This is a genomic window from Rhodococcus sp. IEGM 1370 (assembly GCF_033142325.1).
Taxonomy (GTDB): domain Bacteria; phylum Actinomycetota; class Actinomycetes; order Mycobacteriales; family Mycobacteriaceae; genus Rhodococcoides.
The window spans coordinates 458806-516476 of the sequence record NZ_JAWLRY010000002.1; the positions used below are offsets into that span (position 1 = coordinate 458806).

A 57671-nucleotide genomic window follows, 5' to 3' on the forward strand; every position below is an offset into this window, starting at 1 on the left:
CGCAGGTCTCCGACTCCGAGATCCAGGCCGCGATCGCCGCCCTGACCGGCGATATCGAGCAGGTGCCTGCCAGCGTCAGCGCCATCAAGGTCGACGGGCAACGTGCTCACAAACTGTCCCGCGCAGGTGAGGAGTTCACCCTCGCCGCCCGCAAGGTCAGCGTCACCCGATTCGACGTGACGGCCAGGCGCGATGTGGTGGAGAACGAATCGGCGTTCGTCGACCTCGACGTCGAGGTGGACTGCACGTCAGGGACCTATGTGCGCGCCCTGGCGCGCGATCTCGGCGCGGCGCTCGGCGTCGGCGGCCACCTGACCGTGCTGCGCCGCACCCGCGTCGGACCTTTCACCCTCGACCACGCACGGACACTCGAAGAATTGGCAGAGGACCCGGCCGTGAGCCTGGACATCGATCAGGCGGCCCGAACGGCGTTCCCGCACCGGCAGATCGACGCGAGTGAGGCGGAATCGTTGAGCCAGGGACGGTGGCTGGATCCGATAGGAATCGACGGGGTGTACGCGGCGGTCGATCCCACCGGGCACACCATCGCTCTGCTCCAGGAGAAGGGCAAGCGCGCCAGTTCGGTCATGGTCGTGCGGCCTGCGACCTTGCGCGGGCACTGAAACATTTGGCACGGATGCGGCACCGGCCCGGCGATCAGGTCGCCGGAACCATCCAGATCGCCTCTGCGGCGCGGTGGCCGAGATCGATGGAATCAGTGGCGTCGGTGCGGGCCAGCTCGATGGCGACGGTGCCGGCGTAGTCGCGTCGTTCGACCACCCTGATCGGCAGGTCCAGCGTGATGCCGACGGAGTCGAAGTAGCGGAGCATCGCCGGGTCGGAGTCGGAAATTCTGGCGACTCGGCCGGACTGTCCGTCGAGGTAGTCGCTCAGGCGGGTCGCGGACGGGGCCTCGATCGCACCGTCGACGGACGGAATCGGGTCGCCGTGCGGATCGCGTTCGGGGTGGCCCAGTTTGGCGTCGATTCGATCCATCATCAGATCCGAGACGGCATGTTCGAGGATCTCCGCCTCGTCGTGCACTTCGTCCCAGCCGTAACCCAGCTCTCGGACCAGATAGGTCTCGATCAGTCGATGCCGACGCACCATACCGATGGCAGCGAGACGACCCTTCTCGGTCAGTGAGATTGCTCCGTAGCGGGCGTGGTCGACCATGCCTTGGTCGGCGAGCTTGCGAATCGCCTCGGACACCGTCGAGGCGGAAACACCGATGCGCTCGGAGAGCATCTTGGTGCTGACCGAGTCCTCGCTCCACTCACTGGCCGTCCAGATGACCTTGAGATAGTCCTGCGCAACCGCGGACAGCTGGACGCCCTCGTCGGCCGGTGCGGGATCGTCTTTTCGTAGCGCCACGTCGCCGAGCTTAGGCAATCCAATGGAAAAAGACATCTCACCCGGCCGGAGCCACCGGCACCTGTCCGCGTTGTCGCAGAGCGCGGACGACGATGCCCTGTGAGGGGCTGAAAAGGTAGGCAAGGACGAAGACGAGTCCCTGGGTGAGCACGACGCTGCCGCCGGAGGACACGTCGAGGTAGAAGCTGGCGTAGATCCCCACCAGCGCGCAACCCACCGAAATGAGCGGTGCCAGCACGAGCATGCGGCCGAAGCTGTGCGTGAGCAGATAGGCGGACGCACCGGGAGTGATCAGCATCGCCACCACGAGGATGACGCCGACGGCCTGGAGCGCGACCACGGTCGTCAGGGCGAGCAGGGTCAGCATGACGGCCGAGATCACCGTCGGGTTGATGCCCACGGCGCGGGCCTGGGTGCGGTCGAAGGCGAAGAGAGTGAAGTCGCGACGTTTGACGATCATGACGACCAGCGCGATACCGCCGAGGACGAACACCTGGACCATGTCTGCCTGCGAGACTCCCAGCAGATTGCCGAACAGGATGTGGTTGAGGTCTATCTGACTCGGAAACTTGGAGATCAGGACGACGCCGAGCGCGAACAAGGTGGTGAAGACGACGCCGATAGCGGCGTCCTCCTTGACGATGGTGGTGTTGCGGACCACTCCGATGGCACCGACCGCGATGAGCGCGAACAGCAGCGCTCCGATCGCGAACGGTGCCCCGAACAGGTACGACAGCGCGACGCCGGGAAGAACTGCGTGCGAGACCGCGTCGCCCATCAGCGACCACCCGATGAGGACGAGCCAGCAGCTCAGTACCGCGCACACTATCGAGGCGGTGACGGTGACCAGAAGGGCCCGCTGCATGAAGGTGTATTCGAGTGGGTCCACGAGAAAATCGATCGGATACACGGTTCAGCTCGCTTCCGTGGTTCGGGTGGACGGAGTTCGAGTGCCCGCACCCAACTCGCCGACCTTCGACGGGTCGATGCCGAAGGCCAGCGCCAGGTTCTCCGGGCGCAGTACGTCGATCGGACTGCCGTGCATCAGCACGCGCTGTTGCAGCAGGATCGCTTCGTCGCACAGTTCCGGTAGGGCGTGAAGATCGTGTGTGGACACCAGAACCGACGCACCCTGTGCTGCGAGTTCGCGGAGCAGCCGGGTGATGGTTGCCTCGGTTTTCTTGTCCACACCGGCGAAGGGCTCGTCGAGCAACAGCAGTGATGCCTCCTGGGCGATGGCGCGGGCGACGAACGCGCGCTTGCGTTGACCGCCGGAGAGCTGGCCGATCTGTCGGTTCGCAAGTTCGGCGAGGTCGACGCGCTGCAGAGCCTCGTCGACGGCCAGTCGATCGGCGGCTCGGGGAGTGCGGAGAAAGTTCTGTTTCCCGTATCGGCCCATCATCACCACGTCGCGCACGCTGATCGGGAATGTCCAGTCGACGGATTCCGCCTGGGGCACGTAGCTGACCGTGCCGGCCTTGCGCGCCTGCGCCGGGTCTCCGCCGAACACGGTGATCGAGCCGGAGTTGGGCTTGACCACTCCCATGACGGCTTTGAACAGCGTCGACTTGCCCGATCCGTTCATTCCGACCAACCCGCACACCCGGCCGGGTGCGAGGGTCAGGCTGGCATCGGTGAGGGCTACGACGTCGCGGTATCGAACGTTGACGGCGTCCACCGTCAGTGCTGCCCCGGTCTCGTGCAGGGCCCTGTGGTGAGTGTCACCGGTGTGCTGGGTCATCGTTCTCCTACCAGTGCGTCGGCGATCAACCGCGCGTCGTAGCGCAGTAGATCCAGGTACGTGGGGACCGGTCCGGTGGCGTCGCTCAGAGAGTCGACGTAGAGCTGTCCGCCGAACCGCGCGCCGGTGTCCTCGGCGACCTGCAGCTGCGCCTTGTCCGAGACCGTCGATTCGCAGAACACGGCGGGTACGTCGTTGTCGCGAACGAAGTCGATGGTGCGGACCACCTGCTTCGGCGTTCCTTCCTGCTCGGCGTTGACCGGCCACAGGTAGGCCTCCTGCAGATCGAAGTCGCGGGCCAGATAGCCGAATGCGCCCTCGCATGTGACGAGCGCGCGCTGGCGAGCCGGTAGCCCGGAGAGATCCGCGGCCAGTTCGGCACCGACCTCGCGAAGTTGTCCCACGTATGCGGCTGCGTTCGCGCGGTAGTCGTCGGTGTTGGCGGGATCGAGCGCGACGAACGCGTCGGCGATGTTCTCGACGTACGTCTCGGCCACGACGGGCGACATCCAGGCGTGGGGGTTCGCTTTGCCCGCGTAGGCGTCGTCGCGAATGTAGATCGGGTCCACGTTCGCACTCACCACGGCGTGGGGTGCGGGGATGCGCTCGACGAATTTCTCGAACCAGGCCTCCAGCCCGAGCCCGTTGTCCAGGATCAGCTCGGCCTGCTCTGCTGTGCGTAGGTCTCCTGGGGTCGGCTCGTAGCCGTGGATCTCGGCCCCGGCTTTTGTGATCGATTCCACTCGGAGGTGGTCGCCGGCGACATTGGCGGCCATGTCGGCGAGGACGGTGAAGGTCGTCAGAACCAGGGGTCTGCCGTCGTCGAGCATCGCCGGATCGTCGTCCCCGACGGCACGGGCGCAGCCGCTCGAGGCTGCCACCAGTAGTCCCACCACGGCCCAGCTCGCGAGAATCCGCCCACGGCGCGATCCACACCGGCGAAGAAAAAAGTTAGGCACACCGAAATATTTACCGTGGGGATACCTTTTTGTCCATACGTGCCGCGCGCGACACGCCTGTCCGAGAGTGACCGAGCGGCCGTCGGGCCGTAGGCTTCGCGGTGTGCAGAGATGGCGAGGTCTCGACGATGTACCTGCCGACTGGGGCCGGTGCGTGCTCACGATCGGCGTCTTCGACGGCGTTCATCGCGGACACGCACAACTGATCGGGCGAGCGGTGGCCGCTGCGAAGAAGCGCGGCGTTCCCAGCGTGCTCATGACGTTCGATCCCCATCCGATGGAGGTCGTGCGACCGGGAAGCCATCCTGCTCAGTTGACGACCCTGACGAGGCGAGCCGAACTCGCCGAGGAATTGGGTATCGACGTCTTCTGCGTCATGCCGTTCACGCCGGAGTTGATGAAGCTCACTCCCGAGCGATACGTGCACGAGATCCTGATCGAACGCCTGCACGTTGCCGAGGTCGTCGTCGGTGAGAACTTCACCTACGGGAAGAAGGCGCTCGGCACCGTGCCCATGCTGCGCAAGATCGGCGAACGGTCCGGATTCGCAGTCGACGGAGTCAACCTGCTCGCCGAGCACGCCGTGACGTTCTCCTCGACGTACATCAGATCGTGCGTGGACGCCGGTGACGTCGCTGCAGCCACCGCCGCGCTCGGGCGACCGCATCGCGTCGAAGGAGTCGTCGTGCACGGGGATGGCCGAGGTCGCCAAATGGGTTATCCCACAGCCAATGTCGCGCCACCCATGTACTCGGCCATTCCCGCCGACGGTGTGTACGCGGCATGGTTCACAGTGCTCGGGCCGGGTCCGATCATGGGGACGGTCACTCCGGGGGAGCGGCATCCGGCTGCCGTGTCGGTGGGCACCAATCCAACGTTCTCGGGTCGTACCAGGACCGTCGAGGCATTCGTCCTCGACGGTGAGGCCGACCTGTACGGCCAGCACGTGGCAGTCGACTTCGTCGACCGACTGCGCGGCATGGAGAAGTTCGACTCGATGGAAGCCCTCGTGGAGGAAATGGGCCGCGACGCCGAGCGGGCCCGGACGATCCTGGCGGCCAGCACGGCCTGATAGGCTGTCCCCTCGGTGCTCGCTGCGGTCCGCGGCGGCTGTACCGGCTTCGATCCCGTTGTCTCGACACCGGGCGCGTAGCTTCCTTTCACGCGGACGTCATTGATCAGGAGTAGTACCAGTGGCATTGACCACCGAACAGAAGAAGGCCGTTCTCGGCGAGTACGGCTTGCACCCCACCGACACGGGCTCGCCCGAGGCGCAGGTTGCAATGCTCACCAAGCGCATCGTCGACTTGACCGAGCACCTCAAGACGCACAAGCACGACCACCACTCCCGCCGCGGCCTGCTGCTGCTGGTCGGACGTCGTCGTCGTCTGCTCAAGTACATCGCGAAGGTCGACGTCACCCGCTACCGCTCGCTCATCGAGCGTCTGGGTCTGCGTCGATAATTCAGAACGACGCGAGGATGTCACCGATGCACGGTTCGACGCGCCGGTGCGCACCCGACTCGCAGCAATAGTGCAGTAGCCAACGAGGCAGTGCTTAGACTGTTCCTCGTTGGCCATCTGTGTTTGTACCGCAAGAACAGTTACGCCAGCACGAGAAAGCGGATGCGCAGCATTCGCACACCGCCGTGTATGCCTGTCACGCCGTGGTGACGGTCTTCGGTAGTGGCCTTTCGGATACGAGATCCGGTGGGCTTCGATCGATGGCCGCCTCCGCGCAGCCGCGTCCCGAGAGAAGCTCGGAGATGGACGGCACAGGTATGCCGCCACAGCCAGGAGGGCTGGTGGTGTGTCCACGCGGGCACGGCAAAGACGAGAGGACGAGAACAGAACACATGTCGGAAACCACAACTTTGGACGTCGAAGAAGGCGTCTACGAAGCAACTGCGATCATCGACAACGGCACGTTCGGCAAGCGGACCATCCGCTTCGAGACCGGCCGCCTCGCACAGCAGGCCGCAGGCGCAGTCGCCGCGTACCTCGACGAGGACACCATGCTGCTGTCGGCAACGACCGCGGGCAAGCACCCCCGTGAGGGCTTCGATTTCTTCCCGCTGACGGTCGACGTCGAAGAGCGCATGTACGCTGCGGGCCGTATCCCCGGATCGTTCTTCCGCCGCGAGGGCCGTCCGTCCACCGACGCCATCCTCACCTGCCGCCTGATCGACCGGCCGCTGCGTCCGACGTTCGTCGACGGACTGCGCAACGAGATCCAGGTCGTCATCACGGTCATGAGCCTCAACCCGGCCGATCTGTACGACGTCGTCGCGATCAACGCGGCATCGGCCTCGACGCAGATCGCCGGACTGCCGTTCTCCGGTCCGATCGGCGGCGTTCGCGTCGCCCTGATCGACAAGCAGTGGGTCGCGTTCCCGACCAACGAGCAGCTCGAGAAGGCCGTGTTCAACATGGTCGTCGCCGGCCGCATCGTCTCCGGCTCCGGTGCCGACGCAGACGTCGCGATCATGATGGTCGAAGCAGAAGCCACCGAGAACGTCATCGAGCTCATCGAGGGTGGTGCTACCGCCCCCAACGAAGCGGTCGTCGCCGAGGGACTCGAGGCATCGAAGCCCTTCATCGCAGCCCTGTGCACCGCACAGCAGGAGCTCGCGTCCAAGGCAGCAAAGCCCACCGGCGACTACCCGGTTTTCCCGTCGTACCAGTCGGACGTCTTCGAGGCCGTCGAGAACGCCGCGAAGATCCCGCTCAACGAGGCACTGACCATCGCAGGCAAGGCCGAGCGTGAGAGCAAGCTCGACGAGGTCAAGGCTCAGGTCCTCACGTCGGTCGGAGACAGCTTCGCCGGCCGCGAGAAGGAGATCGGTGCCGCATTCCGCGCACTGACCAAGAAGTCGGTTCGCCAGCGCATCCTCACCGATCACTTCCGCATCGACGGCCGCGGGATCACCGACATCCGGTCGCTGTCCGCCGAGGTCGCGATCATCCCGCGTACCCACGGATCCGCCCTGTTCGAGCGCGGCGAGACCCAGATCCTGGGCGTCACCACCCTCGACATGGTCAAGATGGCGCAGCAGGTCGACTCGCTCGGGCCCGAGACGTCCAAGCGCTACATGCACCACTACAACTTCCCGCCCTACTCCACCGGAGAGACCGGCCGCGTCGGTTCGCCGAAGCGTCGCGAGATCGGCCACGGCGCACTCGCCGAGCGCGCTCTGCTGCCGGTTCTGCCCAGCCAGGCAGAGTTCCCGTACGCCATCCGCCAGGTCTCCGAGGCACTGAGCTCCAACGGCTCGACCTCGATGGGCTCGGTGTGTGCATCGACGCTGTCGCTGCTCAATGCCGGTGTGCCACTGCGTGCCCCGGTCGCCGGAATCGCAATGGGTCTCGTGTCCGACGAGGTCGACGGTGAGACCCGCTACGTCGCCCTCACCGACATCCTCGGTGCTGAGGACGCATTCGGCGACATGGACTTCAAGGTCGCCGGAACCAAGGATTTCGTCACCGCACTGCAGCTCGACACCAAGCTCGACGGCATCCCCTCCAAGGTGCTCGCCGGCGCGCTGTCGCAGGCCAAGGATGCGCGCACGACGATCCTCGAGGTCATGGCCGAGGCCATCGACACCCCGGACGAGATGAGCCCGTACGCACCTCGCGTCACCGCGATCAAGGTGCCGGTCGACAAGATCGGCGAGGTCATCGGGCCCAAGGGCAAGATGATCAACTCCATCACCGAGCAGACCGGTGCCAACATCTCGATCGAAGATGACGGCACTGTCTACGTCGGTGCAGCGGACGGCCCGTCCGCACAGGCCGCGATCGACATGATCAACGCCATCGCCAACCCGCAGCTGCCGAAGGTCGGCGAGCGATTCCTCGGAACCGTCGTCAAGACAACGGCTTTCGGTGCATTCGTCTCGCTGCTCCCGGGCCGCGACGGACTGGTGCACATCTCCAAGCTCGGTAACGGCAAGCGCATCAACAAGGTCGAGGACGTCGTGAGCGTCGGATCGAAGTTGCGCGTCGAGATCGCCGATATCGACAACCGCGGCAAGATCAGCCTCGTTCCCGTCGAAGACGACAACGCTGCTGCTCCCGCCGACGCTCCCGAGGCACCCGCCGAGGTCAGCGCTGAGTAAGAAGCAATCGAGCCGAACGGTACGTCCCCTCGGGACGTACCGTTCGGCCGTTCCAGAGAGCACCGGCATCGACACGGGCGTGCAACGCACCACTCTGCCCGGCGGTCTTCGGGTCGTCACCGAGTTCGTGCCAGGCGTTCGCTCGGCCTCGGTCGGTGTGTGGGTCGGAGTCGGCTCGCGCGACGAGCAACCCAGTGTTGCCGGTGCAGCACACTTCCTCGAACATCTGCTGTTCAAATCGACGCCCACGCGTAGTGCGCTCGAGATCGCCCAGGTGATGGACGGTGTCGGGGGAGAGCTGAACGCGTTCACCTCGAAGGAGAGCACGTGCTTCTACGCGCACGTGCTCGACGAGGACGTGGCACTCGCGATCGATCTCGTCAGCGATGTGGTGCTTCGCGGCCGCTGCCGATCGGCAGATGTCGACGTCGAGCGCCAGGTGGTCCTCGAAGAGATCTCCATGCGCGACGACGATCCCGAGGATCTGCTGGGAGATGCCTTCCTGGAAGCCATGTTCGGTGATCATCCGATCGGGCGTCCGATCATCGGCTCCGTCGAATCCATCGAGTCGATGACCCGTGCGCAATTGCACTCGTTCCACGTTCGCCGCTACACGCCGCAGCGCATGGTGGTTGCTGTCGCGGGCAACGTCGATCACAAGCAGATTGTGTCGTTGGTGCGTCGCGCTTTCGCGGGCCATCTGGAAAAGGGTCTGCGGCCGGCCGAAAGGCGAAGCGGAACAGCGCGATTGCGCAATGCTCCCACGTTGAGCCTGACGACTCGTGACAGCGAGCAAGCGCACCTGTGCCTCGGCGTACGTGCGTTCGGTCGACACGAAGGGCATCGCTGGGCGTTGTCCGTGCTGAACTCGGCAGTGGGCGGCGGGCTCAGTTCTCGTCTGTTTCAGGAGATCAGGGAAGAGCGCGGACTGGCGTACTCGGTGTACTCCTCGGTGGACACGTTTGCCGACAGCGGTGCGTTCTCCGTCTACGCGGGTTGTCAGCCGGAGAACCTGGGCGAGGTGACGACGGTGATCAGGGAAGTGCTGGCCAAGGTCGCCTCCGAGGGCATCACCGACGCGGAGTGTGCGCGGGCCAAGGGTTCGTTGCGCGGCGGATTGGTTCTGGGACTCGAAGATTCGGGCTCTCGGATGAACCGGATCGGTCGTAGCGAACTGAACTACGGCAATCACCGCGACATCACCGATACGTTGGCGCGGATCGACAGCGTCGGCAACGACGAGGTACGCGAGGTCGCTGCAGTGCTACTCGATCGTCCGTTCGGCGCCGCGGTGGTCGGCCCCTACAAAAACGTCCGCCAGCTACCGGCGTCGGTCAAGTCTCTGGTTCGGTAGCGTCGGCGATCGCGTCGCTATTTCCGTGCACGGAGGTCCACAGTCGCAGGGCGGTGAACTGTGGATTCTCCGGTGCGACGGTACCAACCGTGCTCTCGGCGTTGACGTGTATGCCGCTACGGTCGACAATGCAGCATGAACAGCGATGGGCGTACCGTCCTCGTCACCGGTGTGGGTCGACGCCGCGGTATCGGCTACGCCATCACCCGTAGGTTGCTGCAGGACGGTCGCGCCCAAGTCTTCGCGCAATCCTGCGATGCCTACGACGTGAGCGAGCCGTGGGGAGCAGGGACACCGGGGGCAGTGCAGGTGCTCGCCGAGTTGTCCACCGCGCCAGGCAGGCTCGGGCATCTCGACATCGATCTCTCCGATCCCGAAGCACCTGCCGCCCTGTTCGATGCTGCCGAATCCAGGTTCGGTGCCGTCGACTCGTTGGTCATCAACCATGCGCGATCACAGCTGGGCGACCTGGGTTCTCTGACAGCAGAGAGCCTCGACCTGACGTGGGCGGTGAACGTGCGCGCGTCCTTGCTTCTGGTGCAGGAATTTGCGGAACGGTACGTCGATCACCGCGACGGCGGACGCGTCGTGCTGTTCACGTCCGGGCAGGGAGAGGGGCCGATGCCGACCGAGATTCCCTATGCGGTGACCAAGGGTGCGATAGCCGCGATCACACCGACCTTGGCCGATTCGCTGATCGAACGGGGTATCACCGTCAATACGATCAATCCTGGTCCGACCGATACCGGTTGGGCGAGTGCCGATCTGGACGAGTTCGTCTTGCGCCACATGCCGCGGGGTCGGTGGAACTCTCCGGACGAGGCCGCGGCGGTCGTGGCGCTGCTGCTCTCGCCCGATTCGGGCTCGATCACCGGTCAGGTCATCGGTGCCGAAGGCGGATTCCGACGCTTCACGCCGTGACGCTTCGGTCAGAGCTTCTTCTTGCGCAGCAACAGCTTCCAGGGCACCAATGCCGACTCGAGCTGAACCGACAGGCTCATCTTGGATTCGCCCTCGCTGCGCTCCTCGAAGGTGATCGGCACTTCGGCGAGAGTGAGGCCGTGCTTGACGGTTCGGTAGTTCATCTCGACCTGGAATGCGTACCCGTTGCTCTCGACCGAGGCAACATCGATGGTGCGCAGGGTGCGCGCGTGCCACGCCTTGAATCCCGCTGTCGCATCCTTGACGCCGAGGCGCAGGATCGTGTTGACGTAGAAGTTCGCCCATGCGGACAGGGCCTTGCGGTGCCAGGGCCAATCGGCGGCGACCGCTCCGCCCGGTACGTATCGCGATCCGAGCACCACGGCCGCGTCGGTGGTGTTCAGTTTGTCGATCATCGCCGGGATCACCTCGGTGGGGTGCGACAGATCGGCGTCCATCTGAATGACGATGTCCGCACCCTCGTCGAGAGCCCTCGTCATGCCTGCGACGTATGCGCGTCCGAGCCCGTTCTTCACCGTGCGGTGCAGAACGCTGACCTCGATGGGGCCGTCGATGGCCAACTTGTCGGCGACGTCGCCGGTGCCGTCGGGCGAATTGTCGTCGACGACCAACACACCGAGCCCCTCCACCTGCAACCCCGCCAGCAGCTCGACGAGCTTGGGGAGGTTCTCACGTTCGTTGTACGTCGGTACAACGACGGTGGTCTTCGGGGCGACTCGTTCCGTACTCACCACCGTATGATCCGTGATTCGGGGTTCCGATCCAAATATCGGACACAACCGGCCGTGTCGGGTCGGCATCGTGGGTCGTTTTCGAGCGCCGGTCGACTCATGCCCGAGTCGCGTCGACGAATACGCCGTCGCGCAGAATCGGAACGCTCGAACTCGAATCGACCTCGGCTGCGATGTCCACGTCTTCCGGGTGCCCCATCCCGGCCAATTCACGACCGGAGCCGCATTGCCGCAGCTCCGAGCCCACGTCTCGCTCCACGGCTCGCCACGCGGACGCAGCTGCGCGCGCCTCCGGGGAGACATCGGCAGCTCCGGCGTCGACGAGGGCAGCGATGACTGCACCGGCACCCCACAGGTCCTCGACGGCAGGCCGGAGGGATCCGTCCGGCCACTTTTCACCGCTCGCTATGACCGCTGTCACTGCGTTTGGGTTCCTGGCACGTATCCACTGCGCTACGGCCGATACGTTTCTGAGCGACGCTCCCAGGCACAGCGGGGCCGTGCTCGCGAGCTCGTGGGCGATGGTGGATCCGTTCGGTGACGGCAGGACCAGCCGTGCCGGAGCAGGCACGGCCCGTACGGTCGCCGGGCACAAGCTGATCCGGCCCGGTGAGGCGGCCGACCGCCCCACTGCGAGCACCGCGTCGAACTGCTCGGCCAACTGCGTGGCCCGGTCGCCGCGCCACCGACTGGGGATGACGTCGATGCCCGCGTCCACAGCAACCGTGAGAGTGGTGGTGAAGGACAGGACGTCCACGACGACGGCGACGTCTGCGCCGTCGACGATGGCGTCGGCACCGCACAGACCCCAGTCGAAGCGGAGCCCGAATGCGTTCTGGGACAGTACGGGGTCGGCCGGCATTGCGGAACGGTATCAACTCCGGTGCCGGTGATACCTTCGGCGCGGGATCGAGTGGGGGAGGAAGACATGCAGCTGGACCTGGACACCAAGGTGATCGTCCTCGTGGCCGGTCTCCTGCTGCTGTGGGCATTGGCATTGGGGGTGATCAAGTATCACCAGATGTCGACGTCGCCGGATGGCACTGCGCATCGTTATGTCGACATCGCCCATCGGGCAGCATTGATGTACTCGTTCGCAGCCCTGGTGCTCGCAGTGCTGGCGCAGTTCAGCGCCTGGTCGGTCACGGTGGATCTGATCGCCGCGTCGGTGGTGCTGGTGTTCTTCGTCGCAGCCGTCGCGAGCTACACCGTCCACGGATTTCGGCGAGACACCGAGAACCAGTTCGTCGATCCCGTCCCGGGGACGCACCTGTTCATGATGTCTTTGATCGTCGCCGAAATCGGCGGTACAGCGGTGCTCGTGGCCGGGTTCGCGTGGGAGCAGTTCGGTCCGAGCTGAGACCTGGAGCTACCGGGGGTCCAGGTACAGCTCGGCGGTCTCGGTGGCGACCGCGGACACGGCAGCAGCAAGACCGGGCTCGAGGTCCAGCGCAGTGGCGAGACGTTCTCCGCGCAGCCCTTGCGTTCGGAGTAGGTCCCAGGCTTGTTCCACCAGGCGCACCGAGGTGGGGTGGTCCAACTCGGGACGGTTCGATCGCAGTGCGGTCGCAGCCCAATCCGCGTCGAAAGTCCCGTTGGGCGGACCGAACACACGCTCACCGGACGAATAGCTCTTCGGGTCCATACCCTCTGACGCTAGCAGGATCGGAGGTCGGTGCAATCGTGACCGAATCGCGTCGACGCAGCACTACCGAACCGATCGGTTTCTTCAGTACGGTGAGGCGATGTACGACGGCCACCGCAGGGCTCCGGTCGCGCTCTCGGCCGTCGGATCACTGATGCTCGGTTCGGCCGCGGGCTGTGCCGGCGCAGGGGGCAGCGGCCCGGTCGACGAGGTCTCGGCCGACACGAACGACACCACGGTCACGGGTTCGGGACCTGTCGGGTACGTCGACGACACCTTCTCTTCGTATGCCGGGCCGGAACGGGTGCGAGGTGGTGCGGAGTCTGCGATCGCCTCGGTCGATTTCCAGGCTGATCCCGGCGGAATCTCGCAGGCTTTCATCGGAGTTGCGGCCGATCGACCCGTGTTCACGGTGACAACCACCGAAGAACCGGCCGCGGTCGTCGTCACCGTCGAGAACTGACCGGCACAGCAACGTCGAATACCTGTCGGCCGTGGCTGTTTCGATCCGTTTGCCGGGGACCGCGCGGTAGCATCGCGATGTGTCCGACGCCACAGCGGGAGCGAGTCCATCCGGTCGTGTCCGCGTGCTCGTGTACAGCAGCAATGCCGCGACCCGCGCCCAGGTGCGGTCTGCCGTCGGAACTCGACCGGATCCCGCACTCGGTGACATCGAGTACGTCGACATCGCCACGGCAGCCGTCGTCATCGAGCACATGGATGCAGGCGATGTCGCGTTGGCGATTCTCGACGGCGAGTCCTCGCCTGTCGGCGGTCTGGGTCTGGCGAAGCAGTTGAAGGACGAGATCCTCGACTGCCCACCGGTGTTGGTGCTCATCGGACGTCCGGACGATTCGTGGTTGGCCGAGTGGTCGCGCGCCGAGGCTGCCGTTCCACACCCGCTGGATCCGATCCGGCTGGGACGAGCGGTGGTCGATCTGCTGAAGCAGCACTCGGTACGCGTCGGTGCCCGGGTCTCTCGATCGCGCTAGATCAGACCGTTTTCTCCGATGCGGGCACCGTCAGCACGAACCGATGGATCACGCCGGCGACGACAGCTCCGAGTACGGGGAACACCACGAACACCCATAGCTGGGACAGGGCAGGTCCGCCGGCGAGGAGGGCCGGGCCGAGGGACCGAGCAGGGTTGACCGACGTCGAGTCGATTCCGATGCCCAGCAGGTGAACCACAGTCAGGGTCAGGCCGATCGGAATGCCGGCCGCCACGACGGGGTGAACGGTGGGGGCCGTGGTGGCCAGAACGACGAGGACGAGCAGGCCGGTCGCGACCGTCTCGAACACCGCGACCGACGCCAGCCCGTACCCTCCAGGCGAGGCGCTGCCGAATCCATTGGTGCCCAGACCGTCCGACGCCATGTCGTATCCGGGACGGCCGGACGCGACGAACAGTACGATCAGCGCGCCGATCAGTGCACCGACGGCCTGAGCGACGATGTAGAACACAGCCTTGATCGGGGTGATGGCGCGAGCGATCAGGGCTCCGATCGTCACAGCCGGGTTGATGTGGCATCCCGAGATCGGTCCGATCGCATAGACCAGCGCGAGCAGCGTGAGGCCGAATGCCAGGGCGATGCCCGGGGTTCCGACGGTGTCGCCCGCGATCACGGCGGTGCCGACGCCGAAGATCACGAGCAGGGCAGTTCCCAGTCCCTCGGCGGCGAGCGCCGAGACGGAAATCGATTTCATCATTTCTCCTGTTCCATGTCGGCAGCCTGGTTCGGCCGGCCGAGATCGTCGGGAGGTTTGTCGTTTTCGTCGGTGCGGATCGCATGGGGCTGACAAGTGATCTGAGTCACACTGCATGGGGCGGACGAATTCGGGTGATCCATGCGCGTCAACGCTTTACGAAAACTGGACTCCTCGAAATCCCGCGAGATCGACACCGAACCCATACTGTGTGGTTCAGGTCACATTGGTACGGCCGTCGCATTTACTACGCGCCGGCGCGGTAGTCGATCGAGGGAGCAGATGCCGGGATGAACGCCTACGTTCCGATCCTCGTTCTCGGTGCCATTGCGGTCGTGTTCGCGGTGTTCTCGGTGATGGTCGGCACCATGGTGGGACCCGCGCGGTACAACCGAGCGAAGTTCGACGCGTACGAGTGCGGCATCGAGCCCACGATGCATGCGCCGACGGGACAACGATTTCCGGTGAAGTTCTACCTGACCGCGATGCTGTTCATCATCTTCGACATCGAGATCGTCTTCCTGTATCCGTGGGCCGTCCATCTCGATGTGCTGGGCGCGTTCGGACTGGTTGCCATGGCACTGTTCGTCGTCAACGTGTCGGTGGCCTACGTCTACGAGTGGCGGCGAGGCGGACTCGGATGGGACTGACGTCCAACCACTGATCGGCGACGGCACGATGCACGGTTCTCACCTCGAACGGATGCGAAAAGAGTGTGATCGATGGGACTCGAAGAGAAGCTACCCAGCGGATTTCTGCTGACCACCGTAGAGGGGTTGGCCGGATATGCCCGTAAGGGCTCGTTGTGGCCCGCGACCTTCGGTCTCGCGTGCTGCGCGATCGAGATGATGGCCACCACCTCCGGTCGGTTCGATCTCGCACGATTCGGCATGGAAGCGTTCCGTGCGTCTCCGCGCCAAGCGGACCTGATGATCGTGGCCGGCCGCGTCAGCCAAAAGATGGCACCTGTGCTGCGGCAGGTGTACGACCAGATGGCGGAACCGAAATGGGTTCTGGCCATGGGCGTCTGCGCGTCCTCGGGCGGAATGTTCAACAACTATGCGGTGGTGCAGGGTGTCGACCACATCGTTCCCGTCGACATTTACCTACCCGGTTGTCCGCCCCGACCCGAGATGCTGCTCAACGCAATCTTGGAGCTGCACAAAAAGATTCAGCAGATGCCGCTGGGTGTCAATCGCGAGCAGGTGCGCGCGGCCGCCGAGGCTGCGGCGTTGGCGTCCACCCCGACCATCGATCTGAAGGGGCTGCTGCGATGACGGCGGACGGGCCCCGCGGGATGTTCGGCGTCCGGGGGAGCGGTGACACCTCCGGCTACGGCCGGTTGCAGCCGCCGGTGGCATCGGTGGACACGGCTGTCCGGCCCTACGGCAGCTACTTCGACGCCGTGGTCGATCGATTGGCCGCGGTCCTCGACACCGGTGACGCGGCCGTACCCTTCGAGGACGCCGTCGAGCGTGCCGTGATCTTTCGCGACGAACTGACGCTGCATCTCTCGCGAGAACACGTGCCCGCCGTCGCCCGCGCTCTCCGTGACGACGAGGAACTGAGATTCGAATTGTGCACGGGGGCATCGGGTGTGCATTACCCGGATCAGGTCGGCCGGGAACTGCGCGCGGTCTACCATCTGGTGTCCATCACCCACGGACGCCGCCTGCGACTCGAAGTCGCTGTACCCGATGCGGATCCGCACACACCGTCGCTCTGCGCGGTCTATCCGACCAACGATTGGCACGAACGCGAGGTCTACGACTTCTTCGGCATCGTGTTCGACGGTCATCCCGCACTGACGCGGATCGAGATGCCGGACGACTGGGTCGGGCACCCGCAACGCAAGGACTATCCCCTGGGCGGAATTCCCATCGAGTACAAGGGCGCTCGGGTCGCGCCTCCCAACGAGCGCAGGTCGTACAACTGATGAGCGCAACGGACGAAACAATCTATGCAGTGTCGGGCCAGGACTGGGACGACGTGGTCGAACTTGCGCGCGGGTCGACCACGGAACGCATCGTGGTCAACATGGGTCCGCAACACCCGTCCACCCATGGTGTGCTGCGGTTGATTCTCGAGATCGAAGGCGAGACCGTCACCGAGGCCCGGTGTGGAATCGGCTACCTGCACACCGGTATCGAGAAGAATCTCGAGTATCGCAACTGGACTCAGGGCGTCACGTTCGTCACTCGGATGGACTATCTCTCGCCCTTCTTCAACGAGACCGCGTACTGCCTCGGGGTGGAGAAGCTGCTCGACATCACCGACGACATTCCCGAGCGCGCGACGGTGATCCGGGTGATGCTGATGGAGCTCAATCGGATCTCGTCGCACCTCGTGGCATTGGCCACGGGTGGAATGGAATTGGGTGCCGTGACGGCGATGCTGTTCGGCTTCCGGGAACGTGAACTGATTCTCGACGTCTTCGAGGCCATCACCGGACTTCGAATGAACCACGCCTACATCCGTCCCGGCGGCTTGTCTCAGGACCTGCCCGCCGATGCGATCGACAAGGTCCGCGAGTTGCTGCGGGTTCTTCCCGGACGGCTACGCGATCTCGAACTCATGCTCAACGACAACCCGATCTGGAAGGCCAGAACCGAGAACGTCGGCTACCTGGACCTCACCGGATGCATGGCCCTCGGCGTCACCGGGCCGGTGCTCCGATCGACCGGACTTCCCTACGATCTGCGCCGGTCCGACCCCTACTGCGGGTACGAGAAGTACGAGTTCGATGTCGTCACCGACACCGGAAGCGACTGTTACGGGCGCTATCTGATTCGCGTCGAAGAGATGAAGGAATCGCTCAAGATCGTCGAGCAGACTCTCGATCGTCTTCGGCCCGGACCGGTGGTCATCGACGACAAGAAGATCGCCTGGCCGGCCGAACTCGTCTCCGGACCCGATGGTCTCGGCAATTCTCAGGACCACGTGCGCACCATCATGGACACCTCGATGGAGTCGTTGATCCACCACTTCAAATTGGTGACCGAGGGCATGCGTGTGCCGGCGGGCCAAGTGCTGTCCACGGTGGAATCGCCGCGAGGCGAACTGGGTGTGCACATCGTCAGTGACGGTGGAACTCGGCCGTACCGAGTGCATTTCAGAGACCCCTCGTTCACCAACCTGCAGGCGGTTGCCGCGATGTGCGAGGGCGGCATGATCTCCGATGTCATCGCTGCCGTCGCCAGTATCGATCCGGTGATGGGCGGAGTGGACCGATGACCACGCCACGCTCGGAGCCGGTGCTCGTCCAACTCGGAGCTCGCCCCGAGGAAGCAGTCCAGCTGGTCGGCCCCGACGCCCGTGCGTCCTATCCCGCCGACGTGCGTGCTCGCCTGCGCGCCGACGCCGAGATCATCCTGAGTCGTTATCCCCAGGCCCGATCGGCGTTGCTACCGCTGCTGCACCTGGTGCAATCCGAGGACGGATATCTCACGCCGGCCGGAATCGAATTCTGTTCGGACGTACTCGATCTCACCGGAGCAGAGGTCACCGCGGTCGCGACCTTCTACTCGATGTACCGCCGCGAGCCCACCGGAAACTATCGCGTCGGAGTGTGCACCAACACCCTGTGCGCCGTCATGGGCGGCGACGCCATCATGGACGCGCTGCGGGATCACCTCGATATCGACCACGGCGAGACCACCGCCGACGGTGCGATCACCCTCGAGCACATCGAGTGCAACGCCGCGTGCGACTTCGCACCGGTGATGATGGTCAACTGGGAGTTCTTCGACAACAGAACTCCGGCGTCGGCACGGGAACTGGTCGATGCGCTTCGATCCGGTGCGCAGGTGACCCCGACCCGCGGCGCTCCGCTGTGCACGTTCCGCGAGACCGAGCGAATTCTTGCCGGGTTCGCCGACGATCGGCCGGGTGCACTCGAATCCTCCGGCAGCGCAGGCGAAGCCAGTCTCGCGGGTCTGCGGTACGCCCGTGAGCACTCGATGACGGCGCCCCGGGCCGTCACCCGCTCTTCGGACGATCATCCCGATCTCGGTGCCGAAGCAGTGGCGGAAACGGTGCGCGAAAAACCGGCTCCGGCTCCTTCGGCGACCGTTCCACCGCAGCCGAACACCACCGAAACCGATCCACCGACGAAGGGGAAATGACATGGCCCTGACGCCGGTGCTGAGCGAGTTCTGGGGCGAAAAGGACTCGTGGACACTCGACACCTACCGCAGTCACGACGGCTATCGGGGGCTCGAGAAGGCCCTCGCCATGGACCCCGACGATCTCATCGCGTTCGTCAAGGACTCCGGCCTGCGCGGCCGTGGCGGTGCGGGATTCCCCACCGGAACGAAGTGGAGCTTCATTCCACAGGGTGACGGGAAAGCTCACTATCTGGTGGTCAACGCCGACGAGTCGGAGCCGGGCACCTGCAAGGACATGCCCTTGATGATGGCGAGCCCGCACACGTTGATCGAAGGAATCATCATCGCGGCCTACGCAATACGTGCATCGCACGCATTCGTCTACGTTCGCGGCGAAGTGGTACCGGTGCTGCGCAGACTGCAGGCCGCAGTTGCCGAGGCCTACGCCGCCGGCTACCTGGGCAAGAACCTCCTCGGATCGGGGTTCGACCTCGAGCTGGTGATCCATGCCGGGGCCGGGGCCTACATCTGCGGCGAGGAGACGGCGCTGCTCGACTCGCTCGAGGGGCGACGAGGTCAACCCCGACTGCGTCCACCGTTCCCCGCGGTGGCGGGCCTGTACGCGCGGCCGACGGTGGTCAACAACGTCGAATCAATCGCCAGCGTCCCGGTGATCCTGCGCAAGGGCATCGAATGGTTCCGATCGATGGGAAGCGAGAAGTCACCCGGGTTCACCCTGTACTCGATCTCCGGCCACGTGTGTCGGCCCGGCCAGTACGAGGCCCCGCTGGGCATCACCCTGCGGGAACTGCTGGACTACGCGGGCGGTATCCGGCCCGGTCACGAGCTCAAGTTCTGGACACCGGGAGGATCGTCGACACCGATGTTCACCGGCGAACACCTGGACGTGCCGCTCGACTACGAGGGCGTCGGTGCCGCCGGATCGATGTTGGGTACCAAGGCCTTGCAGATCTTCGACGACACGACCTGCGTCGTGCGAGCAGTGTTGCGATGGACGGAGTTCTACGCACACGAATCCTGCGGCAAATGCACGCCGTGCCGAGAAGGAACCTACTGGCTGGTGCAGATACTGCGCCGCCTCGACGGCGGAACCGGTACCGAAGCCGACCTCACGACACTGCTCGACATCGCGGACGGAATCGCCGGAAAATCGTTCTGCGCGTTGGGAGACGGAGCCGCAAGCCCGATCGTGTCCTCGCTGAAGTACTTCCGCGACGAATACATCCGACACGTCACCGAACAGGCATGCCCATTCGATCCACACCGATCGACCCTGATGGCAGAGGAGCTGACGTCATGACGGCAGCAGCACACGGTCGTTCCGCAGGCTCCACTCCTGCCCCCGACCAGTCGGTCACTCCAGTCGAAATGGTGACACTGACCATCGACGACCACGAGATCAGTGTTCCCAAGGGTACGTTGGTGATTCGCGCCGCCGAGCTGATGGGCGTGCAGATTCCGCGCTTCTGCGATCACCCGCTGCTCGATCCGGTGGGGGCGTGCCGGCAATGCCTGGTCGACGTCGAAGGGCAGCGCAAGCCGTTGGCGTCCTGCACCACGACAGTGGCCGAGGGCATGATCGTGCGCACCCAAGTGACATCGGAGTCGGCGGAGAAGGCGCAACGGGGCGTCATGGAGCTGCTGCTGATCAACCATCCGCTCGATTGCCCGGTGTGTGACAAGGGCGGTGAGTGTCCACTGCAGAACCAGGCGATGGCTGCGGGCCGGGCCGAGTCCAGGTTCGTCGAGACCAAACGCACGTACCCCAAGCCGATTCCGCTGTCGGCCGAGGTGTTGCTGGACCGCGAACGGTGCGTCCTGTGCGCGCGATGCACTCGCTTCGCAGCTCAAGTGGCCGGCGATCCGTCCATCGAGCTACTCGAACGTGGTGCGATTCAACAGGTGGGGATCTTCGGCGACGAGCCGTTCGACTCCTACTTCTCGGGCAACACCGTGCAGATCTGTCCGGTGGGTGCGCTGACCAACACCGAGTATCGGTTCCGGGCGCGCCCGTACGACCTCACCTCGTCGCCGAGCGTGTGCGAGCACTGCGCAGGGGGCTGTGCTCAACGCACGGACCATCGACGCGGCAAGGTCCTGCGACGGCTGGCCGGTGACGATCCCCAGGTCAACGAGGAATGGAACTGCGACAAGGGCCGGTGGGCATTCAAGTACGCCACCGAACCCGACCGCATCACCTCGCCGATGATCCGCGACGAATCCGGGGAGTTGATCGAAACGTCGTGGTCGGCTGCATTGGCGGCTGCGGCAACGGGATTGGCCGGGTCGGTCGGACGTGCCGCGGTACTCGTGGGCGGACGATCGACTCTCGAAGACTCCTACGCCTATGCCAAGTTCGCCCGAAAAGTTCTGGCCACCAACGACATCGACTTCCGCAATCGGGATCACAGCGCCGAGGAAGCAAGTTTCCTGGCCGGTCGTATCGCGGCGACCGGGTTGGGGGTCACCTACTCCGATCTCGAGAATGCCCCCGTGGTGCTACTGGTCGGCTTCGAGCCCGAGGAAGAGTCACCCCTGGTGTTCCTGAGGCTACGTAAGGCGCACCGCGCGAGCGCAGTGGTGGTGGCATCGATCGCGCCGTTCTCCACCCGGGGCCTACGCAAGCTGGACGGCGTCCTGCTGCAGTCGATTCCCGGCGAGGAGCCGGGCTGGCTCGATGCGTTGCACGTCGGCGATCGAGGCACCGAATCGATTGCACACCTCCTCCGGGAGCCCGGTGCGATCGTCCTCGTGGGCGAGCGGCTCGGCTGCGTTCCCGGTGGTCTGGCGGCGGCATCGAAACTGGCGGACGACACCGGCGCGAGTCTGGCCTGGATTCCTCGACGCGCCGGCGAACGCGGTGCGCTCGACGCAGGGGCGCTGCCGAACGTCCTGCCCGGCGGGCGTCCTGTTGCCGATGCGGCTGCGCGCGCCGAGGTGGCCGCGGTCTGGGGAGTGCCCGAGTTGCCGGCGGAGGTGGGCCGCGACACCGCAGCGATCCTGGCCGACACAGGACCGGATCGCGCTCTGGTCACGGCGGGAATCGATCTCGACGATCTGCCGGACCCCCGGGAGGCACTCGACGCATTGGACCGATCGGCGTTCGTGGTGAGCCTCGAACTGCGCCACAGCGCGGTCACCGAGCGGGCCGACGTGGTGTTTCCAGTGGCACCGGTGGTCGACAAGTCGGGAACTTTCGTCGACTGGGAAGGCCGACCCCGTACGTTCGACACTGCACTCGGTGCAGGCGCGGTGATGCCGGATCAACGCATCCTCGACGCCATCGCCGCGCAGATGGGCGTCGAACTGGCCGTGCCCGACGCGGCAGCGGTACGCGCCGAGTTGGCTCGCCTCGGTGTGTGGAACGGCCCGCGCACCGCGGTGGCCCGGGTGGCACCCCGCGCGGACGTTCCGACCCTCGGTCCGGGACAGGCGATTCTGGCCACGTGGCGGATGCTCATCGATGCGGGACGAATGCAGGACGGGGAGGACAATCTCGCCGCGACCGGTCGCGCACCTACCGTTCGGCTGTCGGCGGCAACGGCCTCGGCCATCGGAGCCGAGACCGGCGATCTGGTGAGTGTTGCGACGGACCGTGGCTCGATCACGTTGCCGCTGACGATCACCGATCTGCCCGACACCGTGGTGTGGATACCGATGAACTCGCCCGGTTCGACGGTGTATCGCTCGCTGGGGGTGCAATCGGGCGCAGTGGTGAGTATTCGGCATGGTTCTGCGGAACGACCCCGAGGTGGGGGAGTGGAGCCTGCGGAACGACTCCAAGGTGGGCAGTCATGAACGTGGCCGCGCCGACCGATCTGTCGATGTTCGGCAACGATCCGTGGTGGTTGGTTGTCGGTAAAGCCCTGGCGGTCTTCGTCTTCCTGGTGTTGACGCCGCTGGTCGCGATCTACGCCGAACGCAAGATCATGGCGTGGATGCAGATGCGGGTGGGGCCCAACCGGGTGGGCCCGTGGGGTCTGTTGCAGTCGCTGATGGACGGGATCAAGCTGGCGTTGAAGGAGGGGATCACTCCGACCGGCGTCGACAAGCCGATCTACGTTCTGGCTCCGATCATTTCGGTGGTTCCTGCGTTCATGGCCTTCGCCGTGATTCCGTTCGGTCCCGAGGTGTCGGTGTTCGGTACGACGACGCCGCTGCAGATGACCGACCTGCCGGTGGGTGTTCTTTACATTCTCGCGGTCACGTCGGTGGGTGTGTACGGGATCGTGTTGGCGGGGTGGGCGTCGGGTTCGACCTATCCGCTGCTCGGTGCGCTGCGTTCGACGGCGCAGGTGATTTCCTACGAGGTCGCGATGGGCCTGTCGTTCGCGGCGGTCTTCCTGTACGCCGGGACCATGTCGACTTCCGGAATCGTTGCTGCGCAACAGAACACCTGGTACATCTTCCTGCTTCTGCCGTCGTTCCTGGTGTACGTGACGGCGATGGTCGGCGAGACCAACCGCGCTCCGTTCGATCTGCCCGAGGCTGAGGGTGAGTTGGTGGGCGGATTCCACACCGAGTACTCGTCTCTGCGTTTCGCCATGTTCATGCTCGCCGAGTACATCAACATGGTCACTGTCTCGGCGCTCGCGACCACGCTGTTCCTCGGCGGCTGGCAGGCTCCGATTCCGTTGAGTCTGTGGAGCGGTGCCAATTCGGGGTGGTGGCCGGTGCTGTGGTTCACCCTCAAGGTCTGGGTGTTCCTGTTCGTGTTCATCTGGCTGCGTTCGACGCTGCCGAGGCTGCGCTACGACCAGTTCATGAGCTTCGGCTGGAAGATTCTCATTCCTGTTGCCCTGATCTGGGTGATGGTGATCGCGACGGTGCGGGTACTCGGGGCCGATCGTTACGACGTACCGCTGGTCACGTTCGTCGTGTCGATGATCTTCGCGGTGGCCGTCCTGGGTTCACTGCTGCTGATGGTGCGCAGGCGTGCGCAGGAGCGGAACGTGCCGCCTGGTGTGCCCGTTGCCGAGTTCGACGCTGTGGCAGGCGGATTCCCGATACCTCCCATTCCCACCCAGGGCTCGACTTTCCCGAGCCGGCACGCCGGTGTGCGCTCATCCGCCGCCAGGTCACCGAAGGAGAACGCCGATGCCTGAATTTCTCGGTCCCATAGCCGGTTTCGGAGTCACCTTCGCGACGATGTTCAAGAAGGCCGAGACGGAGATGTATCCGGAGGAGAAGAAGCCGACGGAGGTTCGCTACCACGGTCGTCATCAGCTCAATCGGTACGCCGACGGTCTCGAGAAGTGCATCGGCTGCGAGCTCTGCGCGTGGGCCTGCCCGGCCGACGCCATCTACGTCGAAGGAGCCGACAACACCGAGACCGAGAGGTTCTCCCCGGGTGAACGCTACGGCGGCGTCTATCAGATCAACTACCTGCGGTGCATCGGCTGTGGATTGTGTGTGGAGGCATGTCCCACACGGGCTCTGACGATGACCAACGAGTACGAGCTCGCCGGTGACAACAGAGCCGATCTGATTTACGAGAAGGAATCTCTGTTGGCCCCTCTGCAACCGGAGATGGTGGCACCGCCGCACGCGATGGCACCGGGCCGTTCGGCGGAGGACTACTACCGCGGCATCGTCACCGGCGATGAGAAAACAAACGAAACCGAGGGCGGTCCGGTTCGATGACTGCCATCGCTCAGCTCGCCCTGGAGGCCACGTCCACCGGTGAGGCAGTGCAGTTCTGGACCCTCGGCGTCGTAGCCGTCATCGGTGCACTCGGCGTGGTGATGAGTACCAAAGCCGTCTACTCGGCATTGTTCCTCGCTGCAACGATGGTGGTGCTGGCGACCTTCTACATGGCGCAGGGGGCGTTGTTCCTCGGTGTCGTGCAGATCGTCGTCTACACCGGCGCGGTCATGATGCTGTTCCTGTTCGTGCTGATGCTCGTCGGAGTCGACACCTCGGAGTCGCTGACCGAAACCCTGCGCGGGCACCGCATCGCGGCCGTCGTCATCGGAATCGGTTTCGGGCTGTTGATCATCGGGGTGCTGCTGCGCGATTCGGTCCGGAACGGTCGGCTCGACTTCGCCGGTCTCGACGCCGTCAACTCCACCGGAAACGTCGAGGGCCTGGCAGAGCTGATCTTCGTCGAGTACGTGTGGGCGTTCGAGTTGACCGGGGCGCTGCTGATCACTGCCACCATCGGGGCGATGATCCTGGCACACCGGGAAGCTCTGGGGCCGGTCAAGGGTCAGCGAGAAATGGCACAGGATCGATTCCGCGACGGCTCGAGGGTGACACCGCTGCCGAGCCCCGGGGTGTACGCCAGACACAACGGGGTCGATCGCCGCGCCCTGTTGCCCGACGGAACCGAATCCGAGTCCTCCGTCAACGCGATGTTCGCCGATTCTCGGAGCCAGGACAAGGTGGACGGGGGTGACGAGCGATGAATCCGGAGAACTATCTCTACCTGTCCGTTCTGCTGTTCACGATCGGCGCGGCGGGTGTCATCGTCAGACGCAACGCCATCATCGTGTTCATGTGTATCGAATTGATGCTCAACGCAGTCAATCTGGCGTTCGTCACTTTCTCCCGCATGCACGGCAATCTCGACGGGCAGTTGTTCGCGTTCTTCACCATGGTGGTCGCCGCCGCCGAGGTGGTGGTGGGCCTGGCCATCATCATGGCCATCTTCCGATCTCGTCGGTCGATTTCGATGGACGAGAACTCCCTGATGAAGAATTGACGGGGGCGCAGAAATGATGTCGATGCTGTGGCTTCTTCCGGCTCTGCCGGCGTTCGGTGCAGCGTTCCTGCTGCTCGGTGGCAGGCGCACCGACCGCTGGGGGCACCTCGTCGCGACGGCGGCGGCAGCGTCCTCGTTCGTCGTGGCCGCGGTGGTGTTCGGCTCGATGCTCGGCCGCGCCGAGTCGGGCCGAGCCTTCACCCAGACCCTGTTCCGGTGGGTTCCGGTCGACGAATTGCAGGTCGAGTTCGGCTTGCGCGCAGACCAATTGTCGATCTGCTTCGTCCTGCTGATCACCGGTGTCGGGTCGCTCATTCATGTGTACTCCATCGGCTACATGAGCCACGACGCCGAGCGGCGGCGCTTCTTCGCGTACCTCAACCTGTTTCTGGCAGCCATGCTGCTGTTGGTTCTGGCCGACAACTTCCTCGGTCTCTACCTGGGGTGGGAGGGTGTGGGTCTGGCGTCGTATCTGCTCATCGGTTTCTGGCAACACAAGCCGTCGGCTGCGTCGGCTGCCCGAAAAGCGTTCGTGGTCAACCGAGTCGGCGACATCGGCTTGGCCGTTGCGCTGATGATCATGTTCGTCAACTTCGGCTCCGTGCAGTACGACGACGTGTTCGCCGGAATCGGTGAGGCGAGTGAATCGGTGGCCACCGCCATGGCGCTGATGCTGCTGGTGGCCGCGTGTGGAAAGTCGGCGCAGGTGCCGTTGCAGTCGTGGCTCGGCGACGCCATGGAGGGCCCGACACCGGTATCGGCATTGATCCACGCGGCCACGATGGTCACGGCCGGGGTGTATCTCATCGTGCGCTCGGGACCGGTGTTCGAGGCCTCGCCCACTGCCCGCGCGGCCACCGTCACCGTCGGAGCGGTCACCTTGCTGTTCGGTGCCGTCATCGGTTGCGCGAAGGACGACATCAAGAAGGCGCTCGCGGCGTCGACTATGAGTCAGATCGGATACATGGTGCTCGCGGCCGGGCTCGGCCCCTCCGGTTACGCCTACGCCATCGTGCTGTTGATCTCGCACGGCTTCTTCAAAGCGGGCTTGTTCCTGGGCGCGGGCTCGGTGATGCACGCGATGAACGACGAGACCGACATGCGAAAGTTCGGTGGACTCCGCGCCGCGATGCCGATCACGTTCGTCACGTTCGGCCTCGGCTATCTCGCGATCATCGGACTGCCGCCGTTCTCCGGCTTCTTCGCCAAGGATCCGATCATCGAGGTCGCATTCGCCGCGGAGGGAGCGGCTGGTCCGATTCTCGGCTGCGTGACATTGCTCGGTGCAGGGCTGACGGCCTTCTACATGACTCGGGTGATGCTGTTGACGTTCTTCGGTCCGAAACGCTGGTCCGCGCAGGCACATCCGCACGAGGCGACGGCGACGATGACCGTCCCGATGATCGTGTTGGCCGTCGGCTCGGTGGCGTCGGGAGCCTTCCTCGCGGTGGGTGGGCGCCTCGAGGCATGGCTGGAACCGGTGGTGGGATCGGAACACGAGGAGCACGCGATTCCGGCCTGGGTGGTCACCGTCGCCGTCCTGGTGGTCGTGCTGGTCGGTGCGAGCATCGCGTACCGCAAGTACATCGCGAACGAGGTTCCGCCGACACCACCCGAGGATGTCTCGCCCCTGACCCGAGCTGCACGTGCCGATCTCTACGGAGATGCCGTCAACGAGGCGGCATTCATGCGGCCAGGACAAACACTCACGCGCGCACTGGTGCACGCCGACAACGGTATCGACGCCGTCGTGGACGGGGTGGGGAGCTCGATCGGTGGCGCATCGACGCGGTCCGGGCGACTGCAGACGGGCTATGTGCGCTCGTACGCGTTGGCGATGTTCGCGGGAGCCGTTCTCGTGGTACTGATGGTGGTGGCTCTGTGACGACTCCCTGGTTGACCGTCCTGTGGGTGCTCCCGATGCTCGGTGCGATCGTCGTCGCCCTGGTGCCCGCCGCTCGCCCGACCGTCGCGCGCAGTGTCGCAGTGGGTTTCGCTGCCGGAACACTGGCCGTGTCGGTCGCCCTGGCAGTGTCGTTCGACTCCGGTGGTGATCGGTACCAATTCGTCGAAGACCACTCGTGGATAGCGGCTTTCGGTGCGCGGTACACCCTCGGACTCGATGGAATCGGCCTGGTCCTGGTGTTGCTCACCACCGTTCTCACACCCTTGCTGCTCGTCGCGGGCTGGTACGACGGCAGTCGCGTCGCGAATTACGGCTCCCGTCGGGTGTCGCACACGTACATGGCGTTGATCCTTGTGGTCGAGTCGATGGTGCTCGTGTCGTTCCTCGCGTTGGACGTGTTGTTGTTCTACATCTTCTTCGAGGCGATGCTGATTCCGATGTACTTCCTCATCGGTGGTTTCGGGGGAGTGCATCGAACGCGCGCTGCGGTGAAATTCCTGTTGTACAACCTGTTCGGCGGTCTGATCATGTTGGCTGCCGTCATCGGCCTGTACGTGGTGACCGCGCGACCCGACGGGCCTTTCGACGGCGGGACATTCGATCTGCGCGTGATCGCCGACGCGGCGGCATCGGGCGGACTCGGTGTGGATCCGATGGTTCTGAACGCACTGTTCCTCGGCTTCATGTTCGCGTTCGCTATCAAGGCACCGTTGTGGCCGTTCCACTCGTGGCTACCCGACGCCGCAGTGCAGTCCACGCCCGCGACTGCGGTGCTGATGATGTCGGTGGTGGACAAGGTCGGCACGTTCGCGATGCTGCGGTTCTGTCTCGAACTCTTTCCCGGCTCGTCGCAGACGTTCGCGCCGTGGATCATCACACTCGCGGTCATCGGCATCGTCTACGGCGCGATACTGGCGATCGGCCAGACCGACATGATGAGACTGATTGCCTACACGTCCATTTCACACTTCGGATTCATCATCCTCGGCATATTCGCCATGACCGGTCAGAGTCAGGCCGGTGCCACGCTGTACATGGTCAACCATGGAATCTCCACGGCCGCACTGTTCTTGATCGCAGGCTTCCTCGTGTCGCGTCGAGGATCACGAGCGATCGCCGACTACGGCGGTGTGCAGAAGGTGGCACCGGTGCTTGCCGGAACGTTCCTGATCTCGGGACTCGCCACGCTCTCGTTACCCGGCCTCGCCCCGTTCGTGAGCGAATTCCTCGTGCTGATCGGCACGTTCGGTCGATACGGAGTCGCCGCGATAGTGGCCGCCGGAGCCCTCGTGCTGTCGGCGATCTACATACTGTGGCTCTACCAACGCGTCATGACCGGGCCGGTCCGGGAGAGCAACGAGACGGTGCCCGATCTCGTTCGCCGTGAGCTGGCCGTGGTGGTGCCGCTGATCGCGTTGCTGATCGTGCTCGGGGTGTATCCGAAACCCGCGCTCGATGTCATCACTCCGGCAGTGCAATCCACGATCGTCGACAGTTCAGGAGGTCAGCGATGACCACACCCGAGGTGCAGTACGGTCTGCTGGCACCGATGCTGATCGTGTTCTCGGTCGCAGTTCTCGGTGTTCTCGTCGAGGCGTTCGTGCCGATGCGAGCCCGTCGTATCACGCATGTGGGTCTCGCTCTCGCGGGACTGGTGGCGGCGCTGGCGGCCATCCTGGGTCTGGCAGGCACCGAGGCGTCGGCGATGTCCGGCGCGGTTGCGATCGACGGGCCGACGCTGTTTCTGCAGGGAACCATTGTGCTGGTGTCGATTCCGGCGATCGCGCTGTTGGCGGAGCGAACCGTTGCAGTCACCGGGGCCGGTGCCGAGCGTCGCATCGATTCGTTCACGCCGCAGGCATCGACCACTCCGGGCAGCGTGGCGGAGAAGGAGGCGATAGACGCTGGCGTCGCCCAGACCGAGGTGTTTCCTCTGGCGATGTTCGCGATCGGCGGCATGTTGCTGTTTCCGGCGTCCACGGATCTGTTGACGATGTTCGTGGCGCTGGAGGTGTTGTCGTTGCCGCTGTATCTGCTCTGCGGACTGGCCCGACGACGTCGGTTGCTCTCGCAGGAAGCTGCCCTCAAATACTTTCTGCTGGGCGCGTTCTCGTCCGCGTTCTTCCTGTTCGGGGTTGCCTTCCTGTACGGGTACGCCGGAACCGTTCGGTTGGACGGCATCGCCGACGCCATCGCGGTGGACGGTCAGGGCAGATCGCTCGCGCTGATCGGAACCGCCCTGCTCGCGGTGGGTCTGTTGTTCAAGGTCGGTGCTGTGCCGTTTCATTCGTGGATTCCCGACGTCTACCAGGGTGCCCCCACTCCGGTGACAGCTCTGATGGCCACGGTGACCAAGGTCGCGGCGTTCGGTGCGATTCTTCGCATTTTCGGGGTGGCGCTTCCCGGTCTCGAATCGAGTTGGCGGCCGATGCTGTGGGTCGTGGCGATCGCAACCATGGTGCTGGGTTCCGTTGTCGCGGTGACGCAGACCGATGTCAAACGGATGCTGGCGTACTCGTCCGTTGCGCACACCGGATTCATCCTCACCGGAGTGACGGCACTGGGTGCTTCGGGTGATGTGGGTGATTCGGGTGTGTCGGCCACGATGTTCTATCTGTTGGCCTATGCCTTCAGCACTCTCGGAGGGTTCGCGATCATCGGGTTGGTGCGCGACGAACGCGGTGAAGTGAGCGATCTGGAACGGTGGGCCGGAATCGGTCGTCGGTCACCGCTGGTGGCGGCAGTGTTCGGGTTGTTCCTGATCTCGTTCGCCGGCATTCCGCTCACCAGTGGATTCATCGGCAAGTTCGCGGTGTTCAGCGCTGCCTCGGGCGCTGGGGGAGCGGCACTGGTCGTGGTCGGAGTGGTGTGCAGCGCGATTGCAGCGTTCTTCTACGTGCGGGTGATCGTGCTCATGTTCTTCACCGATCCGGGAGAGCGGACCGCCACGATCGTGCGGCCGACGGCGTCGGTGTCGTGCGCGATCGGGGTCTCGGTGGTGGTCACCGTGGCCCTCGGAGTCTTCCCGCAGCCCGTTCTCGACCTGGCTGCGCGTGCCGGGAACTTCCTGTAACCGTCGAGCAATCAGTTCGGAGACTTCATTCGCTGCTTCCACGTGTGCGAGCCGGTACCGACCGGGAGTCCACCGATGGCTCCCGCGAGTCCGAACGTAGGCATGTTGACGTAGATCGCCTCACTGTTCTGTGCTGTCGCGGTATAGGTTTCGTGCCACACACCGACATGGCGGGTTGCGGCTACCGATCGATTGAAGGCGCGCCAGGCGGGTGCATGTGGTGCGTCGGGGTCGGAGGCGAACCGGGTGAGGTCCTCGGCGTTGCGCCAATAGCTGACCAGCATGGTGGTGCGTCCCAACCACGAGTGGTAGCCGAGCAGCCCGGATGCGGGATCCCGCTCGAGATGGCCCAGCATCCGCGGCATCGCGCGCACCGCGGGTAACCAGGAGCGAACGGCAAGGGGATTGTTGATGCGCATTCCGATGAGGAAGACCGTGACGGTGTCTCGTTCGGATTCGACCGTGGTGCGGCCGTCGATGATGGTTGGCATGACTTGTTCCCGTCCGTTCGATGATCGAAGCGTTGTGTGACACTGTTATAAAACACCGTTGTGGTAGGTTTCGCAAGTGGCGAGACCAAGAATTCACGGCGCCGAGTTGCGGACCCGGCTACTCGAGGCCGCGGCGGAAATCGTTGCGCAGCAAGGCGTCGACTCGTTGTCGCTACGTAAACTCGCGGCTGCGCAGAGCACCTCGACCACCGCGATCTACTCACTGTTCGGTGGTCGCGCCGAGCTGCTCGTGGCACTGTTCGCCACGTCGTTCTCGAGCTTCGGGGACGCTCAGCGCGGGGTTCCGGTCACCGGCGATCCCGAGGTCGATCTGCGTGAATTGGCTATCGCGTACCGAGAGTGGGCGCTACATAATCCGCATCTGTACGCGGTGATGTTCGGCGGAGTACTCGGTTCGATCGATGTATCCGACGAGGCGCAACTCGCATCCGCGGCTATGGATCCGCTCCGGGCGGCGGTGGCAAGCGCCGTTGCGGACGGCATCATGGCCGGGGCGCCGGTCGAGTTGATCAGCCACTCGTTCTGGGCGATCGTGCACGGTCTGGTGTCGTTGGAACTGGCGATGCCGACGAACTCCGACGACGAGACGCGTCGGGCGATGTTCGAAGCCGGAACGGAGTCGGTGCTGCGAGGGTGGACGCGTCAGTAGGTGCGCGGGATCCCGAGGATCTTGGTGGCATCGACGGTCATGCCCAACCGTGCCGTCGGAGCGAGTGCAGGTAGATCCGGAAGATCGTCGGGAGTTGCTGTCGCAGCGCCGATCACGTCGCCGCCCGCGATCTCGAAGTCGGAGATCGCTCGTCGAAGATGACTGGGGGTCGTCGCCAGCACGAGATCGTCGACGCCGATCTCGGCGGCCAGTGCGGTGGCGCGCTGGGCGTTCTGCACCGTCGAATTCGCGGTCGATTCGGTGTGAATGCGGTCGGCCGCGATGCCTTCCTCGACGAGCCATCGCTGCATCGCCTCGGCCTCGGTGACGCCGCTCTGCGGATTTCCGCCGGTGACGATGATGGGGGACTCGGGGGAGCGCTCCGCCGCGGCGACGGCCGAGCGGAGACGCTCCACCAACTCCGGGGTCGTGCTGCCGTCGCCGTTCAGGCCCAGACCGAGTACCACGATCGCGGTGCGGGGTCCGTCGGTGATCGGGTCGAAGTCGATTGTCTCCGTCGCGGCTTCGTCGATGACGGCGATGGCCCGGTCGACTGCATCGGCGAGGGCGGGAGACAGCGTGTGCAGGCGAGCCGAGTGTTGCGCAAGCGCATCGGTATCGGCGGTCGCGTTGGCATAGAACGTTTGCAGCGCTGCCACGTTGGCGTCGTCCGGGGCGACGAGTGCGAGTGCGTCGAGGGCAGCGAAACCGTCGTCGTAGCGCCCCTTCACCAGTGCGTCCTGCGCGCCGTTGTACTGATCTGCGTCGGCCGAGCGGACCGACTCGGCGGCGGTTGCCGGGGCCGACGCCTCGGGATCGGCCACTGCCGTGAACGAGCCGAAACCGACGGCGAGGGCGGCGGCACAGGACACGACGGCAACGCGAACGGTCGGGTGTCCTCGGCCTTGTCGCACTGCTGACGTCCTTCCGAACGGTGACGGGTTTCCGCCACCCTAGCTCAGTTCGGTGCCAGTGTGACTGGTGTGCGCAGAGTTGTTCGAGTTACACGAATGTACTTCTGAGCAGGGATTGTCCTGCCCTCACATCGTGACGGGGGCGCGTCCGCGATCGGCGGGTTCGATGGTCACCTCGGCATCGGGAAGGAACACCCGTTCGGTCGTCGTGGTTCCGTCGACGCCGTCGGTCACCGTCACCGCCACGCTCTCGGCAACCTGGCCCGCGCTTTCGATGAACCCGGTCGCGACACCCTCCTCTATGAGCAGGTGATCACCCACCAGGAGAAGAAGCTCGTCCGCCGTCACCGTTCGTCTGCCGCCCACATCTTCGATAGTCATGATTCCCACCGTAATGCGCTGCGCTGCGCAGTGCTGTCGCATGTCCGACACAGTGCCGTCGCATGTTCGACAATCGCAGCAGGAAAAGGGCGGAGGCCAATGCCTCTCAGCGGGGAGGACGGTATGTTCGCGCATCGGTCCGCGGGAAGACGAGGTTCACGAACGGATCGACGGGACCGCCGGGCGCTGAGGGCATAGCGTAGACACACGACACGACCCCCCATACGGAAGAAGGTGTTTCGGTGACCGACTCCGATGCAGGATTCGACCCGACCGCGCTGCGGCCCTCGTTGTTCGTCGACGGGCAGTGGCAGGGATCCGGTGACGGCGGAACCCGAGACATCGTGAACCCCGCGGACGGCAGCACGGTCGCCGTCGTGGACGAGGCCACTCCGGACGATGCTCTGCGCGCGGTGGCCTCGGCGCGGGCGGCGTTCGACGACGGGCCGTGGCGGTCGGTGACGGTGGGTGAGCGCAGCAATCTGTTGAATCGCATCGCAGATCTGCTCCAGAGAGACAAGGCCGAGCTCGCGCGTATCGAGACTCTCGATACCGGAAAAACGTTCGGCGAGAGTGAAATCGACATCGACGACGTGACGTCGGTCTTTCGCTTCTACGCCGATCTTGCAGTGGTCGAAGCCGATCGTCTGATCGACGTCGACCGACCCGAAATCATCAGCCGAGTGGTGCACGAACCGATCGGCGTCTGCGTCATGATCGCGCCGTGGAACTATCCGCTGCTGCAGATCTCGTGGAAGATCGCCCCGGCGCTGGCGGCCGGCTGCACGATGGTGCTCAAGCCGAGCGAGGTGACTCCGCTCAGCACCATCGCGTTCACCAAGTTGGTGGAAGAAGCCGGAGTGCCGGCCGGTGTGGTCAACCTGCTGCAGGGCAGCGGCGCGGTTCTCGGGGACGCGCTCACCAGGAACCGCGACGTCGACTTCATTTCCTTCACCGGTGGGCTGGCGACAGGTAGGCACATCTTGGCCGCGGCGGCCGAGAACGTCACCAAGGTGGCCGTCGAGCTCGGTGGCAAGAATCCACATATCGTGTTCGCCGACGCGGTGGCCGACGATCAGGCATTCGCCGACTCGGTCGACAACGTCCTGACCGGAGTCTTTCTGCATTCGGGTCAGGTGTGTTCGGCAGGCACCCGGCTCATCATCGAAGAATCGGTCGCCGACCGTTTCGTTGCTGCCGTTGCCGAACGTGCGAAGACCATCGTGATCGGCCCGGGTATGGACCCGGCCAGCGAGACCGGACCGCTCGTGTCGCAGGCTCAGCGAGAGAAGATCGCAGCCTTCGTCGCGGGCGGAATCGAAGAAGGTGCGACGTTGGTCATCGGTGGCACCGAACCGGACAATCCGGAACTGGATGCCGGCAGCTACTTTCTGCCCACGATTTTCGACCATTGCGATCGGTCGATGAATATCGTGCAGGAGGAGACATTCGGGCCCATACTCACTGTGGAACGCTTCGACACCGAGGCCGAAGCACTCCTGCTGGGTAACGATACGAATTACGGTCTCGCCGCGGGAGTTCGGACATCCGACGCCGCGCGAGGCGAAAGAATGGTGCGTGGGCTTCGCCATGGAACGGTGTGGCTCAACGACTTCGGTGTCTACACCGCTGCCGCAGAATGGGGCGGCTTCAAGCAATCCGGTAACGGCCGCGAACTCGGTCCGTCCGGAATGTCCGAATATCAAGAGGCGAAACATATTTGGCACAACACCTCGCCCACGGCGGCGGGGTGGTTCGGCACCCGATAACGAAAAGATCGGAAAGGCCAGGCGCATGGCACTACTGAACGACAGTTCGAGCGGAATGGACGACTTCGGCTACAAGGAGTCACTCGATCGAAGCCTCGGCAAATTCGCCAGCTTCGCTGCGGGCGTCAGCTACATCTCCATTCTCACCGGTACGTTCCAGCTGTTCTATTTCGGATTCGGTGCGGCCGGACCGGCGTATCTGTGGTCGTGGCCTGCAGTGTTCGTCGGTCAGCTCTGCGTGGCACTGTGCTTCATGGAACTGGCCGCGAAGTATCCGGTAGCGGGTTCGGTGTACAACTGGGCGAAACTGTTGGGCCGCAGAATCGTCGGATGGTCTGCGGGCTGGTTGATGCTGACGGCCTCGATCGTGACGCTGTCCGCCGTGGCGCTGGCATTGCAGCTGAATCTGCCCCGTATCTGGAGCGGATTCCAGATCATCGGTGACGGTTCCGGTGCCAGTGATTTCGCGGCCAACGCGGTGCTGCTCGGTGCGATCCTCATCGCCATCACCACGACGATCAATGCGCTCGGGGTCCGGCTGATGGCGATGATCAACAGCGCAGGAGTGTTCATCGAGCTCATCGCGGCCGTGTTGATCGCGATTCTGCTCGCGGCCAACATCAACCGCGGCCCCGAGGTGTTCTTCTCCACCAACGGCTACGGTGCCGGTGAGAGCGGCGGGTACCTCGGAGCCTTCCTGGTGGCGTCGTTGGCGTCGGGCTACGTGATGTACGGCTTCGACACTGCGAGCTCGCTCGGAGAGGAGACCGTCGAACCCCGGCGTACCGCGCCGAAGGCCATCCTGCGCGCCATTCTCGCGTCGTTCGTCATCGGTGGAGCCATCCTGGTGTTCGCCGTCATGGCCGCGCCGGACCTCAACGATCCGTCGCTCGGCAGCCCGGACGGCAGTTTGCAGTCCATCGTCGAAGCGGTGATGTGGGGCCCACTGGGCACCGTCTTCCTCATCTGCATCGTCATCGCGGTCTTCGTCTGCTCGCTGGCGGTGCACACCGCGGCGATTCGGCTCACGTTCGCCATGGCGCGAGACAACGCGCTGCCCTTCGGTGAGAGTCTGGCCAAGGTGAACCCGAAGACCCAGACCCCGGTGGTGCCCGCAGTGACCATCGGCGTGCTGGCCATCGTCATTCTCGTCGTCAACATCGGTCAGCCGCAGATCTTCACCGTCCTCACGTCGATCGCGATCATCATGATCTACCTCGCGTATCTGATGGTCACCGCGCCGCTGTTGGTCAAACGAGTCAAGGGTGAGTGGCCGCCGGAGGACCTGAAGCCCGGCGGGTACTTCACGATGGGCAGGTGGGGCCTGCCGGTGAACATCGCGGCAGTGGTGTGGGGCGCAGGGATGGCGATCAACCTCGCCTGGCCGCGCGAGGCCGTGTACGGAACCCCCTGGTACAACACGTTCGGTGCGTTCGTCTACATCGGCGGCATTCTGGGCGTCGGCCTGCTGTGGTACGCAGTCAAGGGACGCAAGCACATCGGCACTCTGAAATCACATGCCTCCACGGGCGACTAGAAGGAGCGTGCAGTGACAGACACCCAGTTCGATTACGTCGTCGCAGGTGGCGGGACGGCGGGGTGTGTCCTCGCTGCTCGGCTCAGCGAGGACCCCTCCGTCAGTGTCTGCCTCGTCGAAGCAGGGCCGACCGACGTCGGCGACAAGGCAATTCTCGAACTGGCGGAGTGGATGCATCTACTCGACTCCGGCTACGACTGGGACTATCCCGTCGAACCGCAGGAGCGCGGCAACAGCTTCATGCGGCACGCGCGGGCGAAAGTGCTCGGTGGCTGCTCCTCGCACAACTCCTGCATCGCCTTTCACCCGCCGGCGGAAACCCTCGACGATTGGGCGGCTGCGGGCGCGACGGGATGGGGCGCGTCGGACATCCTTCCGCTCGTCGCGCGAGTCGAGAGCAACGACACCGGTCGTGGACAGGACGGGCCGGTGCGGATTCGCGACGTGCCACCGAACGATCCGTGCGGTGCGGCAGTGCTCGAATCGGCCGCCGGGATAGGTCTTCCGACGGTCGCATTCAACCGCGGAACGCCGGTACTCAACGGTGCCGGCTGGTTCCAGATCAATGCGGGCGAAGACGGCTTGCGTATGTCGACCTCACACGCCTACCTGCATCCGATCATCGGCACGCGCCCCAACCTGGAGGTGCGAACCGACTGCTGGATCAGCGAGATTCTGATCGACGAATCGCTGACCGCGACCGGAGTGCGGTACCAACGCCCCGATCTCACCGGTTACGACACCGTCTCGGCGCGTCGCGAGGTGATCGTCACCGCCGGTGCCATCGGCACGCCGAAGCTGTTGATGCTCTCCGGAATCGGACCGGCGGCACAGTTGCGGGAGATGGGGATCACCGTTCGGGTCGATTCACCCGGAGTGGGCGAGAATCTCGACGACCACGTCGAGGGGCTGGTGTTCTGGGAGGCGAGCAGGCCGATGGCCACCACGTCCTCGCAGTGGTGGGAGATCGGAGTGTTCGCGCAGACCGACGAGTCGCTGAACTACCCGGACATCATGATGCATTACGGCAGCGTGCCGTTCGACATGAACACCCTTCGTTGGGGCTACCCGACCACCGACAACGGTTTCTGTCTCACGCCCAACGTCACCCAAGGGCGCTCCCGGGGCACTGTTCGGTTGCGCAGCAGGGATTTTCGCGATCGGGCAAAGGTGGATCCTCGCTACTTCACCGACCCCGACGGCCACGACGACGCGGTGATGCTCGCCGGTCTGAAGCTCGCTCGTCGGATTGCCGCGGACGGTCCGCTCGCTGGCTGGATAGAACGAGAGCTTGCTCCCGGACCCGATGCTGTCACCGACGACGACCTGCTGGACTACGTGCACAAGACCCACAACACGGTCTATCACCCGGCAGGCACAGCGCGGATGGGATCGGTGGACGACACCATGGCCGTGCTGGATCCCGAGTTGCGCGTCAAGGGCATCGCGCACCTGCGCGTGGTCGACGCGTCGGCGATGCCGAAGCTGCCGTACGTCAATCCCAACATCACGGTGATGACCATGGCGGAGAAATGCGCCGACCTGATCCGTGGCGGATAGATCGGAGCTGGCCGATTTTCTCGGCGCGCATCCACCGTTTCAGGGCGCGCCACCGGCAGTCCTGGCCGAGCTGGCTGCGTCGGCCGTCGAACGCGAGTACGGCGGTGGGGCATGGGTTGTGGACCCTCCGCGGACCGACGTCTCGACAGCTGCCGACACTGTATGGGTGGTGCGCACCGGGCGCGTGGTGATCACGCACCCGGATGCGACCTCTCCCACCGAGGTGCCGATCGACACCATCGGGCCCGGTGGTGTCTTCGGCTTCTCGGCTCTGCTGTCCGGCGGAACCGTCGAATTCCGTGCGCGAGCAACGGAACCGAGCATCGTGATTCGATTGCCCGGCGAGCTGATTCGGCCGTTGTTCGCGACGCCGACCGGCTTGGCGTTCCTGGCCGACGCCGTCACCTCGGCCACCGCGCACCGCGGCGGGCCGATCGAGGGGAGCGCGGGCCGCACCGTCGGTGAACTGCTCTCGGCCCCAGCGGTGTTCACGCCCGTCGGCACCACCGTTCGAGATGCCGTCCGGCACATGACCGAGCAGGGCAGCTCCTACGTTCTGGTTCCGCTGCGTGGTTCTCGCCACGGCATCTTCACCGACCGCGACCTCCGAATTCGGGTGGTGGCCGCCGGGATCGGCGTCGATACTCCGATCGAGAAGGTCATGACCTCGCCTGCCGAGACCGTGACGGCGGACCGGTTGGCCGGCACGGTGCTGATGGACATGCTCGAGCGAGGCCTGCGGCACATGCCTGTGGTGTCGACCCGCGGTGAGGTACTCGGCGTCGTCGAGGATTCGGATCTGCATGCCGCGTCCACCCGGCGCAGTTTCGTGGTCCGCCGAGCTGTGGCATCGGCCTCGACCGCCGCCGAACTCGCCGACGCAGGCAGGCTCGTGCCCCGCCTGGTGGTGGATCTGTTCGAGGGCGGAACCGATGCGATGGCGGTCAGCGCGATACTCTCCGTCGTGGTCGACAGCCTCGTCCGCCGGGCCGTCGAGATCGAATGGACCGCACGACCGGACGTGCCGCGTGACCACTTCGCCTGGATCACCCTCGGCAGCGTGGCGCGTCGAGAAGCGATGCCCTCCTCGGACGTCGACAGTGCATTGACCTGGGCGGATTCCACCGCAGATCCCGATGTGCGAGGGACATCGAACGCGGTGTCGTGGACCCGCGACGAGGCGTTGATGGACTTGGCCGCCCGTGTGCACGTGAGCCTCGACGGTGCCGGATTGCCGTCGGACACCAACGGAGCGGTCGCGAGCTCGCCCCGATTCGCACGCTCGGCCGGTCAATGGGAAAGGGCCGCGGCCCATTGGCTCAGCAACCCGTTCGGCGAGCGTGGCAATCCGGCGGAAGACTCCGGCCTCATCATGTCCTCGTTGATGATCGACGGCAGAGTGGTGTGGGGCCCGAAAGAACTGCACACGGTGCCCGAGGCCTACCGGCGACTCCTGGTCGATCACCCCGACGCCCTGCGGTTGCAACTGCGGGACGCCCTCGCCGGACGGGCTCGGCTGCGATCGCTTCGAGACGTGCTGGCTCGGCGCGGCGGCACGTTCGACCTCAAGGCCCATGCCCTGACGCCCATCGTCAACCTCGCTCGGTGGGGTGGGCTGTCGGTCGGCATGGCATCGGCCTCGACCCCCGCGCGGCTCGCGGCGGCGTCGGGCAACGGCATGCTCTCCGAACGAGATGTCGCCGCACTGTCCGAGGTGTTCGAGCTGCTGCAGCGGCTCCGACTGTCGCATCAGATCGACCAGATCACGGCCGGCCACCGACCCGGTGACGTGCTGATCATGGCAGATCTGTCACCTCTGGAGCGGAGTCTGCTCACCGACGGCATCCGCGAGATCGCCGCGGTGCAACGACGCGTCGGGTATCTGGCGGCCAACGTCGGCGTGCATCGATGACCGGCAACGACCAGACTGTGTGCCGTGACCACCAATCCCGTGAGCGTTCCCATCCCGTCCACCGTCGAACACCATCGGTTGGCGGAATCGCCCGGGGTCAGTGGACCGTGGCGTCAGTGGGGCCCGTACCTGGCGGGGCGCCAGTGGGGCACGGTGCGCGAGGACTACTCGGAGGACGGTAATGCCTGGGCGTCGTTTCCGTTCGATCAGGCGCACAAGCGCGCCTACCGCTGGGGCGAGGACGGTATCGGCGGAATCTGCGACCGCTTCGGGTTCCTGAACTTCTCGTTCGCACTGTGGAATCGAAAGGACCCGATCCTCAAGGAACGGTTGTTCGGCCTCGCCAACGAGGAGGGCAATCACGGCGAGGACGTCAAGGAATACTTCTGGGCCGTCGACGGAACACCGACGCACAGCTGGATGCAGTGGCTCTACCGCTATCCGCACGCGGAGTATCCGTACGCTCGCCTGCGGGAAGAGAATGCTCGACGCGGACGTGACGACCGCGAATACGAGCTGGCCGACACCGGCATCCTCGACGAGAACAGATTCTTCGACGTTCAGGTCACGTACGCCAAGGCCTCACCCGACGACATCTGCATCACCATCTCGATCACCAACCACGGCCCCGAGGCGGCATCGGTCGATCTACTGCCGCACCTGTGGCTGCGCAACACCTGGTCGTGGGGACGCGACGACCGTGGCGGCACACTGGCCCAGCTGACCCCACCGGACCTGATGGCAGGTGGACTCGAAGCCATCGCCGTCGACCACGGATTTCTCGGTCGCTACTACCTCAGTGCCGAGGGAACGCCGGCAGTTCTGTTCTGCGACAACGAAACCAATGCCGAGGCTCTGTGGGGGCAGGAGAACATCTCGGCGTACCCCAAGGACGGCATCGGCCGCCGAGTCGTCGACGGGGAGCTCGACGCGGTCAACCCCGAGCAGACCGGAACGAAGGCTGCGTTCTGGTACCGCTTCGACGACATCGCCCCCGGTGCAACGGAATCGGTCCGATTGCGGTTGTCGCCCAACCGGCCGGACGAGCAGACATTCGGGGCCGGATTCGATGCCGTCCACGCCGACCGGCAGGCCGAGGCCGACGAGTTCTACGGCGCCGTGATCGGAGCCGACCTCACCGATGTCGACCGGCATGTCGCGCGGCGCGCCTACGCCGGTTTGCTGTGGACCAAACAGCTCTACCGATACGACGTGGAGGAGTGGATCGAGGGCGACAAGGTCGGCGCTCCGGCTCCGGACTCGAGGCAGGACCCGGGTGGACGCAATGCGCACTGGCGTCACCTGGCGTTGGCCGATGTGATCTCGATGCCCGACGAGTGGGAGTACCCGTGGTTCGCGGCCTGGGACCTGGCTTTCCACGCGATTCCGTTGGCGCACGTGGACGCCGATTTCGCCAAGGAACAGTTGGTGCTCATGTGCCGGGAGTGGGCCATGCACCCCAACGGCCAACTGCCCGCGTACGAGTGGGAATTCGGTGACGTCAACCCACCCGTGCACGCGTGGGCGGCATGGCACGTCTATCGCATCGACGGCTACCGCGATCGCGAATTCCTGGTGCGGGTGTTCACCAAGCTGCTGCTCAACTTCGCCTGGTGGGTCAACCGAAAGGACTCCGAGGGCTCGAACATCTTCGAGGGTGGATTCCTCGGCATGGACAACATCGGACTGTTCAATCGATCTGCCCCACTGCCACCCGGATTTCGGCTCGAACAGTCGGACGCGACGAGTTGGATGGCGTTCTACTGCCAGCAGATGTTCAAGATCGCGCTGGAACTCGCGCGACACGACAGCGCCTGGGACGACGTCGCGACCAAGTTCTTCTCGCACTTCCTCTCGATCGCCAAGGCAGTGAACTCCTTCGGATCGCAGCATATTTCGCTGTGGCACGAGGAGGACGGCTTCTTCTACGACGTCCTGGTTCAGCCCGAGGGCGATGCGGTCCCGATGCGCGTGCGGTCCATGGTGGGACTGCTGCCCATCCTCGGTGCCACCGAGATCCCACCGTGGGTCGAGGAGGAATGTCCCGATCTCACCGCTCGCCTGCGCTGGATTCAACGCAGGCGACCGGAGATGGTCAGCCCGCTGCTGGCTCGGCGTGAGGGCGGCGAGGTGCGCATGCTGCTGACACTCGTTCAACCCGAACGGCTCAAGCGCATCCTGGCTCGCATGTTCGACTCCGAAGAGTTTCTGTCGCAGTTCGGGATTCGATCGCTCTCGGCCTCGTACCGCGAACCGGTCACGTTCGACGTGGACGGCCGGAGCCTGTCCATCGAATACGAGCCGGGGGAGTCGCGCACCGGAATGTTCGGGGGCAACTCCAACTGGCGCGGTCCGGTGTGGTTCCCGGTGAACGTACTGCTGGCCGACAAGCTGCGCGCCTACGGCCGGTACTACGGCGACTCGTTCACCATCGAGATCCCCACCGGCTCGGGCAACCATCGCACCCTCACCGATGCCGCCGATCTCATCGACAACGGTCTCGCCGGGCTGTTCCGACCGGTGGACGGCAAGAGACCCGCCGACGGCGAGCGCATCGAATCCAGCCTCGACCCGCTGTGGAGCGTGCACCCCAGCTTCAACGAGTACTTCGACGGAGACACCGGCGAGGGACTGGGGGCCACGCATCAAACCGGGTGGACGGCACTGGTTGCGCACCTGCTCAGGCCCCGTCTGCCGCTGTAGTGCGCTGCGCGCAGTGGTGCGCTTATGTGCCCCCCACGGCACTTTTCCACACCACTGCGGCGGAGCCGCATAGTCTGGCGGGATGAAGATTCGCGGCGCAGTACTCGAAGAAATCGGCCGATCTCGTCCCTTCGCGGACTCGCATCCCATCACCGTCTCCGACCTCGAGCTCGGCTCGCCGGGCGAGGGGGAGCTGCTGATCAGAATCGAAGCCGCGGGACTGTGCCACTCGGACCTGTCGGTCGTCGACGGCAACCGGGTTCGTCCGGTCCCGATGTTGCTCGGCCACGAGGCCGCAGGCCGCGTCGAGGAGGTCGGCGCGGGCGTCGACGACATCGCGGTCGGCACCCGCGTCGTCATGACATTCCTGCCACGCTGCGGCGAATGCGCCGGGTGCGCCACCGACGGCCAGATGCCGTGCGTCACCGGCAGCGCGTCGAACAATGCCGGGACACTGCTCGGCGGAGGCATCAAGTTGCACCGTGACGGGGAAGAGGTCAAGCATCACCTCGGAGTTTCCGGATTCGCCACACACGCTGTGGTGAGCCGAAAGTCGGTGGTTCCGGTCGAGGACGACATCCCCGCCGATATTGCAGCGGTCCTCGGTTGTGCGGTACTGACCGGCGGTGGCGCTGTGCTCAACGCCGGTACTCCGAAGCCCGGACAGTCGGTGATGGTGGTGGGCCTCGGCGGAGTAGGTATGGCAGCGGTTCTGACGGCCGTATCGGTGGGTGCCGGTGAGGTGATCGGAGTCGACGGGGTGCCGGACAAGCTGTCCACCGCAACCGATCTCGGTGCAACGCAGGTGTATTCGCCGGCCGAGCTCGCCGAGAAGGGAATCAAGGCCGACATCGTCATCGAGGCGGCAGGCAACGCCCGAGCCTTCGAAACTGCAGTCGCTGCAACGGCTCCCGGCGGCAAGACCATCACCGTCGGTCTCCCCGCACCGGACGCCCGCTCGTCCATCTCACCGCTGGGCCTGGTGGCCGAAGCCCGCACGATCATCGGCAGCTACCTGGGCTCCGCTGTACCGGCTCGCGACATCCCGACCTACGCACAGATGTGGCGTGAGGGACGGCTTCCCGTCGAGAAGCTGATCTCGTCGAGAATCACGTTGGACGAGATCAACCGCGGCATGGACGAATTGGCCGACGGCAACGCGATCCGTCAGGTCATCGTATTCGACTGAGTTTCAGCTGTCTTCGACCGAGCATCAGCGGTGGGCCGCCGTGGCGACCCACCGCCCGCGTTGCTTCGAGATCTCGATGGGATGGTCGAAACACTCACTGATGTTGTCGGTGGTCAGTACCACGTCGACGGCTCCTTGTGTCTGCACTCTTCCGTCGCGGATGAGGAGGGCATGGGTGGTCGAGGTCGGAATTTCCTCGAGGTGATGAGTCACCAGAATGCTGGCCAGGGTCGGGTGTTCGGCCCGCAACGAGTCGAGTGCACTCAGAAGTTGTTCGCGGGCAGCAAGATCGAGCCCGGTGGCAGGCTCGTCGAGCAACAGCAGCGCCGGGTCGGGGAGTAGGGCGCGCGCGATGAGCGCTCGGCCTCGTTCGCCCTGCGAGAGCGTGTGCCACGACGCGTCGGTGCGATGGGCGATGCCGAGGGATTCGATCAGACGGTGAGCGCGGGCGATCTGGTGGTTGTCGGCCGACCATCTCGGGACCAGATCCGGAGTGTTGGTCAGCCCGGTCAGCACCACCTGGAACAGCGTCAGCGGAGCCTCGATCTTCAACCGCGGGTCGACGTGGCCGATGTGCGTCCGCAATTCGCGCATGTCCACTCGCCCGAGGCGATGGCCCAGAACGTGCACTGCGCCGTGCGTGGGATGGACGAGCGCGCCGAGCAAGCTGAGCAAGGTGGATTTGCCCGCGCCGTTGGCACCGAGCAACACCCAGTGCTGACCCTCCTCGACCCGCAGCGTTGCATCGCTGAGCAGGTATCGCCCGCCACGGACGAGATCGACTCGGTCGGCGAACAGGACGCTGGATGGCACCGGACGACCGTAGCTGCTGGGACGGATCGTGGAGAAGTAGGCTCTGAGGTCGGTAGAACCGACAAGACGACGAAACGAGTGTGGGTACGACGTGAGTGCAACGGCACCTGTTCGAGTAGGGGTACTGGGGTCACGCGGCAAGGTAGGGCAGGCCATCTGTGCCGCCGTCGAGGCAGCCGAGGATCTCGAGCTCGTGGCGACCGTCGACCAGGGCGATCCGCTGGCGAACTTCGTCGATGCGAACGCCCAGGTGGTCGTCGATTTCACGCACCCCGACGTGGTGATGGACAACCTGCAGTTCCTCATCGAGCAGGGCATCCATGCAGTGGTCGGCACCACCGGATTCGACGAACGGCGGCTCGAGCAGGTTCGCGAATGGTTGGCGGGATCGCCGCAGACGGGTGTACTGATCGCACCGAATTTCGCCATCGGCGCGGTGTTGTCGATGCGATTCGCGCAGCAGGCCGCCCGGTTCTTCGACTCGGTCGAGGTGATCGAACTGCACCACCCCAACAAGGCCGATGCGCCGTCGGGCACGGCGTACCGCACCGCTGCGCTGATTGCCGAGGCACGCGCCGCGGCCGGCACTCCGGCGAGCCCCGATGCGACGACGACCGAACTCGACGGCGCACGTGGTGCAGATGTGGACGGAGTGCGTGTGCACTCGATCCGGCTCGCGGGACTGGTTGCGCATCAAGAGGTTCTGCTCGGCACGCAGGGTGAGACACTGAGCATTCGGCACGATTCGCTCGATCGCACGTCCTTCGCGCCCGGTGTGCTTCTCGGAGTCCGCGAGATCGCCGGACGACCGGGGTTGACCGTCGGCCTCGATCCGCTGTTGGATCTGTGAGCCGATCGACGGTGAACAAAACGACGAAGGTGCTCGCCATCCTCGCGGTGATGGTGCTGATTCTCGGCTTCTACTTCTTTCTGCTCGGCCAGCGCGGTGTGACGCTGATCCAGAACGGTGGCGTGGCGAGCATCTCCCTGGGGATCGGGGTGCTGCTGCTGCCGATACTCGGGTTGTGGATCGTGTGGGCCACCCTCAAAGCCGGCTTCGACCACCAGCGGCTGGCCTCACGCATTCACGAGGAGGGCCTCGAACTCGACGTCGCGGATCTTCCGCGCAGGCCGTCGGGTCGAATCGAACGTGATGCGGCGGACGAGTTGTTCCAACAGGTCAAGACCGAGTGGGAGAAGGATCCGGACAACTGGCGCAACTCCTACCGGTTGGCTCGCGCCTACGATTACGCCGGTGACCGTGGACGGGCCCGCGAGACGATGAAGCGTGCTGTGGCACTCGAACGGGACGAGAACTGACCTTCGATGACGCGCACCCTGCTGGTCGTTCATCACACCCCGAGCCCGCTCACCCACGAGCTTCTCGAGGCAGTTCTCGACGGCGCTCACGACCCCGAGATCACCGGCGTGGACGTGCGCAGTGTGCCTGCTCTCGGCGCGACCGTTCCCGACGTACTCGGTGCCGACGGCTTTCTCTTCGGAACACCGGCGAATTTCGGATACATGAGCGGGGCTCTGAAACACTTCTTCGACACCGTGTACTACCCGTGTCTCGGTGCCGTTGCCGGAAAGCCCTACGCTGCTTGGGTTCACGGCAACGACGACACCGTGGGTGCCGGACGGGCGATCGAGAAGATCGCGTCGGGCTGGGGTCTGGAGAAGGTGTTCGGCACCCTGCACGTCGCCGAGAGCGGCAAACCTGCACGTGAACGCTGCTACGAACTCGGCGGAACCGTTGCGGCGGGGTTGTCGATCTGAGGGCTTCCTCTCGAGCTCCTTCGGTTGCCCACACACCCGACCCGAGAGATGCGACGTAGCCGACGCGCTGAGGTCCCTAGTGGCGCGTTACTGATTCAGTCGGAGTCGGCGGGGGAGTCCGGGCGCAGGATGTCGTCGGCCGGGATCGGCAGCGGAATCTCGAGCAGGCGCTCCGGCCAACTCGGATACGCGGGCCTGATCCACACTCGATTGTCGTCGAGTTGCGTCATCAGCACCCGCCGCCACGGCCAGTCCTCCTGCGGTGCACTCAGATCGGTCTCGGATTCGAGTGGCAGGGGTGCCTTGGTCCAATGTGGAGCCGACAGCGATGCCAGACCGCGATCCTCGAGCTGGGCGATCGCAGTCTCGATCGGCACGCCGTGCGCAACGGTGATGCCGGCGGGATTGACGGCATCGACGGTGTAACCGTCGTCGTATTCGTCCTGTGCACTCGTGTCGTGGGCGACGGTCCACCCGATCACCTCACCGTCGGAGGCTCGTCTCACCGGCAATCTGCTGCGCCACCGCTCGATATCCACTGCCGCGAGGATACGCGGCCAGAAAAGTGAGTTCGGTGAAGAAACTATTGGCAGTTGTGAGCGAGCAGGGCGCTACACGTGTTTGACTGCAGGAGATACTGCACGCTTGTACCGCTTTCTATCTCAAGGGATTTCGATGACCCTCCGCATTCTCGATCGCTCCGCCATCGTCGCGACACCCGAGTGGAGCCGCTGGTTGATACCCCCGGCCGCGCTGTCCATTCACCTCGCGATCGGATCCGCCTACGCCTGGAGCGTGTTCAAGAACGCCATCTCGCAGCCCGACGCACTCGGGCTCAGCGGCACCGTCACTGCCATTCCGTTTCAGCTCGCCATCGTGATGCTCGGCCTGTCCGCGGCGATCTTCGGAACCCGCGTCGAGAAGAACGGTCCGCGGTGGGCTATGGCCGTCTCCCTGGTCTTCTTCGTCTCGGGACTGCTGCTGTCCGCGCTCGGCATGGCCCTCGGACAGTTCTGGCTGGTGATCTTCGGCTACGGGTTCGTCGGCGGTATCGGCCTCGGAATCGGCTACATCTCACCGGTCTCGACCTTGATGAAGTGGTTCCCGGACCGGCCGGGCATGGCCACCGGTATCGCGATCATGGGCTTCGGCGGCGGCGCACTCATCGCGTCGCCCCTCACCAGCCAGCTGATGGTGAACTTCGGCGGGTTCACCGACGGGTCCATCGCCAAGACGTTCCTCACGCTCGGCGTCGGATACGCGGTGTTCATGGCACTGGGAGTGGTGCTGATCAGAGTGCCGGCCGAGGGATGGACCCCGGCCGGATGGACCCCGCCCGCGTCCTCGGCGATGATCTCGACGCACAACGTCTCGGCCGCGAACGCAGTGAAGACTCCCCAGTTCTGGCTGCTGTGGGTCGTCCTGTGCTTCAACGTCACTGCCGGAATCGGCATTCTCGAGCGCGGATCGGGCATCTATCAGGACTTCTTTCCCGACGCGACCTCGCCCGAATCTCTCGCCGCTGCGGCTGCCGGTTTCGTCGCGTTCCTCTCCCTGACCAACATGATCGGACGGTTCGTCTGGTCCTCGGTGTCCGACGTGGTGGGGCGTAAGAACATCTACCGGATGTACCTCGGTGTCGGCGCTCTGCTGTACCTGTACATCGCGTTGTTCACCAACACCAACAAGATCCTGTTCATGGTCTCGGCCTTGCTCATTCTCTCGTTCTACGGTGCGGGATTCGCCACGGTTCCGGCCTATCTCAAGGACCTCTTCGGTACGTATCAGGTAGGCGCGATCCACGGACGACTCCTCACCGCGTGGTCGGTGGCCGGTGTCCTGGGGCCGCTGATCGTCAACGCCATCGCCGACGCCGGAGAACCCGGAACCACCGGCCGATACCTACCGGCGTTCTACGTGATGATCGGTCTGCTCGTGGTCGGCTTCCTTGCCAACGAGGCGATCAAGCCGGTCGCATCGAAGTACCACGAAGCCGATCCGGCGAAGGCCGCGACGACCACAGGAGCGAAGGCATGAGCGGCGGACGCAAGCAGGTCACGATGGCGGTCGCATGGGCGTGGGTTGCCGTGCCGTTCGCCTACGGACTGTACGAACTGATCCTCAAGGCGGCGAACCTGTTCAGCACGTGAGTCGACGTGTCGGTGGGCCGTGACAGGCTGGTTCGATGCAGGAGATGAGTGCCGCCGCCGCGCGTCGTACCGCCCTGGCCGCCCAAGGGCTGGCGTCGAGGCGGTCGCGTACTCGGCCGGCGAGCAAGGCCGCGGTTCACGCAGCCATCGACACCACCGGACTGTTGCAGATCGACTCCGTGTCGGTGGTGGTGCGGGCGCACTACGCACCGGTGTTCAGCCGCGTCGGTGCCTACGATCGCACTGTCGTCGACGACGCCGCATGGACCGACACTGCGCGTCGACCTCGTCGAATGGTGGAGTACTGGGCCCACGAGGCCGCATTGCTGCCAGTGGAGGACTGGCCGCTGATGCGATGGCGAATGGAGCTGTATCGAAACGGGCGGTGGGGCGGAGCTGCTCACATCCTCGATCGCGAACCGACTCTCGTCGACGACGTCCTCGCGGTGATCGGCGACATCGGTGCGGCCAGCGCGGGTGAGATCGAGAAGCACCTCGAGCTGGACACCCGCGGTCGTAAAGGTCCCTGGTGGGATCGCAGTGATGTCAAGGTCGTCTGCGAACAGCTGTTCGCGGCCGGCGTGGTGACCGTGCCGACACGGACGGGATTCGTGCGCCGGTACGAGCTCAGCGAACGGGTGATCCCGGAGAACGTTCTGCACAGGCGCGTCGACGAACCGGACGCTGTACGGCAACTGATCGAAAAGTCCTCTCGGGCATTGGGAATCGGTACCGAGCCGGATCTGAGGGACTACTACCGGCTCTCGCAGAAGCAGGCCAAGGCGGCGATCGGCGATCTCGTCGAGGACGGCGTACTCGAACAGGTGACCGTCCGAGGCTGGAACGCACCGGCATACCTGCACCGCGACGCCAGGACTCCGCGAACGGCCACCGCCGCCGCACTGCTGTGCCCGTTCGATCCGATGATCTTCTTTCGGCCCCGGGTGCAGCGAATGTTCGACTTCCACTACCGAATCGAGATATACACCCCACAGCACAAGCGAGTTCACGGCTACTACGTGTTTCCCTTTCTGCTCGACGGGCATCTGGTGGCTCGCGTCGATCTCAAGGCAGTGCGAGCGCAGTCCGAACTGCACGTGATCGCGGCCTACGTCGAAGGCGACCGCAACGCCGGTGACATTGCGCCTCGACTACGAGACGTACTGCGGGAGATGGCGGATTGGCTCGAACTCGAACGCGTGGTGGTGGGGGACCGGGGAGACCTCGTCGCCGCACTGCGATGACGTCGGTCGGGGGTTCGATTCTGCCGAAGTGCAGGTCGGCAGAATCGGTGTCACTATTTCCAGTGTGACTTCGCGCCGGACAGACACCGCCCCCGAACTCCCACCCCAGGTCGTCGTCCTGTTCGGGGCGACAGGAGACCTGGCCAAGCGAAAACTGCTGTCCGGGATGATGCATCTGGCGCTGTCCGATCTCGCACCGAACATCCGGGTGGTCGGCACATCTCTCGAAGAGATGTCGACCGACGAATTCCGCGCTCTCGCTCGCGAATCGATCAACACCCACTCGAGTCGCAAAGTCGGCGACGAGCAATGGAATCGTTTCGCCTCGCGACTGACCTACGTGTCGCAGCAGGCAGGACCGGCGGCGTTGGGGGAGGCCGTGGCCGAGGCCGAGATCGACCTCGGAGGAAGCGCCGAACGGCTGCACTACCTGTCTGTTCCGCCGAGAGCTGCTCTGGCAGTGGTGGATACGCTCGCATCGGCAGATCTGGTGAAGCGCTCCCGAATCATCATGGAGAAGCCGTTCGGCACCGACCTCGAGAGCGCGATCGCGCTGAACGCTCGGGTTCATCAAACGTTCGACGAGGATCAGGTCTTCCGGATCGATCACTTCCTCGGCAAGGAACCCGCTCAGAACATCCTGGCCTTCCGGTTCGCCAACGGGTTGTTCGAGCCGATCTGGAACCGCAACTTCATCGATCACGTCCAGATCGACATCCCGGAGAAGCTCGCACTGGACGGCCGAGCCGGATTCTACGAATCCACCGGCGCGTACAAGGACATGGTGGTCACGCACCTGTTCCAGGTGCTGGCATTCATGGCCATGGAACCGCCGACGGCGCTCGAACCCCGCGCCATCAGTGAGGAGAAGAACAAGGTCTTCCGATCCATGCTGCCCCTGGACCCGAAAAACGTTGTGCGAGGGCAATACTCGGGATACCGATCAGAAGAGGGCGTAGCCCCCGACTCCGATACCGACACCTTCGTGGCTCTCAAGTGTGAGATCGACAATTGGCGCTGGGCCGGTGTGCCCTTCTATCTGCGCAGCGGTAAGCGACTCGCCGAAGGGCAGCGCATCATCTCGATCGCCTTCAGGGAACCACCGAAGAGCATGTTCCCGGCCGGCTCGGGCGTGGGAGCGCAAGGTCCCGACCACCTGACCTTCGACCTCGCGGACGCCTCGAAGGTCTCGCTGTCGTTCTACGGCAAGCGGCCCGGTCCCGGTATGCACCTCGACAAACTCAGCATGCAGTTCGCGATTCACGAAACCGAACGAGTCGGAGACGTGCTCGAAGCCTACGAACGGCTGATCCTCGACGCCATGTACGGCGACCACACCCTGTTCACCACGGCCGAGGGCATCGAGCGGCTGTGGCAAGTGTCGCAGCCGCTGCTCGCCGATCCACCCCCGGTCCGGTCGTACGCACCGGGGTCGTGGGGGCCCAATGCAATCCATCAACTCATCGCCCCACACGCGTGGCGGTTGCCCTTCGAGCGGGAGTGGCGCGAGAAGAAGTAGGCCGATCAGTTGTTCCAGCCACGGTCCTTGCGCATCTGATCACGCAGTGCGCCCTGAACTGCCTGCGACAACCACGAATTGAGCGACACTCCGCTGTTGTTCGCGGCGTCCTCGGCCCGTTCCTTGATCTGCTCGACCAATCGCAGCGTCACCCGTCGGACCTCACCGGACACGTCGTCCATGGTCGGGTAGTCCTCGGTGACGGGCTCTGCCGGATCGCCGTCGTGCAGACCGGGCAGCGGGCCGTCGCGTCGAACATCGGCGTGCGCCTGCGTACCGTCGAGGCGAACGGTGACCGTATGACCATCCAGGTCGTTCGATACCTCTGCCGCGAAGTCCGACAGTGCCGTGAGCAGCATCAATCTGGCCGACGCCTCCGCCGTCTTGCCGAGAGCTTCGGCCGTCTGGCGAGTGTGCTCGTCGCCCAGAGCGGCCGCCGCGAGTAGATCCGTGCGCAGCGACGCGATGTACTTGTCCAGTTCCATGACGCCAGTGTGGCGTCATATTTGACGTCGGTCAAGCGTGCCTGGTGACGTCATGTGGCGGCACCGTGACGCCATCGTTCGCGGGGCATCGGTGCCGCGTTTAGGGTTGTGCGGTGTCAGCAGAAAACGAAGGTAGAGCTGTGCCGCGGACGGTTGCGCTGAAAGTGCAACTGGTCGCCCGAACCGAGTTCGTTCCGCCCGTCGACATTCCCTGGGAAACCGACGCGGACGGCGGGCAGGCATTGGTCGAGTTCGCCGGTCGTGCCTGCTACCAGAGCTGGTCCAAGCCCAATCCTCGGACCGCGACCAATGCGTCGTATCTGCGTCATCTGCTCGACGTCGGACACCTGTCGGTTCTCGAGCACGCGAGCGTGAGTTTCTACATCACCGGAATCTCGCGATCGTGCACACACGAACTGATCCGGCACCGGCACTTCTCCTACTCGCAACTCTCGCAGCGATTCGTTCCCGAACACGACGCCAACGTGGTTCTTCCACCGGCTGTCGAAGGAGATCCCGAGCTCGAGGCGCTGTTCGCGTCTGCGACCGAGGCGAGTCGGGCGGCCTACACCGAACTGCTCGGTGCGCTGGAGGGGAAACTGGAATCGGTCACCAACGCCGCTCTACGGGGCAAACAGGCGCGGCAGGCGGCTCGGTCGGTGTTGCCGAACGCGACCGAGACACGCGTGGTGGTGAGCGGAAACTACCGGGCATGGCGGCATTTCGTATCGATGCGTGCCTCCGAGCACGCGGACGTGGAGATTCGACGCGTTGCCGTCGAATGTCTGCGTAAGCTCGTGGGAGTGGCTCCCGACGTGTTCGGCGACTTCGAGATCTCGACGCTGCCGGACGGCACGGAAGTCGCCCGCAGCCCGTTCGTGACCGAGGTCTGAGTACGAGGTTCGGTTGCGGCGCAGACCGGGTATGGCTAGACGGTGTCGGCGGGGAGTCCCGCTGCGCGAGAGTGGGCAAAGCACCGGGTAATCTGCTGCCATGACCTACGGTGACGCCGCTCCTTCCGTTGCGCCTGTGTTCGGTACGGTGCTCACCGCGATGGTGACCCCGTTCACAGCAGACGGCAAGTTGGATATCGATGCGGGCGTTCGGCTGGCACATCATCTCGTCGAGCAGGGCAACGACGGACTGGTTCTGGCCGGCACGACGGGCGAGTCGCCGACCACCACCGAGAACGAGAAGCTCGAACTGCTTCGCGCAGTGATCGCCGCGGTCGGTCATCGGGCACGCATCATCGCCGGAGCCGGCAGCAACGACACCGCACACAGCGTCGAGCTGGCCCGTGACGCCGCCCGTGCAGGCGCACACGGTCTTCTGGTCGTCACCCCGTACTACTCACGGCCACCGCAGGCCGGTCTGTACGCGCACTTCACCGCGGTCGCGAACGCCACCGACCTGCCCGTGATGCTCTACGACATTCCGCCGCGGTCGGTCGTTCCCATCGAGACCGAGACGTTGCGTCGACTCGCCGAGCATCCACGGATCCTCGCGGTCAAGGACGCCAAGGGCGATCTGAACGCCGGCGCCGAACTGATCGCGTCGACCGGGTTGCAGTTCTACTCCGGCGACGACCCACTGAACCTGCCCTGGCTCTCGGTCGGAGCAACCGGCTTCGTCAGCGTCATCGGCCACCTAGTTCCGGCTCGCCTCCGCGAGCTGCACACCGCCTTCATGATGGGCGACATCGCGCGTGCTCAGGCGATCAACGTCAGCCTCATCCCGGTCATTCGTTCGGTCGCGCGCCTCGGCGGCGTCAGCGCATCGAAGGCCGGCCTTCGCCTCATCGGAATCGATGTCGGCGAACCACGACTTCCCCAGGTGCCACCGAGCATCGACCACATCGAATTGCTCGCAGCAGAGCTGCGGGCGGCAGGAGTTCTTGTATGACACGACCGAACAGATCGCGCGGACGCGCAACCCGAAACGCCGGACCCCCCTCCGAGCGTCCGGCCCCGAAGCAGGGCCAACCGGCAGGGGCTCGGCAGGGAAAGCCGATGGTGCAGAACTCGGCGCGCACTCAGCGTCCCGACAAGCGTCGTGAATTCGATCCGACCGAGCGTCTCGGCACACCGCCGAAGGCCCCGTTCAAGGGCCTCCGAGTGGTCGCACTCGGTGGCATCGGCGAAATCGGTCGCAACATGACGGTGTTCGAGCACCAGGGCAAAATGCTGATCATCGACTGCGGCGTGCTCTTTCCCGAGGATCAGCAGCCGGGTGTCGACCTGATCCTGCCCGACTTCCGGCACATCGAGAATCGCATGGCCGACGTCGAGGCCGTGGTCCTGACGCACGGTCACGAGGACCACATCGGTGCTGTCCCGTTCCTGCTGCGCCTGCGTCCGGACCTACCCGTCGTCGGATCCAAGTTCACCCTCGCGCTCGTCGCGGCCAAGTGTCGTGAGCACCGATTGCGGCCGAACCTCGTCGAGGTCATCGAGGGCCAGCACACGCAGCACGGCCCGTTCGATTGCGAATACTTCGCGGTGAACCACTCCATTCCCGATGCGCTCGCCATCGCCATCAGGACCGATGCCGGGCTGGTGCTGCACACGGGTGACATCAAGCTCGATCAGCTGCCGCTCGACGGTCGTCTGACCGACCTGGCCGGCTTCTCCCGGCTCGGCGACGAGGGTGTCGACCTCTTTCTGGTCGACTCCACCAATGCCGAGGTGCCCGGATTCGTCACGCCGGAACGCGAGATCGGCGGAGTACTCGACACCGTCATCGGCAAGGCGAAGCAGCGCGTCATCGTTGCGTCGTTCGCCAGCCACGTGCACCGCATTCAGCAGGTCATCGACGTCGCCGAGCGGTACAACCGCCGCGTGGCGTTCGTCGGCCGGTCGATGGTCCGCAACATGCAGATCGCTCAGGATCTCGGCTACCTGCGTGTGCCCGACGGCCTCGAGGTCAATGTCGACACTGCCGCAACGCTTCCCGACGACCGGTTGGTGCTGATCTCCACCGGTTCGCAGGGCGAGCCGTTGTCGGCGCTGTCCCGGATGGCTCGCGGCGAGCATCGACAGATCAACGTCAAGGCGAACGATCTCGTGGTGCTGGCGTCCTCACTCATTCCCGGCAACGAGAACTCGGTGTTCGCGGTGGTCAACGGCCTCGCCAAGCGGGGTGCGACCGTCGTGACGCAGCAGAACGCAAAGGTTCACGTCTCGGGCCATGCGTCGGCGGGAGAGCTGCTCTACCTCTACAACGCCGTTCGGCCCACCAATGCCATGCCGGTACACGGCGAGTGGCGTCACCTGCGCGCCAACGCGGCGCTGGCCAAGGCGACGGGTGTACCCGAGGAGCGAGTGGTGCTGGCCGAGGACGGCGTGGTGGTCGACATGGTCGACGGTCTCGCCGAGATCGTCGGACAGGTGCCCGTGGGGCACGTCTACGTCGACGGCCTCTCTGTCGGTGACGTCGGCGATTCGACGCTGTCCGACCGACTGGTGCTGGGCGAGGGCGGTTTCATCGCGATCAGCGTCGCCGTCGATTCGGCCACCGGTCGTGCGGTGACCGCACCCGAGGTGTCCGGTCGCGGATTCTCCGACGATCCGGCTGCACTCAAGGAAGCCGGTCAACTCGTCGAGTCGGAGTTGCAGCGTCTGGCGTCCGACGGCGTGTCCGATACGCACCGCATCGCGCAGGCAGTGCGTCGTGTCGTCGGTCGGTGGGTGGCGGACAAGTATCGCCGCAAGCCGATGATCGTTCCGACGATCATCGCGGTCAAGCCACAACCGCAGTCGAACTAGGCGCTCCCACATCCGAACTGGACGCGATGGTCTAGACGAGCAGTCTCCAGAGTCCGATCAGACCGAGGACGACGATGGCACCGCGCAGGGCCGCCGGCGAGAGCCGGCGGCCGTAGCGCGCTCCGACGGCTCCACCGATCAGCGAGCCGACCGCGATCAGTCCCGCTGCTTGCCAGCTGATGTCGTCGAAGCGAAAGATCGTGTACGTCACCGCTGCAACGACATTGACGACCAATGACAGAAGATTCTTGGCTGCGTTCATCCGCTGCATGGTCTCGGGGAGCAGCGCTCCCATCACCCCGATGAGCAGGATGCCCTGTGCGGCAGTGAAATAGCCGCCGTAAATACCGACCAGCAGAGTGCCGCCGGTGACCAAGGCCATCCGGGTACGGCTGATGTGGTTCGCGGCCTTGCCAGCGGCTTCCGATCGCCGCTTGGCCCAGGCCTGGATTCTCGGTTGTGCGACAACGAGAATCAGCGCGCCGATGAGCAACACCGGAACCACTGCGGCGAACACGGTTTCGGGTAGATGGAGCAGCAGCCAGGCACCGCCGAGCGCGCCCAAGAACGAGGCAGGCAGCTGCCACCGCAGTCGATGCCATTGTCCACGCAACTCTCGGCGATAACCCCACGTACCCGAGACGCTTCCCGCCACCAGGCCCACCGCATTGGACATGGTGGCGACCACCGGGGGATAGCCGAATGCGACCAACGTCGGAAACGTGATCAGCGTCCCGGAACCGACGACGGCGTTGATGGCTCCGGCTCCGAGTCCGGCGAGCAGGATGACGAGAATTTCCGATACCGGCACTGTTGGGAGGCTACCGACGCCGCAGGTGCATCGAACATCGGGGAGTGTGGGGCGGCGGGATGCCGTCGGATCGCTCGGGACGTACCGTGGACCGCGTGAGCCTCGCCCAGGATGAACGTTCCCAACTGGTCCAGACCCTTCTCGACGTGGGTCCCGATGCGCCGACGCTGTGCGGAGAGTGGACCGCAGCCGATCTGGCGGCACATCTCGTCGTCCGGGAACGACGCCTGGACGCCTCGCCCGGCATATTTCTCTCTCCGCTCGCGGGATACACGGAGCGCGTGCAGCGATCCGTTGCGAACAAACCGTTCACGACGGTGGTGGAGGACATACGGACGGGGCCGCCCATGTGGTCGCCGTTCGCACTGCTGGACCCCCTGATCAATCTCGGTGAGATGTTCGTTCATCACGAGGATCTGCGCCGGGCAGGCGAGAGCTGGACTCGACGAGTGTTGCCCGCCGCGGTGGAAACGCGCCTGTGGCCGCAGGTTCGGTTGATAGGCCGGGCCGGACACCGTTCTGCGCCGATTCCGGTTCACGTCCGCACCCCGGACGGCCGCATGGCCACGTTCAAGGGTGGATCGGGCCCGGGCGTGACCGTGGTGGGGGAGCCGTCGGAACTGCTGCTCTACGCGTTCGGGCGCGATCAGATCGAGGTGCTGTACGAGGGTTCGGCGGACGACGTGGCTGCCGTGAAGGCACTCGATCTGAGCTTCTGACACATTCACCCTCGCTGTTACTGGTGTTGCGGATGGTTTCGACGGGGCTGTTGCGACTAGCCTGGGGGCATGGCAGGAAAGACCAGCACCTCCACCGCCAGAGCCGGATCCAGCGGATCCGGCTCCTCGCGCGCGTCCGGCACCGCCCGTAAGTCCGGTGGCGGGCGTACTGCGCGCACCGTGACGACGCCGAAGAAGCCCACCGCGCCGCGCAATCCCGCGACGTCGCGTGCGAACGCGTCCTCCCGTGGCAAGGCCCCAGCCAGGGGTGCGTCGACGTCTCGGCGGCCCGCGGCGAAGAAGAAGTCACGCGGTGCCCTCGACGCGATCGGGCGAGGTATCGCCTCCACCTGGTCGATGGCAGCACGCGGAGTCGGTGCCACGACGCGGACGGTGAGCAAAGCCGCCGACATCGAGCACGGCCACCGCCGGGACGGGATCGCCCTCGGACTGATCGCCGTCAGTGTCGTCGTCGCCGCGAGTGTGTGGCTGAGCGCCGGGGGACCGGTCGGCGAATGGATCGAGGTGGGTATCCGCGCCGTCATCGGTGAAGCCGGCTACGTCGCGCCCGTGCTCGGTGTCGCCATCGCCGTCGTTCTGATGCGCTCCGAACCGCATCCCGAGGTACGGCCGCGACTTGTTCTGGGATCGATCCTGCTCGGCCTGCCGATCCTCGGCCTGTGGCACATGGCCGCAGGCTCACCGACCGACGCCGCCGGCCGATCCGAGGGCGCAGGCTTCGTCGGATACGTGGCAGGCGGACCCATAGCCGACGGCCTCACCGTATGGCTGGCCGTGCCGTTGTTGCTGCTCGCCGGCCTGTTCGGAGTGCTGCTTCTCACCGGCACCACCGTGCGCGATGTACCCGATCGGATGCGTGCA

General features: G+C 64.8%; 56 protein-coding genes and 1 pseudogene (2 of these 57 only partly in view). 41 read left to right on the plus strand and 16 right to left on the minus strand.

Annotated features, from left to right (window positions below; genetic code table 11):
* A protein-coding gene (truB, locus tag R4P47_RS05355; protein ID WP_317784207.1) for a tRNA pseudouridine(55) synthase TruB crosses the window boundary here: on the plus strand, positions 1 to 623 show its 3' portion. Its footprint begins 310 nt before the window's first position; 623 of the gene's 933 nt are visible here — the last part of the coding sequence; the start codon falls outside the window, past its left edge; its stop codon occupies positions 621 to 623.
* Positions 624 to 657: 34 nt separating this feature from the next.
* Here the strand turns inward: truB and R4P47_RS05360 are convergent, their stop codons facing one another.
* The 4 genes from R4P47_RS05360 to R4P47_RS05375 are packed head-to-tail and all read right to left on the minus strand — an operon-like array spanning position 658 to position 4074.
* Entirely contained in the window at positions 658 to 1410 is a 753-nt protein-coding gene (locus R4P47_RS05360; protein ID WP_411567296.1) for a metal-dependent transcriptional regulator, read from the minus strand.
* Between the two features lies 1 nt (position 1411).
* The gene (locus R4P47_RS05365) at positions 1412 to 2239 is read right to left on the minus strand and encodes a metal ABC transporter permease (RefSeq protein WP_411567303.1); all 828 of its coding nucleotides are present in this window, start codon (positions 2237 to 2239) and stop codon (positions 1412 to 1414) included.
* Between the two features lie 48 nt (positions 2240 to 2287).
* Positions 2288 to 3115: a metal ABC transporter ATP-binding protein gene (locus R4P47_RS05370; protein ID WP_317784208.1), complete on the minus strand. Its 828-nt coding sequence runs from the start codon at positions 3113 to 3115 to the stop codon at positions 2288 to 2290.
* On the minus strand, positions 3112 to 4074 hold the full coding sequence (locus tag R4P47_RS05375) for a metal ABC transporter substrate-binding protein (RefSeq protein WP_394855370.1): 963 nt from the start codon (positions 4072 to 4074) through the stop codon (positions 3112 to 3114). The genes R4P47_RS05370 and R4P47_RS05375 overlap by 4 nt, the downstream gene beginning before the upstream one ends.
* A gap of 103 nt (positions 4075 to 4177) precedes the next feature.
* Between R4P47_RS05375 and R4P47_RS05380 the strand changes: the two genes are divergently transcribed.
* The 5 genes from R4P47_RS05380 (at position 4178) to R4P47_RS05400 (ending at position 10466) form a co-directional block, all read left to right on the plus strand.
* Positions 4178 to 5146 carry a bifunctional riboflavin kinase/FAD synthetase gene (locus R4P47_RS05380; protein ID WP_094669994.1) on the plus strand — a complete coding sequence of 323 codons (969 nt, stop codon included), beginning with the start codon at positions 4178 to 4180 and terminating at the stop codon, positions 5144 to 5146.
* A gap of 121 nt (positions 5147 to 5267) precedes the next feature.
* Positions 5268 to 5537, plus strand: coding sequence for a 30S ribosomal protein S15 (rpsO, locus tag R4P47_RS05385; protein ID WP_032397847.1), 270 nt, complete (start codon positions 5268 to 5270; stop codon positions 5535 to 5537).
* Positions 5538 to 5929: 392 nt separating this feature from the next.
* Positions 5930 to 8191, plus strand: a complete 2262-nt coding sequence (locus tag R4P47_RS05390; RefSeq protein ID WP_317784209.1) for a polyribonucleotide nucleotidyltransferase — start codon at positions 5930 to 5932, stop codon at positions 8189 to 8191.
* Positions 8192 to 8258: 67 nt separating this feature from the next.
* Positions 8259 to 9545, plus strand: coding sequence for a M16 family metallopeptidase (locus R4P47_RS05395; protein ID WP_068050751.1), 1287 nt, complete (start codon positions 8259 to 8261; stop codon positions 9543 to 9545).
* 135 nt (positions 9546 to 9680) lie between these two features.
* Positions 9681 to 10466: an SDR family oxidoreductase gene (locus R4P47_RS05400; protein WP_317784210.1), complete on the plus strand. Its 786-nt coding sequence runs from the start codon at positions 9681 to 9683 to the stop codon at positions 10464 to 10466.
* A gap of 8 nt (positions 10467 to 10474) precedes the next feature.
* Here R4P47_RS05400 and R4P47_RS05405 read toward each other — a convergent pair whose 3' ends face one another.
* Both R4P47_RS05405 and R4P47_RS05410 read right to left on the minus strand, forming a co-directional pair.
* Positions 10475 to 11218, minus strand: coding sequence for a polyprenol monophosphomannose synthase (locus R4P47_RS05405; protein WP_149405954.1), 744 nt, complete (start codon positions 11216 to 11218; stop codon positions 10475 to 10477).
* Between the two features lie 97 nt (positions 11219 to 11315).
* On the minus strand, positions 11316 to 12080 hold the full coding sequence (locus R4P47_RS05410; RefSeq protein ID WP_317784211.1) for a 2-phosphosulfolactate phosphatase: 765 nt from the start codon (positions 12078 to 12080) through the stop codon (positions 11316 to 11318).
* A 66-nt stretch (positions 12081 to 12146) separates the two neighbouring features.
* On the opposite strand from R4P47_RS05410, the gene R4P47_RS05415 reads away from it, so the two are divergent.
* Positions 12147 to 12578 (plus strand): hypothetical protein, encoded by a 432-nt coding sequence (locus R4P47_RS05415; RefSeq protein ID WP_317784212.1) that lies wholly within the window; start codon positions 12147 to 12149, stop codon positions 12576 to 12578.
* Between the two features lie 9 nt (positions 12579 to 12587).
* Here R4P47_RS05415 and R4P47_RS05420 read toward each other — a convergent pair whose 3' ends face one another.
* Positions 12588 to 12863: a hypothetical protein gene (locus R4P47_RS05420; protein ID WP_068050747.1), complete on the minus strand. Its 276-nt coding sequence runs from the start codon at positions 12861 to 12863 to the stop codon at positions 12588 to 12590.
* A gap of 100 nt (positions 12864 to 12963) precedes the next feature.
* Here R4P47_RS05420 and R4P47_RS05425 point away from each other — a divergent pair, with 100 nt between their 5' ends.
* Positions 12964 to 13326 carry a hypothetical protein gene (locus R4P47_RS05425; protein WP_317784213.1) on the plus strand — a complete coding sequence of 121 codons (363 nt, stop codon included), beginning with the start codon at positions 12964 to 12966 and terminating at the stop codon, positions 13324 to 13326.
* A gap of 79 nt (positions 13327 to 13405) precedes the next feature.
* The gene (locus R4P47_RS05430; RefSeq protein ID WP_317784214.1) at positions 13406 to 13855 is read left to right on the plus strand and encodes a hypothetical protein; all 450 of its coding nucleotides are present in this window, start codon (positions 13406 to 13408) and stop codon (positions 13853 to 13855) included.
* A 1-nt stretch (position 13856) separates the two neighbouring features.
* Here R4P47_RS05430 and R4P47_RS05435 read toward each other — a convergent pair whose 3' ends face one another.
* Together R4P47_RS05435 and R4P47_RS05440 are read right to left on the minus strand one after the other, a co-directional pair.
* Positions 13857 to 14570, minus strand: coding sequence for an aquaporin (locus R4P47_RS05435; RefSeq protein WP_317784215.1), 714 nt, complete (start codon positions 14568 to 14570; stop codon positions 13857 to 13859).
* Complete coding sequence (locus R4P47_RS05440) at positions 14570 to 14767, minus strand: hypothetical protein (RefSeq protein ID WP_317784216.1); 198 nt, start codon at positions 14765 to 14767, stop codon at positions 14570 to 14572. Before R4P47_RS05440 ends, R4P47_RS05435 begins: the two co-directional genes overlap by 1 nt.
* 93 nt (positions 14768 to 14860) lie before the next feature.
* Here R4P47_RS05440 and R4P47_RS05445 point away from each other — a divergent pair, with 93 nt between their 5' ends.
* From R4P47_RS05445 to nuoN, 14 genes and pseudogenes are all read left to right on the plus strand, one after another.
* Positions 14861 to 15220 carry an NADH-quinone oxidoreductase subunit A gene (locus R4P47_RS05445; protein WP_032397854.1) on the plus strand — a complete coding sequence of 120 codons (360 nt, stop codon included), beginning with the start codon at positions 14861 to 14863 and terminating at the stop codon, positions 15218 to 15220.
* Positions 15221 to 15292: 72 nt separating this feature from the next.
* On the plus strand, positions 15293 to 15847 hold the full coding sequence (locus tag R4P47_RS05450; RefSeq protein ID WP_068050739.1) for a NuoB/complex I 20 kDa subunit family protein: 555 nt from the start codon (positions 15293 to 15295) through the stop codon (positions 15845 to 15847).
* Positions 15844 to 16506 carry an NADH-quinone oxidoreductase subunit C gene (locus R4P47_RS05455; RefSeq protein ID WP_149405947.1) on the plus strand — a complete coding sequence of 221 codons (663 nt, stop codon included), beginning with the start codon at positions 15844 to 15846 and terminating at the stop codon, positions 16504 to 16506. Before R4P47_RS05450 ends, R4P47_RS05455 begins: the two co-directional genes overlap by 4 nt.
* Positions 16506 to 17804 (plus strand): NADH dehydrogenase (quinone) subunit D, encoded by a 1299-nt coding sequence (gene nuoD, locus R4P47_RS05460; protein WP_317784217.1) that lies wholly within the window; start codon positions 16506 to 16508, stop codon positions 17802 to 17804. The genes R4P47_RS05455 and nuoD overlap by 1 nt, the downstream gene beginning before the upstream one ends.
* Complete coding sequence (nuoE, locus tag R4P47_RS05465; RefSeq protein ID WP_317784218.1) at positions 17801 to 18694, plus strand: NADH-quinone oxidoreductase subunit NuoE; 894 nt, start codon at positions 17801 to 17803, stop codon at positions 18692 to 18694. The genes nuoD and nuoE overlap by 4 nt, the downstream gene beginning before the upstream one ends.
* A gap of 1 nt (position 18695) precedes the next feature.
* Positions 18696 to 19997 (plus strand): NADH-quinone oxidoreductase subunit NuoF, encoded by a 1302-nt coding sequence (nuoF, locus tag R4P47_RS05470; protein WP_317784219.1) that lies wholly within the window; start codon positions 18696 to 18698, stop codon positions 19995 to 19997.
* The gene (locus R4P47_RS05475; RefSeq protein WP_317784220.1) at positions 19994 to 22495 is read left to right on the plus strand and encodes an NADH-quinone oxidoreductase subunit G; all 2502 of its coding nucleotides are present in this window, start codon (positions 19994 to 19996) and stop codon (positions 22493 to 22495) included. Before nuoF ends, R4P47_RS05475 begins: the two co-directional genes overlap by 4 nt.
* A pseudogene (gene nuoH / locus R4P47_RS05480) lies at positions 22492 to 23724 on the plus strand (NADH-quinone oxidoreductase subunit NuoH); the annotation flags it as partial. The gene R4P47_RS05475 and the pseudogene nuoH, both read left to right, overlap by 4 nt.
* 70 nt (positions 23725 to 23794) lie before the next feature.
* On the plus strand, positions 23795 to 24340 hold the full coding sequence (nuoI, locus tag R4P47_RS05485; protein ID WP_317784222.1) for an NADH-quinone oxidoreductase subunit NuoI: 546 nt from the start codon (positions 23795 to 23797) through the stop codon (positions 24338 to 24340).
* On the plus strand, positions 24337 to 25104 hold the full coding sequence (locus R4P47_RS05490) for an NADH-quinone oxidoreductase subunit J (RefSeq protein ID WP_317784223.1): 768 nt from the start codon (positions 24337 to 24339) through the stop codon (positions 25102 to 25104). Before nuoI ends, R4P47_RS05490 begins: the two co-directional genes overlap by 4 nt.
* The gene (gene nuoK, locus R4P47_RS05495) at positions 25101 to 25400 is read left to right on the plus strand and encodes an NADH-quinone oxidoreductase subunit NuoK (protein ID WP_008717020.1); all 300 of its coding nucleotides are present in this window, start codon (positions 25101 to 25103) and stop codon (positions 25398 to 25400) included. The genes R4P47_RS05490 and nuoK overlap by 4 nt, the downstream gene beginning before the upstream one ends.
* A gap of 13 nt (positions 25401 to 25413) precedes the next feature.
* Entirely contained in the window at positions 25414 to 27285 is a 1872-nt protein-coding gene (gene nuoL / locus R4P47_RS05500; RefSeq protein WP_317784224.1) for an NADH-quinone oxidoreductase subunit L, read from the plus strand.
* 35 nt (positions 27286 to 27320) lie between these two features.
* Positions 27321 to 28820, plus strand: a complete 1500-nt coding sequence (locus R4P47_RS05505) for an NADH-quinone oxidoreductase subunit M (protein WP_411567304.1) — start codon at positions 27321 to 27323, stop codon at positions 28818 to 28820.
* The gene (gene nuoN / locus R4P47_RS05510; protein ID WP_317784226.1) at positions 28817 to 30379 is read left to right on the plus strand and encodes an NADH-quinone oxidoreductase subunit NuoN; all 1563 of its coding nucleotides are present in this window, start codon (positions 28817 to 28819) and stop codon (positions 30377 to 30379) included. The genes R4P47_RS05505 and nuoN overlap by 4 nt, the downstream gene beginning before the upstream one ends.
* 11 nt (positions 30380 to 30390) lie before the next feature.
* Here nuoN and R4P47_RS05515 read toward each other — a convergent pair whose 3' ends face one another.
* Positions 30391 to 30870, minus strand: coding sequence for a DUF4188 domain-containing protein (locus R4P47_RS05515; RefSeq protein WP_300524301.1), 480 nt, complete (start codon positions 30868 to 30870; stop codon positions 30391 to 30393).
* Between the two features lie 76 nt (positions 30871 to 30946).
* On the opposite strand from R4P47_RS05515, the gene R4P47_RS05520 reads away from it, so the two are divergent.
* Positions 30947 to 31540, plus strand: a complete 594-nt coding sequence (locus tag R4P47_RS05520; protein ID WP_317784227.1) for a TetR/AcrR family transcriptional regulator — start codon at positions 30947 to 30949, stop codon at positions 31538 to 31540.
* Here the strand turns inward: R4P47_RS05520 and R4P47_RS05525 are convergent.
* Positions 31534 to 32454: a YdcF family protein gene (locus tag R4P47_RS05525; RefSeq protein WP_317784228.1), complete on the minus strand. Its 921-nt coding sequence runs from the start codon at positions 32452 to 32454 to the stop codon at positions 31534 to 31536. The genes R4P47_RS05520 and R4P47_RS05525 overlap by 7 nt on opposite strands.
* A gap of 126 nt (positions 32455 to 32580) precedes the next feature.
* Entirely contained in the window at positions 32581 to 32835 is a 255-nt protein-coding gene (locus R4P47_RS05530) for a hypothetical protein (protein WP_068050740.1), read from the minus strand.
* 278 nt (positions 32836 to 33113) lie between these two features.
* On the opposite strand from R4P47_RS05530, the gene R4P47_RS05535 reads away from it, so the two are divergent.
* The 6 genes from R4P47_RS05535 (at position 33114) to R4P47_RS05560 (ending at position 43505) form a co-directional block, all read left to right on the plus strand.
* Entirely contained in the window at positions 33114 to 34604 is a 1491-nt protein-coding gene (locus tag R4P47_RS05535) for an aldehyde dehydrogenase family protein (RefSeq protein ID WP_373454832.1), read from the plus strand.
* 25 nt (positions 34605 to 34629) lie between these two features.
* Complete coding sequence (locus R4P47_RS05540) at positions 34630 to 36141, plus strand: APC family permease (protein ID WP_317784229.1); 1512 nt, start codon at positions 34630 to 34632, stop codon at positions 36139 to 36141.
* A 12-nt stretch (positions 36142 to 36153) separates the two neighbouring features.
* A complete protein-coding gene (locus R4P47_RS05545; protein WP_317784230.1) occupies positions 36154 to 37701 on the plus strand; it encodes a GMC family oxidoreductase in 1548 nt (515 codons plus the stop codon).
* On the plus strand, positions 37691 to 39613 hold the full coding sequence (locus R4P47_RS05550; RefSeq protein WP_317784231.1) for a putative nucleotidyltransferase substrate binding domain-containing protein: 1923 nt from the start codon (positions 37691 to 37693) through the stop codon (positions 39611 to 39613). Before R4P47_RS05545 ends, R4P47_RS05550 begins: the two co-directional genes overlap by 11 nt.
* Positions 39614 to 39637: 24 nt before the next feature.
* The gene (locus tag R4P47_RS05555) at positions 39638 to 42316 is read left to right on the plus strand and encodes an MGH1-like glycoside hydrolase domain-containing protein (protein ID WP_317784232.1); all 2679 of its coding nucleotides are present in this window, start codon (positions 39638 to 39640) and stop codon (positions 42314 to 42316) included.
* 82 nt (positions 42317 to 42398) lie between these two features.
* Positions 42399 to 43505, plus strand: a complete 1107-nt coding sequence (locus tag R4P47_RS05560; protein ID WP_094642078.1) for an alcohol dehydrogenase catalytic domain-containing protein — start codon at positions 42399 to 42401, stop codon at positions 43503 to 43505.
* Between the two features lie 24 nt (positions 43506 to 43529).
* Here R4P47_RS05560 and R4P47_RS05565 read toward each other — a convergent pair whose 3' ends face one another.
* Complete coding sequence (locus tag R4P47_RS05565; protein ID WP_317784233.1) at positions 43530 to 44318, minus strand: ABC transporter ATP-binding protein; 789 nt, start codon at positions 44316 to 44318, stop codon at positions 43530 to 43532.
* A gap of 91 nt (positions 44319 to 44409) precedes the next feature.
* Between R4P47_RS05565 and dapB the strand changes: the two genes are divergently transcribed.
* The 3 genes from dapB to R4P47_RS05580 are packed head-to-tail and all read left to right on the plus strand — an operon-like array spanning position 44410 to position 46097.
* Positions 44410 to 45168, plus strand: a complete 759-nt coding sequence (dapB, locus tag R4P47_RS05570; protein WP_068050716.1) for a 4-hydroxy-tetrahydrodipicolinate reductase — start codon at positions 44410 to 44412, stop codon at positions 45166 to 45168.
* 50 nt (positions 45169 to 45218) lie between these two features.
* The gene (locus R4P47_RS05575; protein ID WP_068050722.1) at positions 45219 to 45638 is read left to right on the plus strand and encodes a hypothetical protein; all 420 of its coding nucleotides are present in this window, start codon (positions 45219 to 45221) and stop codon (positions 45636 to 45638) included.
* Positions 45639 to 45644: 6 nt separating this feature from the next.
* On the plus strand, positions 45645 to 46097 hold the full coding sequence (locus R4P47_RS05580) for a flavodoxin family protein (RefSeq protein WP_317532420.1): 453 nt from the start codon (positions 45645 to 45647) through the stop codon (positions 46095 to 46097).
* Positions 46098 to 46192: 95 nt separating this feature from the next.
* On the opposite strand, the gene R4P47_RS05585 is transcribed toward R4P47_RS05580, so the two are convergent.
* Positions 46193 to 46636, minus strand: coding sequence for a hypothetical protein (locus tag R4P47_RS05585; RefSeq protein WP_262498347.1), 444 nt, complete (start codon positions 46634 to 46636; stop codon positions 46193 to 46195).
* A 136-nt stretch (positions 46637 to 46772) separates the two neighbouring features.
* Between R4P47_RS05585 and R4P47_RS05590 the strand changes: the two genes are divergently transcribed.
* The 3 genes from R4P47_RS05590 to zwf all read left to right on the plus strand — a co-directional run bounded on the left by R4P47_RS05590 (position 46773) and on the right by zwf (position 51010).
* The gene (locus R4P47_RS05590; protein WP_068050714.1) at positions 46773 to 48134 is read left to right on the plus strand and encodes an OFA family MFS transporter; all 1362 of its coding nucleotides are present in this window, start codon (positions 46773 to 46775) and stop codon (positions 48132 to 48134) included.
* A 148-nt stretch (positions 48135 to 48282) separates the two neighbouring features.
* A complete protein-coding gene (locus R4P47_RS05595) occupies positions 48283 to 49491 on the plus strand; it encodes a winged helix-turn-helix domain-containing protein (RefSeq protein WP_317784235.1) in 1209 nt (402 codons plus the stop codon).
* A gap of 64 nt (positions 49492 to 49555) precedes the next feature.
* Positions 49556 to 51010, plus strand: a complete 1455-nt coding sequence (gene zwf / locus R4P47_RS05600; RefSeq protein ID WP_317784236.1) for a glucose-6-phosphate dehydrogenase — start codon at positions 49556 to 49558, stop codon at positions 51008 to 51010.
* Between the two features lie 5 nt (positions 51011 to 51015).
* Here zwf and R4P47_RS05605 read toward each other — a convergent pair whose 3' ends face one another.
* Positions 51016 to 51495, minus strand: coding sequence for a hypothetical protein (locus tag R4P47_RS05605; protein ID WP_317784237.1), 480 nt, complete (start codon positions 51493 to 51495; stop codon positions 51016 to 51018).
* A gap of 140 nt (positions 51496 to 51635) precedes the next feature.
* Between R4P47_RS05605 and thyX the strand changes: the two genes are divergently transcribed.
* From thyX to R4P47_RS05620, 3 genes are all read left to right on the plus strand, one after another.
* Entirely contained in the window at positions 51636 to 52388 is a 753-nt protein-coding gene (thyX, locus tag R4P47_RS05610) for an FAD-dependent thymidylate synthase (RefSeq protein WP_068050707.1), read from the plus strand.
* 100 nt (positions 52389 to 52488) lie between these two features.
* Positions 52489 to 53397 carry a 4-hydroxy-tetrahydrodipicolinate synthase gene (dapA, locus tag R4P47_RS05615; RefSeq protein WP_032377140.1) on the plus strand — a complete coding sequence of 303 codons (909 nt, stop codon included), beginning with the start codon at positions 52489 to 52491 and terminating at the stop codon, positions 53395 to 53397.
* 107 nt (positions 53398 to 53504) lie between these two features.
* Positions 53505 to 55259, plus strand: coding sequence for a ribonuclease J (locus tag R4P47_RS05620; protein WP_037189531.1), 1755 nt, complete (start codon positions 53505 to 53507; stop codon positions 55257 to 55259).
* Positions 55260 to 55290: 31 nt separating this feature from the next.
* On the opposite strand, the gene R4P47_RS05625 is transcribed toward R4P47_RS05620, so the two are convergent.
* A complete protein-coding gene (locus tag R4P47_RS05625) occupies positions 55291 to 56070 on the minus strand; it encodes a sulfite exporter TauE/SafE family protein (RefSeq protein WP_094614466.1) in 780 nt (259 codons plus the stop codon).
* Between the two features lie 95 nt (positions 56071 to 56165).
* Between R4P47_RS05625 and R4P47_RS05630 the strand changes: the two genes are divergently transcribed.
* Both R4P47_RS05630 and R4P47_RS05635 read left to right on the plus strand, forming a co-directional pair.
* Positions 56166 to 56789 (plus strand): TIGR03085 family metal-binding protein, encoded by a 624-nt coding sequence (locus R4P47_RS05630; RefSeq protein ID WP_269593683.1) that lies wholly within the window; start codon positions 56166 to 56168, stop codon positions 56787 to 56789.
* Positions 56790 to 56858: 69 nt separating this feature from the next.
* Positions 56859 to 57671 carry the 5' portion of a DNA translocase FtsK gene (locus R4P47_RS05635; RefSeq protein WP_317784238.1) on the plus strand. It continues 1875 nt past the right edge of the window, so only the first 813 of its 2688 coding nucleotides appear in the window; it begins with the start codon at positions 56859 to 56861; its stop codon lies beyond the right edge, outside the window.

Coding starts and splice junctions, on each gene's coding strand:
- R4P47_RS05360 (WP_411567296.1), bottom strand. CDS start 1,410: ATGTCTTTTTCCATTGGATTGCCTAAGCTCGGCGACGTGGCGCTACGA.
- R4P47_RS05365 (WP_411567303.1), bottom strand. CDS start 2,239: ATGCAGCGGGCCCTTCTGGTCACCGTCACCGCCTCGATAGTGTGCGCG.
- R4P47_RS05370 (WP_317784208.1), bottom strand. CDS start 3,115: ATGACCCAGCACACCGGTGACACTCACCACAGGGCCCTGCACGAGACC.
- R4P47_RS05390 (WP_317784209.1), top strand. CDS start 5,930: ATGTCGGAAACCACAACTTTGGACGTCGAAGAAGGCGTCTACGAAGCA.
- R4P47_RS05400 (WP_317784210.1), top strand. CDS start 9,681: ATGAACAGCGATGGGCGTACCGTCCTCGTCACCGGTGTGGGTCGACGC.
- R4P47_RS05410 (WP_317784211.1), bottom strand. CDS start 12,080: ATGCCGGCCGACCCCGTACTGTCCCAGAACGCATTCGGGCTCCGCTTC.
- R4P47_RS05415 (WP_317784212.1), top strand. CDS start 12,147: ATGCAGCTGGACCTGGACACCAAGGTGATCGTCCTCGTGGCCGGTCTC.
- R4P47_RS05420 (WP_068050747.1), bottom strand. CDS start 12,863: ATGGACCCGAAGAGCTATTCGTCCGGTGAGCGTGTGTTCGGTCCGCCC.
- R4P47_RS05425 (WP_317784213.1), top strand. CDS start 12,964: ATGTACGACGGCCACCGCAGGGCTCCGGTCGCGCTCTCGGCCGTCGGA.
- R4P47_RS05435 (WP_317784215.1), bottom strand. CDS start 14,570: ATGAAATCGATTTCCGTCTCGGCGCTCGCCGCCGAGGGACTGGGAACT.
- R4P47_RS05445 (WP_032397854.1), top strand. CDS start 14,861: ATGAACGCCTACGTTCCGATCCTCGTTCTCGGTGCCATTGCGGTCGTG.
- R4P47_RS05450 (WP_068050739.1), top strand. CDS start 15,293: ATGGGACTCGAAGAGAAGCTACCCAGCGGATTTCTGCTGACCACCGTA.
- R4P47_RS05455 (WP_149405947.1), top strand. CDS start 15,844: ATGACGGCGGACGGGCCCCGCGGGATGTTCGGCGTCCGGGGGAGCGGT.
- nuoD (WP_317784217.1), top strand. CDS start 16,506: ATGAGCGCAACGGACGAAACAATCTATGCAGTGTCGGGCCAGGACTGG.
- nuoE (WP_317784218.1), top strand. CDS start 17,801: ATGACCACGCCACGCTCGGAGCCGGTGCTCGTCCAACTCGGAGCTCGC.
- nuoF (WP_317784219.1), top strand. CDS start 18,696: ATGGCCCTGACGCCGGTGCTGAGCGAGTTCTGGGGCGAAAAGGACTCG.
- R4P47_RS05475 (WP_317784220.1), top strand. CDS start 19,994: ATGACGGCAGCAGCACACGGTCGTTCCGCAGGCTCCACTCCTGCCCCC.
- nuoI (WP_317784222.1), top strand. CDS start 23,795: ATGCCTGAATTTCTCGGTCCCATAGCCGGTTTCGGAGTCACCTTCGCG.
- R4P47_RS05490 (WP_317784223.1), top strand. CDS start 24,337: ATGACTGCCATCGCTCAGCTCGCCCTGGAGGCCACGTCCACCGGTGAG.
- nuoK (WP_008717020.1), top strand. CDS start 25,101: ATGAATCCGGAGAACTATCTCTACCTGTCCGTTCTGCTGTTCACGATC.
- nuoL (WP_317784224.1), top strand. CDS start 25,414: ATGATGTCGATGCTGTGGCTTCTTCCGGCTCTGCCGGCGTTCGGTGCA.
- R4P47_RS05505 (WP_411567304.1), top strand. CDS start 27,321: ATGCTCGGTGCGATCGTCGTCGCCCTGGTGCCCGCCGCTCGCCCGACC.
- nuoN (WP_317784226.1), top strand. CDS start 28,817: ATGACCACACCCGAGGTGCAGTACGGTCTGCTGGCACCGATGCTGATC.
- R4P47_RS05515 (WP_300524301.1), bottom strand. CDS start 30,870: ATGCCAACCATCATCGACGGCCGCACCACGGTCGAATCCGAACGAGAC.
- R4P47_RS05530 (WP_068050740.1), bottom strand. CDS start 32,835: ATGACTATCGAAGATGTGGGCGGCAGACGAACGGTGACGGCGGACGAG.
- R4P47_RS05540 (WP_317784229.1), top strand. CDS start 34,630: ATGGCACTACTGAACGACAGTTCGAGCGGAATGGACGACTTCGGCTAC.
- R4P47_RS05560 (WP_094642078.1), top strand. CDS start 42,399: ATGAAGATTCGCGGCGCAGTACTCGAAGAAATCGGCCGATCTCGTCCC.
- R4P47_RS05575 (WP_068050722.1), top strand. CDS start 45,219: ATGGTGCTGATTCTCGGCTTCTACTTCTTTCTGCTCGGCCAGCGCGGT.
- R4P47_RS05580 (WP_317532420.1), top strand. CDS start 45,645: ATGACGCGCACCCTGCTGGTCGTTCATCACACCCCGAGCCCGCTCACC.
- R4P47_RS05590 (WP_068050714.1), top strand. CDS start 46,773: ATGACCCTCCGCATTCTCGATCGCTCCGCCATCGTCGCGACACCCGAG.
- R4P47_RS05595 (WP_317784235.1), top strand. CDS start 48,283: ATGCAGGAGATGAGTGCCGCCGCCGCGCGTCGTACCGCCCTGGCCGCC.
- R4P47_RS05605 (WP_317784237.1), bottom strand. CDS start 51,495: ATGGAACTGGACAAGTACATCGCGTCGCTGCGCACGGATCTACTCGCG.
- dapA (WP_032377140.1), top strand. CDS start 52,489: ATGACCTACGGTGACGCCGCTCCTTCCGTTGCGCCTGTGTTCGGTACG.
- R4P47_RS05620 (WP_037189531.1), top strand. CDS start 53,505: ATGGTGCAGAACTCGGCGCGCACTCAGCGTCCCGACAAGCGTCGTGAA.